Below are 57,671 nucleotides of genomic sequence, written 5' to 3'. Positions count from 1 at the left end.
GGGAGTGCTCCCATGTCACATGCTCCTTGCACGTTGTTTTGACCTCGCAGTGGGTTTACTCCAGTACCAGGTCGGCCAATGTTACCTGTGAGCATGGCCAGGTTGGAAGTGGACATAACGTTTTCAGTTCCAACGGTGTGTTGTGTGATACCCATGGAGAACAGTAGGGAAGCGTTATCTGCTTTGGCGTACATCAATGCTGCTTCTCGGATGAGATCAGCAGGAACTCCTGTTATTTTTTCTGCTTCTTCTGGAGGATACTTTTTGACCATTTCTTTTAGTTCTTCGTAGCCAGTGGTACGGTTTTCAACGAACTCTTTATCTTCCAGTCCTTCGGCAATGATCACGTTCATCATGGAGTTAAGTAATGCCACGTCGGTACCGGATTTGAATGGTATGTACAAGTCAGCTTGTTTGGCAGATGGTGTGAACCTTGGATCTGCCACCATTATTTTTGCGCCTTTTGCTTTGGCTTGTAATGCTCTTCTCCACATCAATGGGTGTTGTTCGAGGGTGTTGGTTCCAATCAGGAACACCACATCAGAATGTGCACAGCTTTCCAGGGAGTTGGTCATGGCTCCGGATCCAAAGGTCTGGGCCAGCCCTGCTACTGATGGCCCGTGACAGAGTCTTGCGCAGTGGTCTACATTGTTGGTTCCAATAACAGTTCTAACAAACTTTTGGAATGTGTAATTGTCTTCGTTGGTACATCTGGCTGAGGATAGGAATGCCAGTTGTTCAGGGTTTTTTTCTTTCATTTCTGTTAATTTGGATGCAACTAGATCAAGAGCTTCATCCCAAGTTGCTTCTACAAATTCACCACCTTTCTTAATTAAAGGTGTAGTTAGTCTATCTTCTCGATGTACAAACTCATATGAAAAGTTACCCTTTGGGCACAGTTTTCCTTCATTTACTGGGTTTCTTTTCCATGGTTCCACACCTACGAGTTTACCGTCCACATTTACCAAGTTGAATCCACATCCGCATCCACAGTAGGGACATGTGGTCGGAACGTATTGAATTTCCATTTTTTTTACCTCCTTATATGCTAGAAAATAATCTTCTAAAAAACGTGAATGATCTTGATTATAATTGATTATCCCTGCTTTTCGCTTGGACAACGGGTTAAAATATTCTTAAGTAATATTTTTTATCCTTCAATGCATATTTATCTTCAATGATCTTATGAGAGTGTTATCAATCATATTTACGAAAAAAATTGGGGAAGTGGTTTAGTTTAAACCACTTATTGGGGTTAATCTGTCGATTCGGTTCCTCTAAGATATGTCCACCAGTAGATACATGCTACGAAGATTGCTCCACCAACGATGTTACCTAAGGTTGCTGGTATCATGTTGTTCATGAAGAACTGTGTCCAGCTTACTCCACCAATGAATATTCCAACAGGTATGAAGAACATATTTGCAACAACGTGCTCAAAGCCCATGGTTACGAAAGCCATTATTGGGAACCATATTCCTAATATTTTACCAATGATATCATCTGAAGCGATGGCTAGGTACACTGCAAGACAAACAAGCCAGTTACATCCAATAGCCCTCCAGAACACCTGGCTCCATGTTAATGAATGAACAGTTTTTCCTGCTGCTACGAAAGTTGCACCACCAAGTGCTTTGGTTTTAGCAATTGTAAGTGCTGTTGCTTCCCATGGCGGGGCTGTCAGTATACCTGTGGCTACAGCCAGGAAATATGCCACAAATAGAGCACCCACAAGGTTAAAAATCCAGCTTCCTACCCAGTTTCGGATGAGTCCCATCCAACTGGCCCTTTTTTGAAGAATTCCAAAGGGCATGTACATACAGTTACCAGTAAACAGTTCAGAACCGGCTATAACTACCAGCATCAGACCGACTGGGAACACTGCACCAAAGAGCAGTTTTACCATTCCCACAGGATAACCCGCAGCTGCCATACCACCTGTAGCAACTTCAGCCAGGAGTCCTCCAAAAGCAATATACGCCCAGCTAAAAAGCTTAAAAGAATCAAGTTACTCAAAGGGGCTTTATCTTTTAATTCTGCTATTCCGACACAGGCCTTTGCTGTATCTGCAGGCGATTTAAACGACGATGCCATATATTTGACCTCCTTTTAATAGAATTCAATTTTAATTTTCTATGTAGTACTCTGCGTACTATCCAAATATAACATGGATGTTGATAATAGGGTTTTTTCATATGATCAATCTATCATGATCTTTCAGTGACTAACTTCCATTGTAATGGATTAGCTTCTGTGTTTTGGGGACAATCAACCAAATTCTCCATGAACATTCATGATATATTGGATATAATTGATTCTCCCATTATATGCTATATAAATTTATGTTAAAAGAACCGTTTCGAAAGGTTTATATCCGTTATGCAGTGATTAGCACATCTATCAAAAGGGTTATTTGATTTTTAATTGGTTTATTGTGAATAATTAAGCCTTTGAAAGTTTTTTTCATGTAAATAGGGGTTTTAATGGTTTTTTCACAGTGGGGTCCTTCCTTTGTAAATTAATAAGAAACTGCAAATATAGTGCTACGGTTATGATTTGAATTGTATTGATTATTAATGTGGTAATTGTTGAAAAAAGATTGTTATCACTCAAATTAAGACTTAAATGCTATAACCTTTGTATTTTAACCAATAAATTCCTGAGATTTACAGACAAAATTAAACATATTTCCCACATGTAATGCCGAAAATTAATGAAGTGCACTATTTTACAATACGAAGGCTGTTAAATTAGCAAATTTTAGGAAATATAAATCAAATTGAGAGATATAAAAATGGATTGGAAATAAAATACTAATTTTAACCGTATTAAACACGAAAATAATTTTAAATAGATTTGTACATTAAAAAAAACCTTTGTAAAAAGTTAATGGATTCCTAATCGAAAAACCTCGCAAAACTAGACTTAACTTGGGTTGAATTTATTTAAATCCGCAATTTTATGCAGGATCCCCAGTTGAAATTTCAAAAAAATAAGGGGAATTTATCATGGGATTATTTTTTTCCTTTTATTTGTTCTTGTATTTCTTTTTGAATTTCGGTTTGGATTTTTCCTTTTATTTGTTCTTGTATTTCTTTTTGAATTTCGGTTTGGATTTTTCCTTTTATTTGTTCTTGTATTTCTTTTTCAACTTCAGCGGGGATTTTTCCTTTTATTTGTTCTTGTATTTCTTTTTGAATTTCGGTTTGGATTTTTCCTTTTATTTGTTCTTGTATTTCTTTTTCAATTTCTTCTGGCATTCTAACCACCCACTTAATTTCAAATTTTTTTTTATTGGATAATATTATTATATTACAATATAATAAATCTTCTCTTATACTTTTGAGGGGGTGAAAACTTTTATTGAGACTATGGAAATCAATGAAATTTATTCCCCTTATTTTTTGGGCTATAAACCCTTTGCTGAATGAGGAAGGGGCATAAGTGGGAGAGATACTCTAATTAAATCATTATTTATTCCTAATCCTGAATCATTTTAGGAGTTAAAAAACCTGAGAAGTTGATAAATTGACTCTGAGAGAAAATGTAAAACAACATCGCATGTGTTTTTGATTGAGAAAATTAAAAAATAAGGTTAATCATAAAAGGTTAATCTTAATATTAGAAAAAAAATGGCATGATTTAAGTTTCGGCTGCTTCTAGCATCCCATAACTATAAGCATGGAATTTGAATTAAGGTTCTCCATTCAATAATTGGAAAAGATTTTGTTTCGTATTCTAGTTACTCTAAACGTATCATAAAGATATTGCCATATTCTTACTCAACTGTTCTTTAATCAATGTAAATACAGACCTGCCATCCTGTTTATGATGTCAGTTTTTGTTACAATTCCAATGGGGGTTCCCTTTTCATCAACAACGATGAGTCTCCCAATTTTGTTTTTATTCAGGGTTTCAATGACCTTTGGAAGCTTAACATCGTGTTTCACAGTTTTTATGTATTTAGACATCAACTTCGTTATTCTGAGATCTTCTTCTTTATTGGCAATTGCCCGTGTAATGTCAGTCAGTGTTAAGATTCCAAGGATGTCCGAGCCTTTCATTACAGGTGCTCCATCTATTCCATTGTTGGATAGTATCCATGCTGCTTCCTTTATATCCATACTGGGGTCCAGTGTTATGAGATTTTGACTGGCAATTTCTAGAACGGATCTATTGGGAATACTTTGCAGGTCTCCAACATCCAGCAGTAAAATGTTATCAGTGTCATCCCTTCCAACAATTTTGCCATTGATCACAAGCTTATTGACGGGAGTTGGACCTACTCTAAGTTCTTCTCCAAGATTGAACTGCTTTATATTGCCCATAATATTTATTGCAGCTTCACATCCTGCTGGGTGGGGTATGCTGCCGAATTCTATTTTAGTAACTGTTACATCCTCTACCTTTTTTCCTTTTTTAAATATGGGGACGGTTGCTTCTTCGTCTGCTACGTTGATGTTTAAAGTTTGATAAGCTTCTAAAGTTGGTTTGTATCCTCCTTTAGGGCCTGAAATGCCCTCTACTATGTGTAAACTCCTCAAATATTGCATTTGATTTCTTATGGTTCCAGGGTTACGGTTCATAACCGAGGCAATTTCTTCCCCTTTAACAGGACGGTAATTTGATTTTTTGTAAAGGTCGATCAAGATTTGTAGGATCTCTTTTTGGACGGGTGTAAACATATTAGCCACCTTACAATAATATTTTGTAAGTCTTGCGAATATTTAGTGATTTGAATAAAATAAATATTGTTATTTGTATGTTGTTCATCCCAATTAATATGGTTTTGTTGAATTAAACTTTTTTTAATTTATAATGGCCTTTAAAATGCTTTTTCCATGTATTTTGCAGTGATCCAGTTTATCCATAGCATGGATTCATTTTTGGTGGGAAATTCTCATTTATCACACAATATGGAGTTTAAATTACTATTATTTATTCTTCTTCAGGTAACGAATGATGTGTGACTTTTATTGAATTTCAATCTTAATCATTAGATCAACTTATTTTTAATAAAATTCAATTATTTTTAATAAAATTGTTGAAAATAATTGGAAACGTATTATTTATTATTAAATACATTATTTTGATTATTAAATATATTGCCCGAGTTTATTTTCTGATGATTCTTATTTTAATTATATTTTAACTTTGTTTAAACTTTAAATGATATTTAATGCTAAATATTAGGTTTTTTTATCCAAAAAACTCTTTTAAAGGTTTCATTCATTTCTCTGAACAACTTATTTATTATCCTCAGGTGTAAATAAATCTATGAAGGGTAAAGTAATCGGTGACATTCTGGTTGTGAAGCAGGATGTTGAAAACCCCCAAGAACTTCTGGAAATACCTGGAGTGAAACGCGTGGTTAAATTAGGTCATATAAAAGGTTTGAAAAGAGAACCTGAAGTTAAGGTTTTGTTTGGTGATGGCACAGAGACCATTCACAAGGAAAATCACTGTCTCTTTAAGATGGATGTTTCAAAAGTTATGTGGTCCAAGGGAAACACTGGGGAACGCAAAAGAATGTCCACTATGCCTGAAGATGGTGAGACGATTGTGGACATGTTTGCAGGAATTGGATACTTCTCAATACCCATGGCAGTGCACTCAAAACCATCTAAAATTTATTCAGTTGAGATAAATCCTGTTTCTTACAACTACCTATGCCAGAACACAGTTCTGAACAGGGTTGAAGACGTTGTTAAGCCTATCCTTGGAGACTGCAGGGAAGCCGCACCCCGTAGAATTGCAGACAGGGTTTTAATGGGGTACATTGGAAATACCAATGAGTATCTGCCGGTTGCAATGGACATACTCAAGGATGGGGGAGTCATCCATTACCATGAGTCTGTACCTGACTGTATAAAGTTCAAAAGGCCTGTTGATCGTATAAAAGAGGCAGCAGGTGAACGTGAAGTGCAGGTGCTCAATGAAAGGATCATAAAACCCTACTCCCCTGGTGTTTATCACGTTGTCATTGATGCAAGGATTGGATAGAACGATTGGATAAAAATTTAAGATCCCAAGGTTAAATGATTAAATTGTGATTTAAATTGGAATGGTAATTAAAAACTTTCAACGTGAAATCTCGTATCGAGTTTCATGGTTTAAATTCATGCATCTGTATTGGCCTAAAAAACAGGGGGTTTCGTGAAGATGGATGTTTTTGAAGCAATTTCTGGAAGAAGAAGCATAAGGAAGTTTAAAAAAAAGGATGTTGAAAGGGATTTAATCCTTAAAATTGTTGAAGCTGGCATATGGGCACCATCTGCAGGAAACATTCAGAGCTGGGAGGTTGTGGTGGTAAGGGATGAAAAGACCAAGGAAAAACTTGCAGTTGCAGCTTACATGAGGGATTTTATAGCAAAAGCACCAGTAGTACTGGTTTTATGTGCAGATAAACAGAGATCGGCTAATATATATGAAGAAAGGGGTAGTGACCTTTACTGCATTCAGGATGCAGCATGTGCAGCTCAAAACATGCTTCTTGCAGCTCATGCACTGGGACTTGGCACATGCTGGGTTGGAGCATTTGATGAAGAACTTGTTAGGAAAACATTGGATGTTCCAGAGCATATACAGCCAGTTGCACTTATTCCATTGGGTTATCCTGATGAAAAACCATATCCTCCATTGAGACGTGAAATTGATGACCTTATGAATTGTGAAACATTCAATGATATGTAAAAAGGGTCATGAACCCTCTATTTTTATTTTTAACTAAATTTTTAACATTTCACAGTAAACCTTTTCTATTTCCTGTTTGAGGTCGCACGGTATAATCGAATACCTTTTATATGGTTAATAATAAAAATATTATAGCTTCTATTACATGTTTTGAGGTGTTAAGATCGTTGGGGTGTTGATATGGCCGGTGAAAGGATATTGGTGGTTGAGGATGAAGGATTAACTGCAATGGAACTCCAAAGAAAACTAAAATTTTGGGGCTACGATGTACCTACTTTTGCTTTTTCCCGGAGGGAAGCTGTAAAAAAGGCTGAAGAGATAAAACCAGATCTCATTTTAATGGACATAGTTTTAAAGGGTGAAGGTGACGGTATAGATGCCGTTAAAGAAATAAGGGATAACATTGATGTTCCAGTTATATACCTGACAGCTTACAGCGATAAAAGTACATTGGAGCGTGCTGAAGTCACAGAACCATACGGATTCTTAATAAAACCCTTTGAAGAGAAAGAACTTCATGAAAGCATTGGCAACGCCCTTCACAAACACGGAATAGTACTAAAATTAAAGGAAAATGGTGAATGGCTGGATAAAAAACTTGAAAACTCAATGGGAGCAGTTGTAGTAACTGATGCTGAAGGAAACATAACCTTCATGAACAAGTGTGCAGAGTTTTTTACAGGATTTAAACTGGGTAAAGTTTCTTTAAAGGATTTTATGAAAATTTTAAACCTTGACATGGCTGAGGGTCAGGAGACACCCCTTCAGGAACTTATAAAAAAATCAGGCATGTCCAGTAATTCCACTTTAAATGGGCAGGATGGATCAGAAATACCCATAGAATACAGTATATCTCCCATTAAAGATGATGCGGGTGAATTTGTAGGTGCAACCCTTGTTTTTCAGGACATAACAGAAAAGGTTGAGGCTGAAAAATCCATTCAAGAAAGTGAAAAATGGTTCAAAAGCATATACCACCATTCAACCATTGGAATGGGGATATGCAACTCTGATGGCGTTCCTGTGGATGCAAACCCCGCTGCATTGGATCTCTTTGGAACTTCTGATCTATCCAATTTAAGCGAATTCAATCTCTTCAAAGACTTTAAAATACCTCCTGGTAAAAAAGAAAAGCTTTTAAATGATGAATCGATTGTTTATGAAATTAAATTTGATTTTAAAGATTTTAAAGATTATAAATCTTTTAAAACAACGAAATCTAATTTTATATGTTTTGAAATATCTATAAAACCTCTTGAAATCGATGAAATTGAGGATATCTCTTCAAAGATGTACCTTGTACAGTTCAAGGATTTAACAGAATATAAAACAACTGAAGGCTCTTTAAAGAAAATTAATAACGATTATGAGCAACTATTACGTGGTATAGGTCCCATATTTTTTGCACTTGACAATGATTTGAACTGCACGCACTGGAATGATGCATCCCATGACTTCACAGGAATATCTTATAAAAATGCAGTTGGAAAACCCATATCCTCTCTTTTAAAAGATATCGATGGGGTTGATGTCCAAAATTTATATCAAAAAACCCTTGAAACGAATAAAAAAGGTTTTATGGTTAAAAAATTTATTATTGATGGGGAATATGTTCGATTTTTTGAAATAAATACATATCCATATTTAAATGGGATTTCAGTTCTTATCAGAGATGTTACAGATGCTAAAATCCATGAAGAAGAGCTTGAACACGATGAAGCGTTGTACAGATCCATATTAACCGATCAAACAGAACCCATATGCCGTTTGGATACAAATGGGAAGCTCACCTTTTCCAATGAGGTTTACAAGACATACTTCGGTGATGAAACCAAGGGAAGCTTTGTATTTTCACTGAAAGAAGAGGACAAGGAACGGATGAAGGATTACATGAACTCCTTCGATGCTGAAAATCCGGTTAAACTATTTGAAAGCCCTATTATAATGCCTGAAGGGGATGTTCAGTGGTGGCAGTGGGTTACAAAGGCAGTTTTCAATCTAAACGGGGAAATAGATGAATTTCAGTTTGTGGGTCATGATGTAACCCGTCAGAAGAAGATCGAGGAAGAAATGAACGGAGTACTCTGTAACCTTGAAGTTGAAATCAAGGATAAAACATATGAATTTGAAGCCATGAAGGAATCTTTAAACTCCAAAATAGAAGATCTGAATGATGAAATACTAAAGACGAAGGATCATGAAAGATCCTTAGAGAAAAAAAGGGATGAACTTGAGGATAGTGTTAAAAATATATCTAACGATCTCCTGAATATAAAAAATACCCTTGAAAAACAATTGGAAGAAAATAAAAAAGCTCAAAATTCATTTGAAAAGGAAAAATCAGTTTTTGAAAAAGAAATTCATACAAAAACCCTGGAATTTGAAAAAACGAAGGAATCACTTGAAAAAGAATTGGCTGAAAAAAATACAGAGCTTAACCAGTTAGATGAAGCCATAAAATCTGAAACAGATCATAACAAGGAGTTAAGGTTAAGCCTTGAAAGAACCCAGAAGGATTTCCAGGAACAAATTGAATCGGAACGTTCTGACTTTGAGAATAGGATTGAAAAACTTGGGACAGAACTTGAAAGGCAGATGAGTATTGAGAATGAAACAAGGGCGTCACTCCAGGAGAAGGAAGCACTTCTAAAGGATGTTCATAACCGTGTTAGAAAGAACATGCAAATGATATCAAGCCTCACGGGTCTACAATCAGAGTACATCCGTGATCAGATAATAGAAAAGTTCAGGGACAGCCAGAACCACATTAAATCCATAGCACTTGTCCATGAAAAACTGTACGAATCCCCAAACATGGAAGCAGTGAACTTCTCAGAGTATGTGAAGAGTCTTGTGGAGGATATTTCACGTTCCAATGGAGTTGATCAAGAACGGATAAAAATAATGGTGGTTGCTGATGATTTATTCTTGGATATTGACAGTGCAGTGTCCTCTGGGCTCATAGTTAATGAAATTGTTTCAAACAGTTTCAAACATGCTTTTCCTGGGGATATGCCTGGTGAAATCCTGATAAAAATAGATGCACTTGATAATTCAGAGGATCAAGGCTTTTTAATGAAAATTTCTGACAACGGTGTGGGTTTACCTGAAAATTTGGACGTGGAGACTGCAGACACCCTTGGATTACAGCTTGTAAGAACACTGGTTGGACAGATGGATGGTGAATTGAAGGTCGATAACTGCAATGGAGATAAGGGCACAGAATTCATTGTAAAGTTAAATTCATGATCTGATAGATTCAGATCGTCCCTAACTTTTTCTTTCAGTGCCTCTTTAAAACTATCTTTTATTTTTTCAAGGAATCCTTTTCTATCTTTTCAAGTATCCTTGGACTTAAAAATTCTTCTGAGATAAATTCTGGATAAACTGGAAGTCGCTCCTCCAATTGGAATCCTAGTTCCTCTGTAATGTTTTTAAGTTCATCGAGTTCTGGCCATGGTGCTTCTGGGTTCACGTAGTCCTTGCTTACAGGTGAAACTCCTCCCCAGTCATCTGCACCTGCCATTAGGAAGATCTGGGCAGTGTCCCAGTTGAGGTTAGGCGGTACCTGAACACTCACATCAGGGAAAAGGAGCTTTGTCACAGCCACCATCTTCACCATCTCTAACAATGAAGGTTCTTTAAAGTCCTGCATGGGTATTCCTGGTTTTGGTTTGAAGTTCTGCACGATTATTTCCTGTATATGTCCATATTTATCGTGAAGCCTCCTTATCTCAAGGAGGGATTCAGCACGTTCTTCTATGGTTTCTCCTATGCCTATCAGAAGTCCTGTTGTGAAGGGTATTTTGAGTTTACCTGCATTTTCAATGGTTTCAATACGCAGTTTAGGCTCCTTACCCGGACTCTTCTTGTGTGCAACTGTTTCCATAACACGCTGGCTTGTTGTCTCAAGCATGAGCCCCATGGATGCGTTGACTTCCCTCAAATACTTGAGTTCACTTTTTTTAAGAATTCCAGGGTTGCTGTGGGGTAAAAGATTCGTTTTTTTAAGGGTCTCATCACAAAGGAAGTAGAGATATTCCAACATACTCCCAAAACCCAGATCTTCAAGTGCCCTGGCAACCTGTACTGTTTCATCGGCATGTTCCCCAAATGCAAAAAGAGCTTCCCTACAGGCATATCCATCTGCAAGTATCAAGTCCTTCATCACCTCTGAAGGTTTCATGAGAATCATCGCCTCTGGATCTTCAGGTTTTCTTTTAAAGGTGCAGTATCCACATTCGTTCCTGCAAATATCTGTGAGGGGTAAGAAAACATTTTTAGAGTAGGTGATGGTTTCATGGATCCTTTTGGAATTTACATCCACCATCAAAGATAGCACATCATTACATTCGGCATTTAAAAGGGATATTATGTCTTTTTTTAGTAATTTGGGCATTAATATCATCCATTTAATTTATTCAGGAGATCTGTCATTGGTCCAATTGTTATTTCATGATCCATTACTTTATGAGTCACGTGAATAATCATGTTCTCTCTAAAAAAGATAAAAATTGAATTTAAATTTCTTCAATGAACGATTCATTGGAGTTGAAAATATTTTTTGCTTCAAAAATTAGGGGATGCACGGATTTAAGCTGCCCTGTTGGATACAACCAGTTCAACGAACATGGGGCCCATTCCACTTTTATCCTTCCAGAGTATTATGAAGAGAGCAATTTTACCAAGAACTCCCATCCCATATTCCACGTGGCAGTTCATGCCCTCGAAGGATTCCTTCATCCTCATGATCCCCTGGACATCAGTTTCTGCATTAACATCCACACAGGCCCGGATGCCCTCGTCCATTGCCCCTATAATGTCTCCACCTTCCTCTGAAATGATGTCAACCCTTCTGGCTCCCAGCTTTTTCATAAGATCTGAGAGTAAAGAGGGCATTTCCTGATGATCCACTCTCTTTTTTGACATACCTCTTACAATGAGTATTTGTGGACTGTCTATTGAGGGCCTTGATTTGTCGAAGGCCTCAAGTTCATACATTATCCTACCTGCAACCTCGTGTGTACGTGTCAAATCCGTTAGCCTCCATACGCTCTATTTCCTCTTTTAATTCCCCCATAGTGGCAACTTTTTCCGCAAAAGCATTGTGTCTGTGTATACTTTCCTCGTTAACCTGTCTAACTGTTACCATAGCATCATCAGGAAGATACGAAAACTCAGAAACGATCTTCTGGACCATGTTCCTAACGCAGTCCTCAACGAACTGAGGATTTTTATGGGCATGTTCCACAACTGCGTTTTCATCATCCCTTTTAAGGAGTTCACAGACAGGAGAACTCATTGAATCCTCAATGATCCGTATTATTTCCTCTGCACGCACGTTCTGATTCTCAGGAACCTCGATCATGATCATTCCTCGACCGCGCTGGTTGTGCGATGCAAATGAAACTGTTTCAAGAACTTTCTGGGTTGTTTCCTCATCCAAAAACTCAAGAAGCTTTGTTTTTGCAGATTCTTTGGTTGATTCCTGTGCACAGGGACACACAGTCATTCCAACAACTTCTGCACCAATCATCTTCCTTATTTTAACTCCCTTTTCATCCCTGTAACCAACGGAGTCTGCCATGATCTTGGTCATTTCCTGGGTCTTGATCTTGGTGACTGGAGATCTCTTCATGATCATGAACTCACTCTTCATGCTCACCTCAGCCCTCTTGGCATACTTATGCTTTTTAAGGAGGCAGCTCACCATTTCAGCACAGAGAGATTCAACTTCCACTGCACTTCCTTCCAGTGACTTTTCAAGAACTGCACTTATGGCTTCAGGGTTCCTTGACATGTGGATACCCCTCTGTGTGCTTGGAAGGTCAACGAATGCATCGAAGGTTGGTAAAAGAACTATTGGTCTTTTATCATCCCTTTCAATTTTTAAAAGTTTTTTTACCCCAGTAACTCCAACTCTTGTAAGGTACACAGGAATTGAGGGTATCTTATCCTGAGTATCTGGAAAACATGAATCCAATTTTTTCACCCCTAAATGATAGTTTTTTCATGATATTCAATTTTGGATAATATTCATAGTAGCATTAACGTATGGAATCTTTATTTGATTCATTTATTCTATCTAATTCATTTATAATTTATAAAAAATTTAAATAAATCCATCCCATCCACTTGGCTTGTGATATAATTAACTTAACTTGTATATAAATAAGGCTATAAAATAAGGTTATAAATTCTTTTAAAAAAATTACTTAAAAATTGGAATTTAAATAAACTTACTCTAAGCTGTATCCATTCTTTGAAATTATCCCAGATTCCCCTATTTTTACTTCAATTCAATTTTTACTCTATCAAAAATTCCTCTGTCATTGGGACAGCTTTGCCCGGAACTCCTCTGCAGTCACATCCTTTAGATTTTCAATGGTTATGGCCCTCGCACCGTAGATTTCATGGGCCCTCTTCCCAAGTACCTCTCCGGTTTTGTCCATTTCAACAACAACCAGAATCTCACTGGGATTGAACTGCTCGGTTTTTCGTTTTATATCATTTTTAACATGTTCAATCTTCTTTCCAACAGATTTAAGTGCTGCATCAGGTATCTTAGGATTTATGAGCTTCATATCCTCGGCCTGGAGAGGCACACCTGCAACGATTATGTGCTGGGCATCCACACCAAGCTTTGTAAGGGCTTTTTTGAAGTTGCTTTTGGTGGTGATGATCAAAAAGTTCTCTGAAAGCTTTTTGATCTCATCTTCCTGGTCTTCTCTTTCAATAACCCCAAAATCAGCAAGCATATCATCTAAATTCTTTCTAACATCAATTATCTTACTGCAGAATCTCTGAGCATCCTCTTCGTTGAGTACGTGAGAGGGTCTGCTGGTGTATATGAATTCTTCTGATTCAATCAGTTGATTCAGTGTTTTTCCAAACAATTCTGAATTGATCTTGCCTTCTTTTGGGCTTTTAAATTTCACTGCAGGGGTTCTGGATTTTCCAGCTTCCTCTAAAAGTGCCTGTGTCTGTTCAGTTCTGAATTTTTCCATAAAATCGCCTCAAAATTCAAAAAATGGTGAAAATGTATCTTGAATGTCTTTAAACAAGGTCTTTGTTTTGGGATCCACATCTTCCCTTTCCTTGTAAAGATAACTTTTCATATCCTTCATATCACTAAGTTCCTCAGTACTTACTTCAGTATTCAACACATTTATTAGTTTCACATTACACCTTCTGAGAACCTCAAGGTTGTAACCCCCCTCAAGTACCAGGACCATGGAGTCTGCAATATCCCTCATTTTAACTCCAATCCACGGAAAAAATGCATCGTCAATACCCATATTTGAGAGGGGATCCTCCAAGTGGCAGTCGAATCCAACATCCAGAAAATGGAGATCAGCACCAAATTCAGCTGCTGCAGGTTCCAGAATTCTATCGAGTATGTAGATGTAATCACATGTCCCTGATCTTGGAGGCATTGGAATGTTCAGGTTACAACCTTCCCCCTCACCTGCTCCAATTTCTTCCACAAAACCCCTTCCCGGAAAAATCGTTCTAGGGTCCTGATGAATGGAGATGTAAAGAACATCAGGGTCGTTGTAGAATATTTCAGCTGTCCCATTACCGTAGTGAACATCGAAGTCAAATATGAAAAACTTCTCTACACCATAAACCTCCCTGAGGTGCTCAATTGCCACAGCCATGTTGTTGAAGAAACAGAAACCCATGGCACTGTCTTTCGTTGCATGGTGTCCGGGGGGTCTTGCAATTGAATAAGAACAGTCATGTCCGTCTAAAACAAGCTTTGATGCAGTTATCGCACCTCCAGCCGCAAGCTTAGCTGTTCTGTAGGTTTCAGGGGATGCGAAGGTATCGAAGTCAAGGTAACCTCCACCTTCCCTGCAGAAGGAACGAATTATTTCAACGTGTTCTTCTGGGTGAACCCTAAATAAATCCTTTTTAGACGCAGGTTCAGGTTTTAAAACTGGAATTTCAGGTGTAGTCCTGGTTTTTATCTGTTCATAAAACGCATCCATAATGGAGGTTATCCGCGTGTTGTTTTCAGGATGATTTCCTGTTGAATGATTCTTGTAATCATCTGAGTATACAATGGAAATCAATTCAAGACCTCCAAACAAATATTCATGGTTGGATCCATAAAAGAACCCCCTATTGAGGATATGGAAAAAATTTCTTCAGTAGATTTCCTCAGTAGAATTATGTAAATCCCTGTTATTAATCCATTCGGTCTAAATTCCTTTGAAAAAATGTTTTTAATTGATTCAATAATATTAATTGATTCACTAATAAAATAAAAAATAATTAAATATAATTTGAATTATTTGAAGTTCAAATCCTCTTTCATCATTGAAACATAATCCAATTTCAGAGCAGGGATCGTTAGTGAAACTCACCCTAAAAGCACGGTTTGTTTTAAATAGATTGATATTGCGTATATTTTAATATTAATAAAATTTTAACCTTATTTTTTAATATTAACAATAATCTTGGGTTGAAATCCATACTGAAACCATTATTTACATTTGTGGTGGTAGCCTTTAAAAGTAGAAGTTCCAGCAATCTAGATCATTTTACTCGAACTGATGTCTTCTTTGACTATGTTCAGAACTGTTTGTGTGTATGTTCTCTGGACATCTGGTTCTTTAAGGAGAGCTTTTATAAATTCATCCAGTTCTGTTGTATCTTTAAAGCGTGTTACCAGGATGGCGTCAAACTCTCCAGTTACATCGTACATGCAGAGCACGTTCTTATGGAAGGCTGTTTTGTCTTCCCAGTTTTTTAGCATACCACCTTTAACACGAACTCCTATTATGGTTGTGAGGTTGTAGCCCAGTTTGCTGTGGTCGATGACAGGTGCGAATTTTTTGATAATACCCGTGTTTGTGAGTTTTTCTATCCTGTTGTGCACGGTACCTATGGAGATATCCAAACGTTTGGCTATTTTTCGGTAGGACATTCTGCCATCTTCATTGAACAAATCAAGGATTTTTTTATCGATTTCGTCTATGTCTGTTGTCTTCTCTTTTTCATCAATACTTTTCATACCTTTCACCATTTTACTGAACAATGTTTATTTTTTAAACATTTATTCTATAAATAGTTATACAATTTTTATAATTTTATGCAAACAATTTAAATATAAGTTTTGGCACTGTATTATATGGGGGTTAAAATGGAATTGTTAAACGAGGAAACCATAAGGATGAGATACATAGAACTTGTTAAAAAGGGAATGATAGATGATGAAGAGTGTAGCTCCTACACGAAAAACCTTAAAATAGATCCATGTGTCGTAAGGAAAGTTAAGAAGTTTGAGGACTACTTCGTTCCGGGAACAGTTCTTTTAAGTGAAAGGGCAAGTTATAAACTTCGTATTGAATACCCTGTTGAATAAACTCTTCAACCTAATTTTTATCTATTTTTAATCTATTTTTAAGGTTAATCTATTTTTAAGACAAACAACCGATCAACAAAAAAACTTCATCTAACACTATTTTTATGAGTATCTCATGATAAATGGAATATTCCAGTTCACATATATTTATTTTGCTTTTTTATAAGTGGGGTTCTCATCAACTCGCATTTTCGTAATCTACACAGAGAGTTTGAAGACTTCTATTTTATATGAGGTTAAATATTATTAAATATCTTATTAAATATCCATTTATCAAATATGAGATTATTTATCAAATATCTATGAAATTGAGAGTTTACCTGCATTGGTTATGGAATATTTTTCCAGGGAGTTGGATTTTTTAACCAAACCCAGATCCATAAGACTTTTCAAATGTTTATAAACCATCGCACGGGATATTTTTACTTCTTCACCAATTTCGCGGGCTGTCAAATCGTTAAGATAGAGAATCTTAAGTATTCTCATCCTTGTATCCGAGAGATCCAGCTTCAGAATTGGCAACCTTACGATTTTATTTTTATAACAGGTGAACACTCCATCAACACCAACCTTGTTGGCCACGAAATTTAAAAAAGGACCCAAACCTCTGCCGTTACATGCCACAAATACTTTTCCATGCTTTTTTGTGCCCCTGATAATGTCTTCAATTTTCATGCAGGCCTCGTATGGATCTTCTGTTTCTATTTTTATGTCTCCACCCTTGAGAAAATCTTCAAGATCGGTTTTCCTGTACTTTCCTTCATGTAAAATTATAATTCCTTCTGTCTGTGTTTTTCTTGAAGCATCGAAAAGGCAATGCCCATTTAAATTCGTTATCAATGTTTTCAAACCAAACACCCCCTGTCTCACTTCAATATAGAATTGTATAAGTTCAAAGTTATATAAATAGCAAGCTTCTTATAAAACGAATTTAAACCTCAATTCAACCAGCGTTAAATCAGATTTGGAATGATTTCATATGGGATTTCAGATTAAGATGTAAAAAAATAGGTGGTGTTAAAACTTGCAATCTAAAGGTACCGTAAGTGCAGAGGGTTTGTCAACTCATGAGTTGAATCTTGAGATAAAAAAGGCTTTAAAACCTGAAGAAAAACTTTTTTTGGAAAATCATGGAAAATTAGATTCTATAGCAGTGGGTTTAGGTGAAGATGCAGACATAATCGTGAATGGTGATGCAGGGGACTTTTTAGGGGCTCTTAACGATGGAGCTCGCATTGAAGTTCAGGGAAACGTTGGCAGGTACGTTGGAGACAACATGACCTCTGGTGAAATTATAATCAATGGATCCGCAGAGGAAGGTGTTGGCTTTGGAGTCTGCAAAGGAACTATAATGGTTTATGGAAATGCAGGGAACGCTGTTGGCCAGCTCAACAAGGGAGGAACCATAATCGTGGAGGGTAACATCGGTGATCTTGCAGGCCTCTACATGCTGAGTGGTGATATCATAGTTACAGGTGATGCTGGACTTGATACCGGTGACTGGATGATAGGCGGCACGATATACGTTGCAGGAAACTTTGAAACCGGTACAAATGCAGAAGTGAAGCCCCTTGAATCTGATGACAAGGAGAAGCTGCTGGAACTGTTCAAAAACTACGATATAAATACGGATATCATGGATTTTAAGAAAATAGAACCCAAAGATCTCAGACCATTTTACGGTAAACAGGACGATGAGTAGGTGTTGATACAATGAAACAGATACTATTAACAAAACCAACAGATTGTGATGGATGTAACGATTGTATTGATGCATGCACCAAGGCAACCGGTGAAAACACTTTATTCCTACATGAAATGACAAATGGGTACCATGCAGTAGTTTGCCAGCAGTGTTTGAATCCTTCATGTATCAAGGGATGCTTTAGGGATGCTATATACCGAGAAAATGGAATCGTAAAGATAGATCAGGACAGATGCATTGGCTGCAGACTCTGCATGCTTATGTGTCCAATAGGCAGTATAAACTGCACAGAGAACGAAATGATTAAATGTGAACAGCAGTGCACAGTGAACGGTGGACAACCAGCATGTGTTGAATCATGTAAAGCAGGATGTCTTGAAGTTGTGGATATAAAGGACTTTGCAACAGGCCTTCAGAGAGGCTTTGAGATGGAAGGCAGAATCTCTGGAAATTCAACCAAGGAACTGTCCCCTTCAGGGGATCTTGCATCCAACACAGAGGGACTCTGTGTGTTCTGTGGAAACTGTGAGATAGTCTGCCCAACCGACGCCATAAAGATCATCGACGACCATGCAGAGATCGACAAAACCCGTTGTATAATGTGCGGATCATGTACAGCAGCCTGCCCAGTACTTTTACCAACAAAAGGAGGAAGTATATGGGATCCAAGGACGATAGCAGATATAAGGTACACTTCCAAGGCAGGGAAGTACGTACTCCGTGGATTCGGTACCGAAAAACGGCTTCCAAGTTTCGATGACATAGTCATACTGCCTGCACAGGCCTCAATAGCTCCGGTTGACAAGTACCGGGAATCATGCAATACAAAGGTGGTTTTGGGCACTCGGAACGCTGAAAATCCCCTTGTAATGGAAACACCTGTCCTCATAGCAGGTATGTCATTTGGAGCCCTCAGTAAGGAGTGTAAACTGGCACTTGCAAAGGGATCAACCCTTGTAGGTTCATGCAGTAACACTGGAGAGGGAGGAATGCTTCCAGAGGAGCGAGATTTTGCTGATAATCTGGTTGTACAGTACTCATCCGGTAGATTTGGGGTTTCAGCAGATTACCTCCGCAGTGCAGATGCCATTGAAGTGAAGATAGGTCAGGGTGCAAAACCAGGTATGGGCGGCCATCTCCTGGCTGAAAAGGTCAGCCCCGAGGTTGCAAAGATCCGTGGAATACCCCTTGGAACAGATGCACTGAGCCCTGCAAGATTCCTTGACTCCACCAGGGATGGAGACCTTGCCAAACACATAGAGCTTCTCCGTGAGGTAACGGACTGGAAGGTTCCAATCATAGTCAAACTTGGACCTGGAAGGGTTGATGAAGATGTTAAGATCGTTGCAGAGGCAGGTGCTGATATAATCTCAGTTGATGGAATGGAGGGAGGAACAGGTGCAGCTCCAGAGGTTGTTATTGAGCATACTGGCGTTCCAACACTTCCTGCCCTTGTACAAGCTGTCAGAGGACTTGAAGAGATTGGTATGAAGGATGACGTGGATCTCATAATAACCGGGGGAATAAGAAGTGGTGCTGACGTTGCCAAGGCAATGGCACTGGGGGCCAACGCAGTGTACATAGGAACCGGTGCAATGATAGCGATGGGCTGCCGTGCCTGCAGGATGTGCTACACAGGTAAATGTCCGGTTGGTGTTGCAACACAGGACCCTAACCTCAGAAAACGGCTGGACGTTGATATTGCTGCCATGAGGGTTGCAAATTACATAAAATCAATTACAGAAGAGACCAAGATGCTTGCCCAGCTTGCAGGACATTCCGACATAAGGGAGTTTTCAACCGAAGATCTCAGAGCCTTGAATTCAAGCTCTGTGGACATAACAGGTTTGAGGCTTGTTGGAACATGAAACGTAGATTTACCAGTTTAAAAGTCTGAAAACTTCCTGTTTTCTATTTTTTCTATTTTCCAAACTTTTTTCAGTCAGAACAAGTATCAATCAGCTTATTCAATGTTTAAATTAATTCCTCCTCCGATATTTATTACCAACCTCTATTAAAATCACTGGATTTTAGATTCCTTTTTTTAAGATTCTTAAAAAATTTCTTTAGAAATGGAAATAAAAAAATAAAAAATAAAATCAGTTGTTACTCCTCAGGGAATGCTGACGCGTAGAGCCATGCTACGGCTCTGTAGAGGAAAATGTTGTAGTAGGGGTACACGACTAAAAGTGATATGATGGATCCAATAATTGGAATTATACCTAGTATAGTTGTTATAAATGCTACAACAAATCCAATCACTATCACAACAACGTACCACACTATGGTGTCAACCCACCCAATCTGGGATATTAAACCAAGTATTTCACTGAATTTAAATGCAGCGCCCAGTTCCTCGTAGTAGGCCATGTTGGCAATTGCAACGTAGAGTACTGGTGTTATAATAAGTAAGTAAAGCATTGCAACTAAAAAACCAACGAATCCGATTCCAGTGAACATTCCAAGTGCTGTTGATGGATACATTCCCGTACTTTGCATTGCCGTCATGGAGCTTATGGATGCCCACATGGTTATTATTGAACCTATCATGATCACTATTGCAGGCAAGCTGTAAACAATCCCCACCACGAGAACTTTAATTCCATCCACTATCATGTCCACCCATTCATCAAACTCTGGAAGCTCTTCCAGACCTGCTAAGGATGCTTTTAAGACTCTTAATAAATATCCCATTGCTATGAATAATGGAATGATTAAAAAACTGAAAAGGGTCATAAAACCAAGTATAAGAATTTTCTTCCAATTTGAAGAGGGATACTTAAGCGAGTCTGTCATAACGTTTCCAATGTCCATTCTATTTTACCTCCTTGTTTTATTATAAATTTTTTATGAAGGTATTACCATAAATAGATTTTGAATTTTAAGCCTTGAAAAATTTGTTATGGAATCTAAAAAATAGTATAATCCTTTTTTTAAACTCTTTTTGAGTTATAATAATTAAATATTCAAAATAAATTATGTATGTTTTCTAAAAGTTTCTAAAATTTTTCCAGAATTCATGAAAGATTTTATACTTAAAAAATAGAAAAAAATAGAAAAATTGGTTTAGTTATTCCACGGGTTCTATGGAGGTGAATAACAGTGCTAACGACCTTGCAAAGATCATGTACAAGTATGGATAGACCACAAGAAGTGCTAACACAAATCCTATTAATGGAATTATGTTCAAAATGGAAGCAATAATTCCACCAATGAATCCAATGACCATCATAACGATGTACCAAATTATGTAATTTACCCATCCAATTTTGGATATTATGCTTAATATCTCACTGAATCTGAATGCTGCTCCAAGTTCTCCATTGTAATAAGCCATATTTGCTATTGCAATTACTGCTACTAAACCGAATATGATTGCAAGTATGATTCCAACTACTAAGGCTCCTCCGGATAGGCCTAGTAATGCTGTAGGTGCGGCCATTGATCCAACGCCTTGTGTTGCTACCATTGAGGTTACTGCACCCCATGTACCTAAAAGTATCACGATTGCAGGAATTATGAAGTATACAAATTCGACCACAAAGATTTTAATACCGTCTATGAACATTTCTCCCCATTCATCGAATTCAGGAAGTTCGTCTAATCCGGCTAAAGATGCTTTTAGAACTCTAAATACATATCCCATTACTAAAAACACTGGAATAATTAAAAAACTTATTATGAATAAAATTCCTAATATAACAACTTTTTTCCAGTTAGATGATGGGTATCTAACTGAATCAGATACTATATCACTAATATTCATTTTTTTCACCTCTTTTTTAATTAATATGTGTATTATGAGATTATTTTCATATAAAATAGGATGTTTTAATCATAAGTAGCAAACTTTAATATATATGAATTAAAAAGAAAAATCTTCATTTTAGAGAATATTTTATTCTCTTTTTATAACCCCATCTCATTTCAATGATGAGTTATGTTGCACATTAGGATGCTTGTTTTTTGATCACTCCAACCATGAACATAACTACAAATAGAAAATCAAACAAAAATAAAAAAAATTTCACCATATTTGTGAATTTTTTTTTAAAAGGAAACAAAAAGGATAATGGGAATCATACAAAGAGAAAACAGAATAAAAAAGACGTAAAAACTTCCATCAAAGGATAGAAATAAAAAATAAACCCAAAAAACAACTATAAAAAGAAGAATAATAAAAAGAAGGATAATTTATAACCCTAAAGAGGTTTATAAAACTTTACAAGGTGAAGTAATGAAATGGTACGTAATTCTATTGGTAATTCTTATATTCTTTGGGGGTTACCTTTATATTTCAAGTGAAACTGGAGATGTTGCTCCTCTGGGAAGGTTGGCATTTGTAAAACTTGCAAATCCAGATATGTACCCTGGGCATCAACATTCAGAACTTTTAGCTCAATATGCTACTGAGAGAGGTTCTAAGTGTGCTCTTGTTGTGCATTACAAGGGAACTTCAAGGTACTTGAGTTACAACGAAAATGGAACATACATAATTGAAATGGCATTCGAATCATCACCCTCAACGACTATAGACTGGGGGCAGGTTGTGCAGTACTTCCTCTTTGGAGTTCCAGACGATGAATGGAAGATCATGGTGAATGGTAAGGAGTTCGACAACTACGAAGATGCATGGGCAGAGGTCATGAGGGAAGCCAAAGCGCACGGTCAGGAGGGGCCCATACCTATGGTATGGCACGGAACTGTAAGATCTGGAAGTGCGATAATCAATCCGGGATGCGGTTTCCCACTTTACTACTACGTATGCTGGAAGCAGTACGGAAGATTTGCAGCTTATTACTACGTACTTTCAGGTGAAATATTCCCGTACCTCAACAATCCCTACAGAAACTTCGAACTGCAGCATGCATCGGAACTTCAGTACTACTACACCCACGACATGCTGAACTACGAATGATGAAAAGATGAATGGTGAATCATGGATATATTAAGGATCCATGCCCTCCCCATTTCATCCCCATTCATTTGAATCATTCAAAACCCATTTTTTTCTAAAGTTTCAGTTCTTTTTAATTTTAATATTTTAAAATTTTGTTTTTTTTAATTGTTAGACTTCTATTTTTATTTTAGATTTTATTCCAGTAATCCAAATTCCAGTACTCCAGAACTCAATAATCAAAAAAAGGAAAAATAAGATGATGATATGTGTATTAAGTAAATTCCAGGTCACAATTTAATCTGAACCTTCAACAGAATCCTTAACATCCAGAACAATTCTTTTAAGCTCGGAAATATCTGCATCAGTTTTTATCCCCACTGGACTGAAATGGGTTCGTGAAACGAAGTAACCCTCATCTTCAATCCTTTCAAGAACATCCAAGAGTGGTGGCGAACTTATCTTCAGATTCTTACAGACCTTGTGGATGTCATAGTAACCTATAGGCGCTTGAGCTTCACTGTAACATGTTTCAAAGAGTTTGAGAACTTCAGCTTCTTTATTTAAATCCAGTTCATCAAGGGACTCAATCATGCTTCCTGTGAAATCCCTGTTGATAATGGTACCGCACCATAGTGGACCTCCAACCCTCAACTTACTTCCACATTCAGGACATTTCTCTGGAATTTGAGGGGTCAAACCATTGAAAACAATTCTTTTAAGACATTTATCACAGTGTGCTATGTAACCAAGGTTTTTAAGTGATTCATCAGTGTTCTTAGCACCTTTACCAACTGTTGCGTAGATCCTCATGTAGTGTTCTGTGCTGTGGGAGAACTTGACCTCAATGAACTTCTTGTACTTGGCGAAGGTCCTTGCCATGAAACCTGCAAGTATCCTTATGCCGTTCTCGTGACAGTAATCAGTTTTCAGGGGCATGGAACCATATTTACGGATACAGGGTTCGGTGTAGGTACCGCAAAGTGCTGAAGTATCGGTTGCAGTTGCACATATCATGCCTCCTGCCCTTAAAACTGCTGCAGCAGATTCTATGTAAGGTGAGGGTGTTCCAAATGGGTCTATGTCCACAACATCAAATTTGCCTTTGCATCTACGCAGCATTAGATTTGCATCTTCCCTGTAAACATTTACATTTTCTGTTCCATTGTTTTTAATATTTTTTTCTGCAAATTGAACTGCAAGGGGGTTTAAATCAGTTATAACAACATTTCGAACCTTTTCTATTTCCTTGGAGTATCGTATGCCCCGTATTCCAGTACCTCCAAAGGAGTCGCAGATACTGATACCATCAGCATCCTGACTGAAAACAGTTATGGCTGCAATTGAAATATCCCTGTTGAGTTCCATAACTGGATTATAAAATACAGGGGCTTTAGCTGATACTTTATCAAAATGAGGCACTTTTATTGTGACTTTTCCTTCATGAATGGTTTCTTCATTTATACGCGTTTCATCCATCTTCCTGAACCACCGGTGATAAGATTTAATTATTTAACCTTGAATATTAGTACTCTAAGTGAATCTTAATAATCATTGTACATGTTGAACATGGTATCTAACTATGTGTCAAATTTTAGCTTATGTCAAAATTATGTCGGTATTCAATTATAAATTGGAGGAATTATTAAATGCACAACCTGTTTCTGGACAATGGATCCAATGGTAAAAACAACTGGTGGAGATACCTTTTAACTATAATCATATCTTGGGGTGGGGGGATACTGGCCACCGGGGTATTGGTAGCAGTTTTAATGGTAGCGTTCATTTACATGGTCCCAAATACTTTTTATCAATTTGATCTGAATTCCCTTGTATCAAATGGGTTGTTCCTCCTTATCATAGTGTTCATTGCCTATGCGATCTCATTTTTACTCTTCTACCTGTGTGTAAGGTTCATGCACAAGAAAAAATTCACATCCCTCATAAACACCACAGGAAAATTTGATTGGATGAAACTTTTGAAGGGTGCAGGTATCTGGACGGCTTTAATGGCAGCACTGACTTTTATCCCACTTTTAACAACTGCTCAGGACTACCAGATAACCTTCAACCCAAAAACCTTTGGATTACTCCTCATTCTGAGTGTCATTGCATTTCCGTTACAGGCTTCCTTTGAGGAAATATTCTTCAGAGGGTACCTAATGCAGGCTGTTGGGCTTCTCTCCAAAAAACCGGTTATTCCGTTGCTTGCAACATCTATTTTATTTGCTTTGGTGCATTTTTTTAATGGAACAGACCTTCAAATGAGTGTTATGATGGTTGCAGGTACCTTGGTAATTGGTTTAATGTTGGGAATTATAGTCCTGGGTGAAAACAGACTAGAAACAGCTATGGGGATTCACATAGCAAACAACATGTTTGTGGCTCTTATTTACAACTCGACTGATTCAGGGCTGGGAAACCTGCCCTCAATAATTACAGTGCAACAATCAGATGCTGTTACAGGAACCATAGGCATTTTCATAGCTGCAGTGGCAGTGTTAATCATCCTATTTTGGAATAAAAAATCTGAACTTCGTAGGGTGTTCCAGTGGAATGACTGATCCATGCATGAGTTCACTGAGAATTACCAATATTTATATAAAATCTCATCATAACCTTTGACTGGTGAAACCATGCCAGAACTTGGGAGTTCCAGATAGATATGAAAACAGGTTCAAATGACAGATTCAAACCCACATTTTTTTATCAATAGTTATTTGCACATCATAAGTATATCTGATGTTATTAAGGTTAATGACTGTTGTAAAATGATTTTTAAGGTTTATATAAAAAAAAATTTGGTTTTAAATTAACTTAAAAGATACACAATAAGGTGAAAATAGTGATACCAATTGCCAAACCTCTCATCGGTGATGAAGAAATAGAAGAAGTTGTTAAGGTTTTAAAGTCAGGGTTCATTGCCCAGGGCCCTAAGGTTGCAGAATTTGAAGAAAAATTTGCAGAGTACATTGGAGTGAAACATGCAGTTGCAACAAGCTCAGGAACAACAGCCCTCCACACAGCACTCCTTGCTCTAGGTATAAAAGCTGGAGATGAGGTAATAACCACTCCATTCACATTCGCAGCCACCTCAAACTCAGTACTCTACGTTGGTGCAAAACCAGTTTTCGTGGATGTTAACCCTGAAACCTACAACATTGACCCTGAAAAGATAGCAGAAGCCATAACGGATAAAACAAAAGCCATAATGCCTGTACATCTCTACGGTCAGCCTGCAGACATGGATCCAATACATGAAATAGCAGATGAGAATGATCTAAAAGTCATAGAAGACGCTGCACAGGCCCATGGAGCAGTTTACAAGGGTAAAATGGTTGGATCAATGGGAAATGCAGCTTGCTTCAGCTTCTACCCAACCAAGAACATGACAACAAGCGAGGGCGGAATGGTAACAACTGATGATGACGCTACTGCAGATGCTGCACGTGCAATCAGGGCCCATGGTGAAAGCCAGCGTTACACCCACGTTATGCTTGGTTACAACTTCAGAATGACGGATGTTGCCGCTGCAATAGGTCTTGCTCAGCTTAAAAAGCTTGATACATTCAATGAAAAGAGAATTGAAAATGCAAAGTACCTGACATCAAAAATAAATGAAATAAATGGAATAAAAGCACCCACAGTACCTGAAAATGTGAAGCACGTCTTCCACCAGTACACTATACGCGTTGACAAGTCCAAGAGGGATGATCTCATTGAATTCTTGAATGCAGAGGGAATTGGAACAGGTATACACTACCCAAAACCAATATACCAGCAGAAGATCTACCAGGACATGGGATTCAAAGCATCATGTCCAGAAGCAGAAGAAGCAGCTTCAAGTGTAATATCCATACCAGTACATCCTTCAGTTGAAAAATCAGACCTTGAAAAGATAGTTTCAACCCTTGAAAAGGCTTCAAAAACTATTTTATAGAATTAGATCAACATCTAATTCTTTTATTCTTTTATTTTAAACCTATTCTTTTATTTTAAATCTTCAGAGCTTTTCGAGTTTTAAATCAGTTATTTGTTCAAAGCAGTGTTATGAAACATTTTCAGAGCATGTTATTCAAAAACCTTTTTCAAACTCCTTAATTGTTAAAAAAAATTTATAGAAGTGTCTATCTTAATTCAACCTAATTCTAAAGAATTCTTCTACAGTACTGAGTTATCAAAGCAGATTAAAGAACTTATCATTAACTTCCCTTTGATATTGGCCTTATTTAAGTCTCCTCTCAACTGAAGACACTTTATCCTTGAGGCTGCGTTCAACGTCCCTTCTGTCATCTATTTTGACACTGGTTGTAACCCTCTGGGCACCTTCACGGAACACAGCTTCATGTGCAGCTTCAATTGCTTTAAAAAGTTCTTCTGGTGTTTCAGTTTCAAGTAAAGTTCCCATTCCACTTAACTCATAGTTAATTCCCGTTTCCTCCAGGGCTGAAACTGCAGCAGCCACATAACGGCTTAAACTGGTCCCGGAGGTTCCTATGGGAATTATTGTAATTTCAGCAGATATCATACTTCTATTTATGTTTGCTTTTTCATATAATTTTTATGAAAACACTGGATCCGGAACGATTCACTGCGTACATAGAAAACACTGCAAGAAGTGTTATCTGGGACTACGAACTGATCGAACCGGGAGAACTGGTTGTTGTGGGACTTTCAGGTGGGAAGGACAGTATATTAACCCTTCATTTACTTTCTAAATTCATGAAAGATTTTGATTTTAAATTAAAAGCAGTTTCAATTGATGAAGGAATATCAGGGTACCGTGCTTATGGTATTGAAGCAGCTAGAAAAGCTGCACATGACATGGATGTTGAGCTCGTTGAATCCTCGTTCAAGGAAGAATTTGGCTTTGCACTTGACGATGTTGTAGATCGTTACAAGAGTGGCTGCATCCCATGTGGAGTTTTCAGGAGGTACCTCCTAAATAAAACAGCCTTCAAAATGGGGGCTGATAAACTTGCAACTGGTCACAACCTTGACGATGAGATACAATCATTTCTCATGAGCTTTGCAAGGGCAGATTTCAGAAGGTTCACCAAGTTCGGGCCAAAACTCGACAGGATACACCCTAAACTGGTTCCAAGAATAAAACCCCTGTGGAAAATTCCTGAAAGGGATGTTGGAATATGGGCGGTTATGAACGAGGTGGACGTGCACTTTGCAGAATGTCCCTACTCCCAAACTTCCCTCAGGGCCAAGATGAAGAATTATCTGAACAACCTTGAATCCAGAAGGCCTGGAACTAAACTTTCAATACTGCAGTCCTTTGAAAAAACATTCAAATTCCATAAAAAGCAGATAGAAATGGGTGAATGCACACGTTGTGGAGAACCCTCGTCTTTAAACATATGCAAGGCCTGTGAAATGGTTGAAGAGATAAAAAAAGAGGAAAGCCCCTAAGTGCAAATAAACTTAACTGCAAATAAAAATCAAATTAATAAAAAAAGTGTGGGAAAAGAAAACTATAACATGATTTTAAGTATTCATTTTAAGTATTCATTTTATTTGATTATTTTCGTCACTGTTCCAAATCCCTTGCTTCTACCCTCACGGAATATGAGTTTCTGACCTTCATGTATACAGCAAGGCCTGTACTTAAATTTCATCCTTATCCTGCTGTTGTCCCCTGCTGAAAGGTACTCCTTATCAAGTGGTTTAAAAATAACAGTTTCTGCAATGGTTTCTATGTGGGTTATGCATTCGTAGCCATCTTTTATGGTTGTTGGATGGACGAGTATTGCAACTTCAGCTTCAAATTCTCTAACAGCCCTTGCAGGATAGTTATCATTACAGACAACCATTCCCCTCCTCAGATCCTCCATTTTTGCCCGGGTTATTGAAATACCCACCACTTCACCTGCTTTGCCACTGTCCTTCCTGTAGTGGTGCATTTCAATGGATTTCACACCAACCTCCATGAACTCACCAGTTGCATCTGGTCCAACAAGAACTTTATCTCCCTTTCGAACTTTTCCCTGCCGAACCGTACCACTTACAACGGTTCCCACACCTGTAACTGAATATATTCTGTCCACGTACATCATGAAGGGTTTTTTCAGGTCTTCCTCCTTTGAAGGTATCTTCAATCTTAAAAAGAGTTCGTCCAAAAGTTTTAGACCCTCACCTGTAACTGCTGAAACCTTTAAAACAGGTACGATGTGTTGATTCATATTTTCTGCAACGAAATCTGCATCTTTGAGTGATTTCACCATGTAAGGAATTCTTCCAACCAGCTTCAGAAGCTTGAAAACTTCATCCTTCACTTCAAGAACTCTATCATTGGTTGCAGTGTCTATCTTGGTCACTGCAACGATCACAGGCATTTCCATTGCCAGTATGATTCCAAGGTGTTCCTTGGTGATGTGTGTGGGTCCCTGGGATGCATCCACAACGAGAAGGCCGTAGTTTAGCTTTTGTCCAACGATTCCTCTTATGGTGGTTCGAAGCCAGGGTTCGTGTCCAACTGTGTCCACAAAGGAAACAACCTTTTCACATTTTTCAACGATTCTGGACTTTTCCCTGTTGTTCAGGGGATTTTTAAGGTGTACCACTTTTTCATTGCAGAATCCGTAAACTGCAAATGATAGATCTGCAGAAAGCCCCCTTTCTATCTCATGCTTCTGAACATCGAGGAAGATTCTGGTTCCTCCAGAGCCAGTGTCAAGTGTTCCTGTGGTTAAAGTACCCACAAGGGTGCTTTTCCCATGATCCACGTGTCCTGCAACTCCCACCAGCAGATGTTCATTTTTTGGATCGTGTGATCTGCCGATTAAGACCTTTCCAACGGTTCCATGTTCTGCAGGATGTTTTTCAACGTCCAAAACTTCAGCGTTAACTTCCTCTGCCAGTGATTTCAGTACAAAAAGAGTTTCTTCAAAATCTTCACTGGAGAGTCCGATTAAATGACCATCATCATGGACCCCTATAAAATAAACTGCTTCACCATCTCCAAGCTCCATCCGATACTTCATCTGGCTTGCAAGCTGCTGTCTTCTTTCTTTTTTGAGATGATATCCTCTGTTAAGGATTTCTTTAAATTCTATATTCCGTCTCTCACCCTTTTTTGTAATATCGTAGATATTATCGGTCATGGGAAACTCAGATTTGATTTTTTTTTGATTTATTGAATTTAGGAACGATTCCACCTTGATGATCGAGGTGTATATTAATTTTTTTAATTTAATAATTATTTAATAATATTTTTTAAGTTCTTTATATTTTAAGGTTTTTTTTCAGATTTTGTCTGCTGTTGTGAAGACTGCGCCTCCGTACTTCTCTTCCTGAAATTTTCTCACCATTTCAGAGGCCTCTTCAGCAGTTTCTGTTTTAACAAGTATTCTGCGTTCTTTAACCTTGAGGTTTTTACCGCAGACACATTTTTTACGTGCTGTGCCTTCCTTGGCATACATTGCACGCCCACAATCGCATCTGAATACAAGATACATTAGGATCACTTTTTTTCTAAGTAGCTTAAGTAATTTTTTTATCTATTATAATATTGCCATCATACTAAAATATTTGCCATAACAAATGCCAGAATCCCCCAATCACGTAGAGAAATGGGTGGATGATCTTCATGAAGAGTGGATATATAATTTCAGGTATGGATATGAACGTTCCTATGGAGCATCCGATGTTGGCTCCAACCACAACCAGGAGCACTCTGAATAGGTTGTTATGAAGAAGCTCCCGGAAACTCTCACATTTGGTGATGTTGTGCATATCCTCCATTGAAACATGTCGAAACTTGGCTTCAACTATTCCTGCAAACCATCCTGCTGCAAGGAGAGGGTGTATGGCGGTTATGGGTGCAACAAGAAATGCTGTTACCGCAGAATATATTTTAGATCCTGCTAGAAGTGATCCGAGAAATGCAAGTCCTCCTGTAAGGAGTACGTACTGTAAAAGGCTAGTTTTAAGGTTTATACCACTTAAGAATGCCCCTACGAATATTAGAATAAATAATGCAGGTATTGAGTATAAGAAAATTTTTCCCAATGAAATTTTTGACTCACTGAGGGTCATCAACTCCTGGAGAGGCGGAATCTTTTCGGGGTGATTCATGCATTCCGTTATACCCTCCTTGTGTCCGGCTCCAACCACTGCAACAACGTTTTCTGCATCAATATCCAGAAGCCTTCTGGCCATGTAACCATTCCGCTCTGTGACCAGAACATGGTAGGCTTTAGGTGACACTTCCCTGAAGTATTCCATAACTTCTTCGAGCATGTCTCCTTCTTTTATGCTCTCAACATCTTCTATTTCATCGTCTTTAGCGAAGAATGATGCTATAAAGCCATAGAAGAATTTCATCTTTTCCCAGATGCTCATCTGGTTCATGGCCCTTTTTAGGGTTACCTGAATGTCCCTGTCTATGAGGGCTATCTTTGCACCAGTTTCTTCTGCAGCTTCTATAGCTGCCAACATCTCTGAGCCAGGTTTAACCCCAAGATCATCCCCAATTTTTCTCTGGAAGTAAGATAAAAAACTGCTTACAAAAAATAAAGTTAAATTATTTCCTTTTATAAGTTCCTTTATGGAAGGATCCTTTTTTTCTTCACCATTTTTCTCGGCCAGCATGCTGTAGTAGCGATTTGCACAGAGTTCTATGGCTACCACATCTGGTTTTTCGTTTATTATGGTTTCTCTGACTTCTTCAACGCTTTTTTCGGATACATGTGCTGTACCTATTATTTTAAGGTTTTCTGGTGCCATTTGTTTCTCACTTTAACTTTTAAGTTCCTTGATGGTTAATATTAATTCTACTTGAAGATTTAAGATTTATTCTTAATTTTCATTGGATTTTAATCTTCATTAGAATGAGATATTAATGAACGTTTCATTCATTAACATCAATAAATCGATCCACTATATATTATTTTCATTGATGTTTTAATTAGTTTGAGTGATATTGGAGTGATCTGTAAGGAAATGGTGTATGATTTACAAATTTCTCCTTATTTTCCTGTTTTTGTAGACTGGAACTGTGTCATACAGGTTGCGCTTCAGACAGAAATCAACATCTTCACCCAATCCAAGTTCATAAAGTCCCTGGGCAGATTTTGAGTTTTTAACGGCTTCATTCACGGCAATTTTGTCCTGTGATGCCATTACAGATGCAAGTGCCAGTTCATCCAGTTCCTGATCCTGCAAGTGGGATATGATCTCTCCAGCACCCAGAAAATCTTCAATTGCAAATCTTCCATTCACACCAGCCATGATAACTTCAATATGATTTTCTGCAATATCAAGGGCCTTTTCTGCAACTGCCTTTGCATTTACAAAGGAACCTACCAATACCTTTGACTTCAATCCTTCCAGTATTCGTGTTCCATTGGTTGTTGTAAGAACGAGAACTTCACCACTGAAATTTTGTATCTCAACTGGAGAATTTCCAGTATCAAAACCCTTCACTGGTGCACCTCTCCTTTCACCTGCAAGAACTGCAAAGTTCTCTGATGCAAGTTTTGTTGCATCTTCTATGTTTTTAACAGGTATTATGGTCTGAAAATTTTCAAGGGCAGTGATGATTGTTGTGCTGGCGCGCAGGGCATCAACAACTATGGTAACATCGTTAGAATGTGAATTCTCTAAATTTAAAGAAACCTTCATTTGAACACCAAAAATAGAAAATATTTAAAAAAAGTTTAATAATCTACGACCTACTGGACTTCTCTATTAGACTTTCTCAGCAAAAGCAAAACGTCTTCTTACAGAAGTTATTCTGACTTTGACTTCATCCCCGACCTTTGTGTCTGGTACAAAAACAACGAAACCTTCAACACGGGTTATTCCGTCGCCTTCCTTACCCACATCTTCAATTTTTACTTCGTATTCTTCCCCTTCCTTAATTGGGGCTGTACTTGGACTTTCATCTGCTCTAAACAATTCATTCACATCCTCAAACCAACTTCAAATGGTCTTGATTAACTATTTTTTTGTTCCATTAATTATATAAATATTTTGTAAAAGGAGATAATATATTATCCTCCTTTTTTTCACAGAAACTACCTTTAATTTATTCCAAACTCTGATAAAACCAACATAAACAGATTCTATATAAAATGAATTCCCTAAAATCATTCCATGAACCATCCATTAATTAAATATATATTTCAGTTTCATAGTAAGCTATGTAGGAAAACTTCATAATCCAATCAAAATCATGAATTTTGATTGGCATGGAATAAAATTTGGATGTCTTTAAGGATTAGCTGAAATAATGATTTAAATAAAACAGATAAAACACATCCTTTAATTGGATTAATTAAAAAAATGGACGGATCATTTACTTTAAAATAGGTTATTCAGTTGAATGGGGTTTTGTTTAATGAAGGTTGTTACAACACCTATGTGCCAGGAGATACTGAGACTTGCAGGAGTTCAGGACTTCGAAGTTACGAAGCATCCAGATTCTGCAGATGCAGATATTGCAGTTGTTCTTTCAGAAACAGATACTAAGATGGAATCTGTGAAGATCAAACTCAACACATTCTCACAGATAATGGACAGTATAAAAAGAGTTTCAAACATATTCGGGACGGAGCCATTGATTGGCGATATTTCTGAACTTGAATTTAAGGAAGATGCTTCAGCTGATCATGCAGTGAAGAATGAAGAACTAAATAGAAAAATAAAAGTTAAGGTACACTCAAACTTCTTAAGGGAAGTTGTTGAAGATATGGGATTTTCAATAGTATCCGATCATGAGGATTACCTTGTTTATCCAGATTATATGGTGGATGAACTGGTTGATGAGGTAAGTACCATGGGAGATAGGGCTGTTGAAATACCCTCCCATAAATCTGCACCAATAAACCCTGTGGAAAGGGCTCAATTACGATACAACATCTTGGAGAAAAGATTATGTATGAAACTTTAACTTACACTGGTGGAATTCACAAGCACGAAGAAATGAACGAGCTTATAGAAGATTTAGGTGGTTTTATTCTTCAAGAAACCACGAGCCAGATGGATCTTGTTCTAACACTGGCAGTTCCAATTGAAGATGTGAAGATGGTCGAAGCTAAGGCAAAGGAACTTCTTGGAAAGGTTAAAATAGCTCCAATGGCCGGAACAGAAATAGCCATAGTTTCACCAACCCTTGCAAGGCAGCACCTTCCCCACTCTGCATGTGACATCTCTGAGTACTTGCGCCGTTACGGTGCTAAGGACAACATGATAGGCCTGGCCAGGGGAGCTGGAAAGGAAATATCAAGGATATCTGAGGATGAGAAGAACCTCATAGCAGAACATGACCTTGCAGTCTTTGCCCTTGGAAGCTTCAGAGAGTGCATAACCAACAAAACCCATCTATTTGAGGACATAGACGTACCCATAGTTGTAACTGGAGCTCCAGACCTGGACGTGTCTGAACTGCCAGGTGCAGATGCCTACGTGGGTGGGCTTGGAAGGATTCCTCGAAGACTTAAAAGGGGAGAAAATATAAGGGCCCTTAGAAAACTCGTTGAAGTTGTTGAAGGACTTCTGGACAATAAACGAATGGAAATGGCAGACGACCCACCAATAGTACCCTCCATACTGGTCAAAACCGAGATAGAAAACCAGGTACCTGCAATAAAAGAGGTATACTCTCCAGTACCCGTTGTGAGTCAGCTTGATGGTGTAAGGGTCAAATTGGATTATGCTAAGTATCATGAGGAGATTGCAGATGTTGTTGTGAGTGACTACAGACTTGGAGATATCTCAGAGATAAAGAAATCATTCATGTACGATTACACAATGGTGAAACTCCTTCCAGAAACATCCATAATTTAATGGATCACTTAAAACATATTAAAACCTCTACAAACTGGAAATGAAGCCACTAAATCAAACTTTTTTATTTTAAGTATCACCAGCATCCTAATATCACCATATTTATAAATAGTATTAATTCATCAGCATTAGAGGTTTGAAAAAGTGAGAACCATCCTCCAGTACATGGCATTCATATCATTATTCTTTTTAGGTTTTTTAGCTTTGAATTACGGTATTTTCTATTCAATGGCCTTTTTACTGGGATTATCCCATAACACAGCCTTCTACGTTTTGATGGTTGTTGCAGCAGTTTCGTATCCTGCAGCTGCACTCATTGAAAGAACTATTTCAAACGATTTAACACGTGTTTTCTACACCGCAGCATCTGCATGGATGGGAATCTCATTTTATCTCCTATCATTTCTTGTAATCTATGGATTAACCTCGCTCTTCATTAAAATACCTCATGAAACAGCTGGAATTTTGATAGGAGTTCTAACAGTTGCTGTAAGTTTTTACTCCATATTAAAAAGTTCTGATTTAAAGATAAAAGAGGTTGAAGTGCATTTAAATAATCTTAAAAAGGATTTGAATGTTGTTCAGCTCAGTGACATCCACATCGGTTCAATAAGAAATTCAGGTTACATGGAACGTATAGTCAATGAAACCAATAAATTGGATCCTGAAATGGTTTTCATAACTGGAGATATGGTTGATGGAAGTGCAAGACTTCATAAACATACTTTTAAATCAATAAACGCTTTAAAAGCACCAGTATTTTTTGTCACTGGAAACCATGATTTTTATGAGGGAATGGATGAAGTTTTAAGGGTACTGGATGACATCAATATCAGAATTCTTAGAAACGAACTGGTTGAACATGGTGGACTTCAGATCATCGGCGTGGAGTACTCCTACGGGAGAAAGAATCTTGAAAATGCCCTCTCGAAGATGAACATAAACCCTGAAAAACCTTCAGTGCTCCTCTATCACCTTCCACAGGAGGTTGAAGCAGCAAATGCTGCAGGAATAAACCTTCAACTTTCAGGTCACACCCACGCAGGGCAGATGATTCCCCTCAATCTTATTGTTAAATTGATGTTCCCGTATCTGAGAGGTTTTTACAAGTACAAAGACACAAAAATCTATGTTTCTCAGGGAACAGGAACATGGGGACCTCCAATGAGGCTTGGATCCCGCTGTGAAATCACTTCCATTCATTTAAAACCAGTCAAGTGAGTTTGTATCGGTTTTATGTGGATAAGATGATAGTCATTTTCATTCTTCAAATGTTGATTTAACTTTTTTATTATTTTTATATCTTAAATTCTTTAAATTGCTATTTTTTCATTATAAAATTATTTGAGCTTAGTATAAATCTATTAAAGCCATTAAGTCCATTAAAAATTATTAAAATTAATTAAAATCATTTAATCACTTAAAATTACTCAAAATTTGGATTTTTTAGGTGGAACTTCATTTTTTATGATCCATTGGAAAACCTTTAAATAGAATTATGAATATATATTCATAACATGCCTAGGCCAAGACGATCGAGAAGAGTGTTTGGTGAACCCCAGTTTCGATGCTTCAAACCAGAAAAAGGTACTGATAAGGAGCCAGTTTTGATCACACTGGATGAATTTGAGTCTGTAAGATTGAAGGATTACCAGAAAATCCAGCAGAAGAAAGCAGCTGAACTCATGGGGATATCACAGCCAACCTTCCACAGAACCCTTACTTCCGCGCGGGAAAAAATAGCAAAGGCCCTGGTGGAGGGTAAAATAATAAACATCAAAGGAGGAATCTGTATGAATGATGAAAAAAGGTACAGATGCAGTAAATGCGGTTTTGAATGGCACAGTCCAACCAAAGAGTATGATTCATGTCCTGACTGTGGTTCTGAGGAAATAGTGTCCCTGAGAAGTGAAGTTCAGAATCTGGGACAGCCTGGAATGGGAATGAGAAGATCCTTCGGAGGTCCAGGAAGAAGGGCAGGACCACCAAGTGTTTGTAAATGCACCAAATGTGGATATGAAACTGAAAAAACTCCGGGAATACCATGCAGGGAAGATAAATGCCCTAAATGTGGAGGCTCCATGTGTGGGGCTGATTGAAACATAAAAAACATGAAAAAAATTCGTAACAACTCAAGAATCTATGGGAGATGATCAAATTAAAAATATACTTTTTCCAACAGAGGATGAAATGGGTTTAAATTCTCCAATTTGCCCTCATTTTGGTAAAACACCTTATTTAACACTTCTAAAAGTTGAAGATGATATTATAATGGATTTAAAAGTTTTTGAAACTCAAGGAAGACATGCTGGAGGTCATGCAACTGCTGCGGAGGTTGTACTCATCAACGATGGAGATGTTGTGATCTGTGGAAATTTAGGGGGTAAGGCTGTTGAAATCCTCGGTAACGGTGGCGTTCAGGTATTTTCTGGAGCCAATGGAACGGTTAGTCAGGCTTTTCATCAGTGGAAGAATGAAGATCTGAAGCCAGGATCACTTGAACCATGCACAGAAGGTCACCATTAGATAATTTAGATTATTAGAATTCATATTTATGGTTTAATAATAAGAAAGCAACTATTAAAAAGCAAGTATTAAATAAAGGAACCATGGATTTTAATTAATAAATGAATGAGAACGTGAATGAGAAGGATGTAACATGGTAAAAAATCTCAGTGAAGAAGAAAAACAGAAATTACAGGTTATGGAACAGGAAATCAAGATCACCAAGAACATGAGCCGCATCAAACATAAGGTTGCAGTTATGAGTGGTAAAGGGGGTGTGGGGAAATCTACAGTATCTGCAAACCTAGCATCTGCCTTTGCAGGGAGCGGTTTTAAAACAGGGGTACTGGATTCTGACCTTCACGGCCCAAACATACCTCAAATGTTTGGAATGGAAATATCCCAACTTCAATGCACTCAAGAAGGTATAAAACCCCTTGAAACTGATGACGGTATCAAGGTCATGTCAACTGAGATACTTCTACCCTCCAACGAACCCCTCATATGGAGAGGTCCCAAAAAGACCGGTGCAATCAGACAGTTCCTGTCTGATGTTCTCTGGGGTGATCTGGACGTTTTAGTGATAGACTGTCCTCCAGGAACAGGTGATGAACCTTTAACTGTTCTGCAGTCCATCCCAGCCCTGGATGGTGTTGTCGTGGTCACAACGCCCCATCCTGTGGCACTGGATGATGTTGAACGTTCCATCAAGATGGTTCAGGCACTCAATATCCCTGTTTTGGGTGTTGTGGAGAACATGTCAACCTTCAAATGCCCCCACTGCGGTGAAGAAATCCCAATATTTGGAAAGAATGGAGGAAAACAACTGGCAGAAGATCTGAATATACCCCTTCTTGGAGCCTTACCTCTCTATCAGAATGAAGATGAAGGAGGACTCAAAAATCCTGAATTCCTTGAAAATTTCTCAAAAATAGTTGAAAAAATAGTTGAAGTCCTTGATAAGTAAAGATTTCAAAAAAAAATCAAATTTTTGAATCTTTCAGTGGTTTCTTCTTTTTTTAAACTTCTTTTTTTTTTAAATATTGATTATTTAAATTTGAAACGAAGTAAAATCCCTTAAAAAAACATCCAAAGTTCTTTTTATGTCTTATATCTAAATTTTTACAATATTTTAAAAAAAATAAATAAAAATATAACAATGAATTCAGATTACTTTAATTAAAACTTATAAAATTGAGATCTAATTAGTTATTCACTTATTTTAATTTTTATAATCTTTATAATCCTTTAATTAAATGTGTAACTGTTTTTATATGTCTGCCCTGTGATTTAACTTCATCTAAAAGGGTTTTAAATAAATTCTCGGTCATGGGCACAGGCATGCTCCTGAAAACGAAGGAATCCATCATGAGTTTAAGGGCCCTTTCCTCTGCAAGACTCAAACCCTGCCTTTTGTACTCCTCAGCCTCCTGAAAAAGAGCATTCTTTTCATCTGGAAGTTTCTTTACCTCCTCTGCAAGTACGGTTCCAGGTATAGGTTCAGCTATGCTCACGAAGTAATCATCCAGCATCAATTCATCTGCGAGATCAACTGTTGCCTGGAAATCTTCCTCTTCCTCACCGGGGTATCCCACTATGAAGGAACCTGCAATTTTAAGTCCATAGTTACGGGCCATTTCAACAGCTTCGTTTACATCATCAACTTTTATTCCCTTCTTCATGCTCCTGAGGATCCTGGGACTTCCAGATTCTATTCCAAAGTAAACCCATCCATTGGTGTAGCTACGCAACGCCTGCAAGATATCTGGACTTATGAGATCCACCCTTATATCTGGAATTGTGAGGTTTTGGGGACCTGTCAAAGTGCTTATATCCCTTAAAAGGTTTGTGAATGCATTTTCATCAAGGTTTCGGAATTTGTTGCTGCCGTAGAGTGTTCCTGTACCACCACTCACTGCGATTCTCCTTGCACCTGCCTTTAAGAAGGCCTTAACCTCTCTTATAACATCCTCATGGGCTCTGCTTCTCACTTCCCTTCCAAAGAAGCAGGGCACCTGACAGAAGGTGCAGCTTCCAGGACAGCCTCTGTGGGTTTCAATGTAAATGTTGGCCCCTCGTATATTTTCTGAAGAAATATCATGAGGTATGAGTGGTAATGGTCTTACCATTGAAACTCTTTCGGCAGCTGGGTTTTTTTGAAGGGTTCCACCATCTTTAAATGCCAGACCATTCACATCATGCAGATCCTCAACTCTAAAACCATTTTCCAGTGCAGCCATAAGTTTGAGAACACTTACTTCAGCTTCTCCAACCATAACCACATCAACATCCAGATTCTGAAAAACAAGCTCTGGAACTCTGCTCACAGGACCTCCAACGATCTTCAGAGCATCTATACATGATATGGCTTCTTTATATTTCAGAAGGTGTATCGTGGAGTGAAGGCTTAAAAAAGTGATGTCTGTATGTATGGGCTGGTTGAAACCTTTTTGAAGGTTTACATTATACCCCGCTTCCTTTAAAATTCCTGCAATTAACAGTGCACCGTAATTGTAGAATTCAGGTGTCAGTACAGTTATGTTCAGTTCTTTTTTATTCATATTGGACTACCTTCAACTGGTAAACTTATCATACCTTGATTTTTCTTTCTTTTTAATTTTTTTAGATTATTTAATTATTTAATAGAATTGCGAATACGAAATATGATTATAAAATAATATAATTAGAAAATATAAAATACTATATAAAATAAAAAAAGTTGGATCTTAAATGATCTGGTATTATATATATTATAATATTTAATTTAATTAATTTCTTTTAATTAATTTTTACCTTTTAATAGGTTTTTTTCTAACTCCAAAGAAGTTTATAGCTTCAATCAAATCTTCAAATGCTATAAGCTCTTTTTTAAGGACTTCTTCACGTGTAAGGGTTCCACTCATCTCTCCGTCAACTGATAATTTTTCAGGACCCCTTGTAACGATTCTGTCCACACCATCACGGCTCAATATCTCCTGGGCCCTTTTATTATGAACGTATGCCCTTCCGGGGAGCAGTACAGTTTCAGTAAGATCACCCAGGTCGATCTTCTCAAGATCTTCGTGGGTTATGAGACAGCCTATGTCCTGGTCTGCTGCAACAACGTTCACAAGGTCTTCAGCTCCGATGTTCTTAATTATCTTTTCAATGAAAGGTGCTGAAACCTTACTTGTGAGAATGGTGGCTTCAGATGTGACTTCAGATAATATATCAAGATATTCCCTGTTTTTATCCTTTGAAATTGCAAATGGTGTGTCATTTTCAGGGTCACATACTGGAGTGCCTGTAACTCTGAGGTTGAACTCCTTGTTAACGGTTTTAACGAGCTCATCAAACTCATCTAAACTGTGGGATTCCACACCTTCAATTATGGGTTCATTTCCAAGTATGAGTCCCTGATTACGGTAATTTGCAAACCTCATAAGTATGAATGCCTTTGCACCCCATTCTTCCAGTTTGCTGCAGGTTTCAAAGAGTTTTTCACCGTCGTTAACACCTGGAACTATGACAGATGCTGCATGAACCTCACTGTTCTGGCAGAATATCTCCAGGGCTTTCATGGACTCTTCAGGTTTCTGGTCCAGCACCCACTCCTTCCGAAGTTTAGGATCCGTTGAGAAAACAGTAAAGGTAACCTCATTAACACCGAGGGAAATTAAATCCTCTGCAACTTTTGAATCATCTATACCTTTCCCACTGGTGTAACCCAAGTGTATTGGGAGTTTCCATTGATTCAATCCTGCTGCAAGTTCTAACAACTGAGGGTAACAGCTTACATCTCCTCCTCCACTTATATTTACCTTCAGGTCATTATCATGGTAGTTTCCCATCATAATGGAATTTTGAACTGAGCCTAAAACCATAAATGGGGGTATAAATTCGTTTTTTGTTTCTCTGACTCCAGTTGTGCAGCTTTCACACCCAACCCTTCCTGGTGAGCAGTACCTACATCCAAAAGGGTCATTTCCTTTTACTTTTCTGAAGTAACAGTATTTACAGAACCCTCTGCAGTCTTTACCAGGTATTCCGCCTACATCTGCTATAATCTGCATGTCCTTCACCTTTTCAATATGTAAAATAAGTAATTTTGGATTTTAGAGTAACAAAAATGAATATTAAAAACACTAATAAAATTTTGGGCCACACTTACTTATAAATCTTTCTATATTAATCAAGAAGAAAGTTTAATAATAGATAAAGCAATAAATGGAGTCTCGTATATCAAAGTTGTACCATGGGAATCTGCAATGGATTGAAATCACTGTTGTGAACTCACACTCTGATTTCTCCAGTGTGAATTTCCATATTTAAAAGGCCGCTTCTGGTCTTAGAATTGGTACACGTCAATGGTGTACAAGAATTCTCAGGAGGGAAAAAATGGCAAAGTTTGAAGATAAGATCGACTTGTACGACGACAGAGGCAATCTTGTTGAAGAACAAGTACCACTCGAAGCCCTCAGTCCATTAAGGAACCCTGCAATTAAAGCAATTGTTCAGGGAGTTAAAAGGACTGTAGCTGTAAACTTAGAAGGTACAGAAAACGCTTTAAGAAATGCAACTGTTGGTGGAAAGGCATGTAAAATCCTAGGTAGGGAACTAGATCTCGATATAGTAGGAAATGCAGAAGCCATAGCAGAAAAAGCAAAAGAAATGATACAAGTTGAAGCAGGCGACAACACAAATGTTGAGTTACTCGCAGGCGGAAAAAGAGCACTTGTACAGATACCAACCGCAAGGTTTGAAGCAGCAGCTGAATACTCAGCAGCTCCATTAGTAACAGCATCTGCATTCATGCAGGCCATAATCGATGTTTGTGATGTGAACATGTACGACGCAAACATGGTTAAAGCAGCAATACTAGGTAGATACCCACAGACAGTTGATTTCATGGGTGGAAACTTAGCAACCATGCTCGACGTGCCTCAGAAACTTGAAGGTGCAGGTTACGCACTAAGGAACATCATGGTTAACCACGTTGTTGCAACAACCCTCAAAAACACCATGCAGTCCTCTGCTCTATCCAGTATATTAGAACAGGCCGCAATGTTTGAGATGGGTGATGCAGTAGGAGCATTTGAAAGAATGCACCTCTTAGGAATTGCATACCAGGGATTCAACGCTGACAACTTGGTCTTCGATCTCGTAAAAGCAAACGGTAAAGAAGGTACAGTTGGTTCAGTCGTAGCAGACGTTGTTGAAAGGGCAGAAGCTGACGGTGTAATCAAAGTAGACAAAGACCTCAACGGATTCAAATTATACGGCACAGACGACGTAGCAAAATGGAACGCATATGCTGCTGCTGGTATGATGGCTGCTACAATGGTCAGTACCGGTGCTGCAAGGGCTTGTCAGAGTGTTGCTTCAGCACTTCTATACTACAACGATATAATCGAATTTGAGACTGGATTACCAGGCGTAGACTTCGGTAGAGTAGAAGGTACAGCTGTAGGATTCTCCTTCTTCAGCCACTCCATATACGGTGGTGGAGGTCCAGGTATCTTCAACGGTAACCACGTTGTTACAAGGCACAGTAAAGGATTTGCTATACCATGCGTTGCAGCTGCAATGTCATTAGACGCAGGTACACAGATGTTCTCCCCAGAAGCAACCTCCGGATTAATAAAAGATGTATTCAGCCAAGTTGATGCATTCCGTGAACCACTTAAATATGTCGTGGAGGCAGCAGTCGACATAAAGGACAAAGTCTAAATTGAAATCCAAACTTGGGGGTAAGACAGTACATGGACATTGAAATATTTCCACACAGGTTGTTAAGCGCAGACACAACAGAAAGATTGTTAAATGATCTTGAAAAAATTGAAGGCGTTGAAAGGATGGTTCTTCATGGACAGAGACTTCCTCAGGGCTCCGATAACCCAGATCGCCGAACCATAAAGATCAATGGTGAGGAAGTTGAGTTACAGATTAAAACTGGACGAGTTCTAATGGAAATCGACAGTGAAGAAACGATCGATGAAGTAAGAGAAATTTGCGAAGAACATCTGCCCTTTGGATACAACATACACATGGGTTTGTTCATACGAAAACAGAAAACAGTTACAGATCAGATAAAATACGGAGAAAAGCTGGAAGAAGTCTCAGAGGACATGATCGGTTTAACCGATCAGAACGCGAAACTCAGTGAACGAGCTAGAGTACTTAAAAGGAAAGAATAACCATGATAGGAAAATCCACACATGTTGTAGACTGCAGAGAGACCATGGGAATGGGTGAAGGAGGAGGAATTGCCCAGAGAGGAACCTTTGCACAGTGTGGAAGTGAAGTTTTGGCAGTAGCAATGTCTCCTGGAAGGAGGCACATAACTAAACCTGTTTGTGAAATTACCTTTGCTTTAAGGGAAGCTAACATACAAACAAGTACACTTGTTTTAAATGCAGGCGGCGGTGTTCCGCAGGACGCCCCATCATCTGGCCATGGAAGCCTTTTCGGACTCAGTCTCAAGGAGATCGAGCAGATAAAACGGCACAGGCTGGTTGTTGTACACCTTGGAGGTGTGAAGCATCACATCATATACAAGGCTAGGTTGATTCTGAGGAATGTTGACAGGCCATGTGTTATTATATGTGAATATCCCGTTGACTTTGAGGATTTTGCAAAGATAGGTGTCAAAACAAGAGCCGTTATGCCTGATGAGCCTAAAACCAAAGGTGAAATCAAGGATATCATAAGCGGCGTTATCAGAGGAGAAACCTGTCCCCAAGAGAAGTTGGATGAAATTATTAGAAAAGTAAGATTAGCATTAGGAGGTGCATGAATATGGCACAATTTTATCCCGGAACTAGTCAGGTTGCTCAGAACAGAAGGAATTTATGCAACCCTGATTACGAACTTGAAAAATTTAGAGAAATCTCAGACGAAGATGTTGTGAAAATCTTAGGTCACAGAGCTCCTGGTGAGGAATACCCAAGCGTACACCCACCACTAGAGGAAATGGACGAACCTGATGATGTTATAAGAGAAATGGTCGAGCCAGTTGACGGTGCAAAAGCCGGTGACAGGGTAAGATACATTCAGTTTGTGGACTCAATGTACTTCGCACCAGCTCAGCCATACGTAAGATCAAGGGCTTACCTCTGCAGATACAGAGGAGCTGACGCAGGTACACTCTCCGGAAGGCAGATCATCGAAGCAAGGGAAAGAGACCTTGAGAAGATATCCAAGGAACTCCTGGAAACAGAATTCTTCGACCCAGCACGTACCGGTATAAGGGGAGCAAGTGTACACGGTCACTCCCTAAGGCTCGACGAAGACGGTGTTATGTTCGACATGCTAAGAAGGCAGGTCTTTAACAAAGAAACCGGAAAAGTTGAAGCTGTAAAGGATCAGATCGGTGAAGAGCTGGACGAACCTGTTGTTTTAGGTGAACCACTCGACGAAGCAACCCTTAGAGCAAAAACAACCATCTACAGAATGGATGGTGAAGCTTACAGAGATGACAAAGACGCAGTAGAAGTACTCCACAGGATACACGTAACCCGATCAAACGGTGGATACAGTCCTGAATAATCAGGAGGTGGAATTATGGCTGATAAAAAATTTATGGAAGCTTTAAATAAGAAATTCAAAGAAGCCCCAGAAGAAAAGAAAACAACCTTCTACTCATTCGGTGGATGGAAACAGTCCGAGAGGAAAAGGGAATTCGTGGAAGCTGGTAAAGAAGTAGCAGCTAAACGTGGAATCCCTCAGTACAACCCAGACATTGGTTGCCCACTCGGTCAGAGGGTTCTCATGCCTTACCAGGTTTCAACAACCGACACATTCGTTGAAGGTGACGACCTCCACTTCGTAAACAACACTGCAATGCAGCAGTTCTGGGACGATATAAGGAGAACTGTTATCGTCGGATTAGGAACAGCTCACGGTGTTATAGAAAAAAGGTTAGGTAAAGAAGTTAGCCCTGAAACAATCACAAACTACCTGGAAACTGTCAACCACTCAATGCCTGGTGCAGCAGTTGTTCAGGAACACATGGTGGAAACCCACCCTGCACTTGTTGCAGACAGTTACGTGAAAATATTCACAGGTAACGACGAAATAGCAGACGAAATAGACTCTGCATTCGTTATAGACATCAACAAAATGTTCCCAGATGAACAGGCAGAAGTTCTTAAAGCTGAAGTTGGCGACGGTATCTGGCAGGCTGTCAGGATCCCAACAATAGTTTCAAGGACCTGTGATGGAGGTACAACCTCCAGGTGGTCTGCTATGCAGATCGGTATGTCCATGATCTCTGCTTACAAACAGTGTGCAGGAGAAGCCGCAACCGGTGACTTCGCATTTGCTGCAAAACACGCAGAAGTTATACACATGGGTACAGCTCTACCACAGAGGAGGGCAAGAGGAGAAAACGAACCTGGTGGAATTCCATTCGGTTACCTGGCTGACATCTGTCAGTCCTCAAGGAAATACATGGATGACCCAGTAAGGGTAAGTCTGGACGTTGTTGCATCTGGTGCAATGTTATACGACCAGATCTGGTTAGGTTCATACATGTCCGGTGGTGTCGGATTCACACAGTACGGAACAGCTGCTTACACTGATAACATCCTTGACGACTTCTGTTACTACGGTAAGGAGTACGTCGAAGACAAGTTCGGTGGACTATGTGAAGCTCCAAACAACATGGACACAGTACGGGACGTAGGTTCTGAAGTAACCTTCTACGGACTTGAACAGTACGAAGAATACCCAGCACTTCTCGAAACCCAGTTCGGTGGATCACAGAGGGCAGCAGTTGCAGCTGCTGCTGCTGGATGTTCCACAGGTTTTGCAACTGGTAACGCTCAGACTGGTTTAAGCGCATGGTACTTATCCATGTACTTACACAAAGAACAGCACGCACGTCTTGGTTTCTACGGATACGACCTTCAGGATCAGTGTGGTGCATCCAACGTATTCTCCATCAGAGGAGACGAAGGATTACCACTTGAACTTAGGGGACCAAACTATCCAAACTACGCAATGAACGTGGGTCACCAGGGAGAGTACGCAGGTATAGCTCAGTCTGCACACGCAGCACGTAAAGACGCATTTGTATTTAACCCACTGGTTAAAATCGCATTTGCTGATGACAGCTTAGCATTTGACTTCTCAGAAGTACGTGCCCAGTTTGCTAAAGGTGCACTCAGAGAATTCGAACCAGCAGGAGAAAGAGCTCTTATCTCTCCAGCTAAATGAATAGGTGTTAATTAACACCTATTTTTTTTATTAACGATAATAAAATTAGGAGGAAATAAAATGGACCCTATGATAACAGGATTAGGTGTTGTTGCTCTCATGGGAGCTGCTGCAACCATTGCAGGGGCTGCAGAGGACTTAGAATCCGATGTAGGTTCAATGAGTAACCCAAACTCACAGGTTCAGTTAGCACCACAGATGGGACACCTACACAGGTTCTTCAACAAAGCTATTTCTGGTGAACCAGTACAGATGGGTGTACTTGCAGGTATTGCAGGTTCTGTAGCATTTGTCCTAATGGGCACAATAGGCTTACCAGTTATAATGTCAATAGCTGCAGGAGGATTTATAGCAGCTTTAGTACATGCCGCATATGCTACTACATCTTACTTAGGAAGGATTGTAAGTGAATCACAGTTCAACCAGCCAGTTTACCTTGATGTCATCACAAGTCATTTAGGACCAATAGCTGCCCACGGATTCATAACAACATTTTGTATAGTGGGAATGTCTTACATGATGACCTTGAACGTAGTAGGATTTAACCACCCGTTCCCATTACCACTCTTAGCAGTGCTGTGGGGTATAACAATAGGTGCTATAGGCTCATCCACAGGAGATGTTCACTACGGTGCAGAAAGGGAATACCAGACCTACCCATTCGGTGGAGGTATACCAGTGGCTATCCACGGTGACATAACAACCAAGGCAGAACTCGGTGCAAGGAACTCAATGGATGTTGTAAACTTCTGTGCTAAGTACGGAGGACCTCTAACAGGTTTCTGTTTCGGAGCAATTGTGTTCTTCAGTTTCTGGACAACCATTGTCTTCGGTGCAGCAGGTGGAGTAGTCGCAAGCATTGTAATAATCTTATTACTGATCATACTAAACAACAGAATAGAAGTCTTTGCAAGAACCAAATACGGACCCTACAAAGAATAGGAAATAAGGAGGTTTAAAGATGGACCCATTATTATTAATAGGCGCTATGACAGTTGGAGGCGTTCTCATCGGTGGAGGTGTACACTTCATACCAGTGGGTGGTGCTCCAGCAGCTATAGCAACGGCTACAGGTGTCGGAACCGGTACCGCAATGCTAGCAGCAGGTTCAGGTATGACTGGTCTCATAGCTGCAGCAGCAATGACAGGACAGCCACTATGGCTCATTCTTGCATCCGGTGCTGTAGGTTCAATGCTTATGATAGGTATAACCATGCTAATTGGTAACCTCATTTACGTATGGGGTGTTGGTTGTGTCCCTACATCAGCAAAAGTTGAAATCGACCCAATAACAAAATACGAACAGGAAAAATACATAACCCCAGGTACTGAAGGGCATGGAGTCCCAACAGTATGTTTTGTAAGTGGTATAATCGGAGGAGCTCTTGGTGGAATCGGTGGTGGACTGGTTTACTGGGCTTTAAACAGTGCATTAACCGCAGCAGGATTATCATACTCATCATTAGGTGCTGCCACAGTAGCAGGAATATTCGCTGTGGGTACGTTCTTTGTTAACGCAGTTGTAGCTTCCTACAACATAGGCGGTACAATTGAAGGATTCCACGACCCTAAATTCAAGAGACTCCCACGCGGAGTATTAGCATGCCTTCTAGCATCATTGGTTATAGGAATCTTTTCAGTTCTACTAATTAAAGGAGGTGTCTTCTAATGTCAGTAGGAGGAAGCGGTGCAGCTGAATCAGGTATCTCACCAACCAAGACATTAGCACTTGGAGTTGTAGGCGGACTTTTAGGAATTTACGCAACACCAATCAACCCAGTACTTGGACCCCTTTTTGCAGCACTTGGTGCAGTTTGTGCTATAGTATGGGGAGCTGACGCTATAAGGAGAGTTGCAAGCTACGGTTTAGGTACTGGTGTACCTTCGATAGGTTACATGTCCCTTTCCATAGGTATCATAGGTGCAGTAGCAGGTCTGGCAGGTGCTCTAATATCTGGAATACCAACAATACTCGGACCATTATTTGGATTCGTAATTGCAATGGTACTTGGAGCAATAGTTGCACTGATTGCTAAGAAAGTTATCAAGATGAAAATACCAATACTCGTAAGGTGCACAATAGAACTTTCAGGTGCAGCTGCACTGTCCATATTCGGATTTTCAGCAGCAATAGCTGGAAGTTACTCAATGTCCGCAATACTTGCATCAGTTATATCAACAGGATTCATAGGACTTCTGTTCATATTCAACACAATGGCAATACAGCACCCATTCAACGCATGTCTCGGACCAAACGAAAACCAGATAAGGACCCTAAAACTTGCATCAGCCACAGGATTCATGGCAATGGCAATAGTAGGATTACTTGGAATAGGAACATCCAGCGCATGGTGGGTAATATCCGTTATTGGTGCTATAGCATGGTTCATATCAATCAGAGCCTTTTTACAGGCATCAATGAATGAAGCTGCATCAGTTAAATGGACTGGTCTGTGGCCAAAAGAGGAAGAGCAGTAAGGAGGAAAAAGAATGGCAGAAATGTTACCTTTAATAAAAATAGCTCCTGAATCAAACTTAACTCTTGACCCTTCCACAGGTGTAGTTGGAACAGCATTAGGCAGAGACGTCGTAGTAGTATCAATGGACACTATAAATGAACAAATAGCTGAATTAGAGATTGCAGCAGATGATATTGAACACGCTCTCGATCCAACAACTGTGTCCCCAGGTGCTTACCCTGGAAGGGAAGGAGTTTACATGACAGCAGGTAAACTAACCAACATGGTTTATGGATTTGTATTAGGGCTTGTACTGCTGGTCGCCCTATTATTATAGGAGGTATATAGAATGGCTGATAAAAAATCACCCGCAGAAGGATGGCCTGTTGTAAACGGTGACTACGTGGTCGGAGACCCAGAAAGCCCTGTTGCAGCAGTTACACTGGCTTCTCACATTGAAGATGTACCAGCGGAAGCAGGAGCAGCAATAGCAGGACCATGCAAAACCGAAAACCTCGGAGTCGAGAAGGTTATAGCTAACATAATTTCCAACCCGAACATAAGGTTCCTAATACTCTGTGGAGCAGAGGTGCAGGGACACATCACCGGTCAGAGTATACAGGCGTTACACGAAAATGGTGTTGACCCAGAAAAAAGAAGCATCTTAGGTGCAACTGGAGCTATACCATACGTTGAAAACGTACCAGACGAAGGAATAGAAAGGTTCCAGCAGCAGCTGGAATTAGTGGACCTCATAGATGTTGAGGATCCTGCATCTATCCAGTCTAAAGTAAAAGAGTGCATAGAAAAAGATCCTGGTGCCTTTGAAGAAGAAGCAATGGTCATAGAGATCTCAGAGGAAGACGGTGAAGAGGAAGAAGGTGAAGAAGTTAAACCAGTAGCACCTGAAACAGCATTAATCGATGCAAGGATACGCAACATACAGACACAGGTCAAAATGATCGGTGCAAATCAGAGGATCTTTGCAGGTATGTACGCTGGAAAAGTTCAGGGACTTGTAATAGGTTTAGCATTCATCTTAACTCTTGGAACCATACTACTCTTGAAATAACGGGGGTTAAACATGTTAATATCAAACAAACCTAACGTTAAAGGAATTAAAAAAACTGTAGAAGATATAAGATACCGTACCCAGTTGATTGGTAGGGATCAGAGGCTGTTTGCAGGTTTAATAAACACAAGGGTCTATGGTATGGCCATAGGATTTGTATTTGCAATGCTTCTTGTAGGCTTACCAGTATTATGGGTCATGTTAAGGGGGGCATAAGTAATGGCAGATGATAAAAACGTTATACCTCGTGTCATCGTCCCTTCAGACGAGTTCAACAAAGCAAACGAGAGATTAGACGATGTTGAAGAAAAAGTTGAGTTCAACTACGGTGAAATCTCCCAGAGAATGGGTCAACAAATAGGCAGGGATATAGGAATCCTATACGGTATTATGATAGGTCTCATAATCCTGTTTATCGCATTCAAAGTTGTAAAAGTAGGAGCAATCCTATCCGCATTTGGTGGAGTCTAATTTAATAGGAGGATTACGTATGTTTAGATTTGACAAAGAACAAGTTGTTTTAGATATAGCTGGTGTTAAAGTCGGTGGACAGCCAGGTGAATATCCAACTGTTTTAGCAGGAACCATCTTTTACGGTGGACACAAAATCATTGAAGATGAAAAAGCAGGAATTTTCGATCAAGCAAAAGCAGAAGCTTTAATAAACAAAATGGAAGAAATGTCTGACGTTACAGGAAACCCTTGTTTAGTACAGGTTTTCGGAGCTACTCCTGAAGCTCTTGTTAAATACCTGGAATTTGTAGGTGACCTTACAGAAGCACCATTCCTTATAGACTCTACCTCCGGTGAGGCAAGGGTTGCAGGTGCAAACTACGCTACAGAAGCTGGTTTAGGTGACAGGGCTATATACAACTCCATAAACATGGCTGCAGATGCTGCTGAACTTGAAGCAGTTAAAGAGTCAGACCTCACAGCATCCATTGTTCTTGGATTCAACCCTATGGAACCAACAGTAGAGGGTAAAGTAAGTATATGGGAAGACGGTGGAAGCACACTCGACAAAGGTCTTATGCAAATGGCTGAAGAGTGTGGAATCGACAAACCTCTCATGGACACAGCAGTTACCCCACTCGGACAGGGTGCAGGTGTAGCAGTCAGAACCTCCTTTGTTGAGAAAAGCAAATGGGGATTCCCTGTTGGAAGTGGTATCCACAACGTGCCATCCGCATGGGACTGGCTCAGGGGCTACAAAAAAGAACACAAAGAAGCATGGCCTGTGTGTGACATAGGTTCCAACCTCGTCCAGCAGATGGCAGGTGGAGACTTCGTTCTCTTTGGACCTATAGAAAACGCAAAACTTGCTTTCCCAGCATGTGCAATGGCTGATATCTTCATAGCAGAAGCTGCCAAAGACATAGGCACAGAAGCAGTTGAAGAACACCCAATGTTCAAACTCTTATAACACTGCAAGTGTAGGAGTAAAGGTGATTGACGACGCAAGTCGTCATAACCTCTTTTCTATTTTTACTATTTTTCATGGCATTTGAACCATATTCTAAAACAATTTCAATTTTAAAGTAATTTCAACCTTATAATGGATGTCACGTTTGAAGAAGTTACTCCTTAGAAATGTTAATGTACTACAGAATACAATATTAACTGGATAAAGGGGGTGTCTTTGATTTTGCTCGTCTTCCTAATTCCCAATTTGGATATCCACGTAAGCATAATGCCCATAATGAGATATCAAATCAAAGATCCTTGTACCTATTCAAAGCTCCAGAAGCTGCTGCTTTTTTTATAGAATTTTGCAGTGCAGTTGTATCTGATATCAACCAGTTTTTATATTCATTAAAAGCATTTAAGTGATAATTTTCTGAAGGTTCGTCTGTTACACCTAAAGATTCATTCCTCGGAGATTCAGTGGAATTTCCTATTGCTGATGAAAGATATATGTCTGTAGTATACTTTTGAATTAATTCATCAACATCAAAATTGTAAGGACTTTTTCCTTCCTGCATTGATCTCAAAGTGTCTATTAAAACAGAATCAATACATTCAAGAACAGGTTTTAATATCTCTTCAACTGTAATTGCCATGTTTTCAGGTTCTTCCATTCTCTCCACCCTTTTGAATTGGGTTACGAGTGCTGTTAGATCTGCAGTAAGCGCATCCATGGAATCTGTGATTGATCGATAGGAAGAAATATCTGAATCTGCATCGTCAAAGGAATTCTTAACCTTTTTGATCCCGGCTTCAAGATTGTTACGTGAAATTTCCATGGATTTAAATACTGAAACTGCTTCCCCTTCCTTAGTAACGTTCTTTAGGCAGGGTAGTATAACCTTCTGGATGTAATCGCTTGTGGCACCCAGTCTGTTCTTGACTTCTCCAGGAACATCCACCTTCAAACGTGTTGGAAGAATAAGGTAACCCATACAAACTGCAATCAGAGAACCAATGAGAATATCCAGAGAACGTGCAAAACCTATCATTAGAACGTGGTTTGGGGCCTGGATAAAGATTATGCTCATGGTGCTTGCAATCAGGGTAATGGGGTAGCTCACATTCCAGTAAGCGATCATGGTAAGAAACATCATTCCACTCAGAATCCAGAGAACCCACGTCATTCCAGCATACGTTAAAAATCCACTGAGTGTTATGGCAACTGCAACGCCCAGAATTGTTGCAATTATTCTTAAAAACATTTTATTTTGGGTACTACCAATATCAGGTTGAAGAACAACAAGAATAGAAATTACAATCCACAGAGAACTCTGCAAACTAAAAAAATTAGCCACAACAAAACCAATTGCTACTGCAATGGCCAGCCTTAATCCATGACGAATCCACATGTTCTCAAGACTTAAATTAGATTTTAAACTTTTTAAAAAGGATTGCTGTGGCTTCAAATTTATTTCAGGAATTTTAAATGATTTTTTTCCATTTATAACATCAAAAGCATCTTCAAATATGTTCCAAATATTCAAGGCAGATTCATAGGCAGCTAGAACCTGCCCATACACTTTGTAATCGTCTTTTTCCTTCAAAATTCTCTTTAATTTAACTAAATCTCGGTTCAAAGATTCCATGCTCATTTCTGATCTTGAATCTTCATGGGATATGTAAGAAGCCATGTGACAGCTTAACTCATCGCTAGATTCCATGAAATCTTGGAATATATTTTGAGGTTCACCTGACATGTTTACCATTATCCTACGTCCGGATATGCGGGCAACGATCAAACGACGACCTATTTCGACCATACTTTCAAGTTTTGGATCACTACCTCCAACTAAAAAGCTTCTGGCGTATAAAATTGTTTTAAAGCTGGAATCTGGTAATATGCAGTTTGCCACAATTTTTCGGATTTTTTTCTTATTCTGAAGCAGCTTTGGAACTATCATCACAACAGAACTTATGATAGTCCCAGAAAAACCCCACAATGCCCAAGAGAGGGGCCCTGCTTGAGGTGTAACAACCACCATCACTCCCAAAACGTAACTCATTAATCCAAGGAATCCAAGGGCTCCAGGGATGCGTCCGAATATGTTGGAGTAAGCAGCAGTAAAAGCCCACAGAACGATTAATACTGTGGCAATGTAAAGGTTTATAAGACTTAAATAAGCTGTTAAAAAAGCTAAACCTATTATAAGTCCTGTTATAATGCTTAACTTGGCCAGAATTCTGATTGAAAGGTTTATACCAACTAACATGGATGCCATGAACGTAGATACTATGAAAGCCATTGTTGCAGTTTTCAAACCCAAAATCTGGGTTATGATAATCGCTAAAAACAGAGCTAAAAGAGTTTGCAATGCCATGTTCCACTGTGGTTTCAGATCGTTAGGTTGAAACAACCTCTCTAGACGAACTCTTAAATTGGTTCTTATCATTCAAGTCCCCTTCTTCAAACAAATTCCATTTAATTGGAGATATTGAAATAGAATAGTTGATGAAATATTTGATTGTAGGATACACTCTTAACTGCAACTATAATTTTATTTCCATTTTTATTAAAAAACAGTTTCTATTATTTTTTTAGATCTTTGCAGGATAAAACTATGATATTAAGTAGGGAATGTATCTAAAAGATGATCTTTGAGGGAAATAACTTTCCAGTTTTACTCCTTGAACTTTCAACCTCAAAAAAATTTTTTCACAAGATTTATATTACCCTTAAAATGAATTTATACCTTAGAAAGAGTTTGTATATTAATTTTTTTAGGGGGTATCTCGTTGTCTCGTCTTGCTAAACTACTTGGAATGGGTCCAAAACCCATAATGGCTAAAAGCACTTACACAAGAATTGAAGATATTAAATCAACATCTTACATGAAAAAAACAGCAGGTTCAGGTCTTCTCATGAAACCAGACACCTACTACGTGGTTGCATCGGTGGAACTTGGAAACACAACCACGAAATGCATACTAACGGCCACGAACCTCAGAACCAGCAGAACATATCTTCTTGATAAGACGGTTAAGATGACACGTGACATCCGCCCACCAAAGAAGGGAGAGAAGGTATTCGGTGAAACAGTCTGGAAGGTTGAGCTCACCAAGGAATCAGTATCTGAAATGGTCAAAAACACCATACTTGAATCCCTTGAAAAGGCCCATGTTGATATAGACAAGGATCTGGACTTCGTTGTTAGATCAACAGGTGTTACAGCAGGATTTGCCGCACCAGAAGAAGTTGGAGAACTCATAATAGCCCTAGCAAACGGATGTCTTGAAGCAGGGATACCTCCAAGGAAGATGTCTCCTGCAATGAGTAAGGAAAACTTCCCTGAACGCCTCCAGGACTACACATATATAGACCATGTGATGTTCGATGGTGCAGTTGTGAGTGTCCTGCCACCAACTGGAAGAGCTGTTGTGGCAAACGAGATGGAAGGTGAACTGGTTACAGCAGGAATAAAGCTTGCTGCAAAATGGACTGAGATTGACTTCAGGGATCCATGTGTATCCATGGACTTCGGAACAACACTTGCAGGTCGTATCACAAACAGCCATGAACCATACTCAAGGACAGTGGGCAACTTCTGCGGACTTGCAGGAGCAATATCAGATTCAATAATCCGAGGAACAGAAAAGGTGGATAAAAGGGGAGGTGCAGCACTTGACCTCTACAAGAAGGGCATAGTTAAGGGTGCAGATTGGAAGGCCGCCAAAAAATATGCTGAAGAGGCCCATGAACACGTTGACATAAGGAAGGTGCCTGAAGGTCGTGAAAGATTTGGAACGGTACCTGTGGATCCCAAAGCTGCCTACTCTGCAGGAACAACCCTTATAGGATGTGACGTTGGGAAAAACGGTGATGAAATACCAGATCTTACCAGGATGGGCCACGAGATATACGAAACCTCAGGAATACACACCATGTTTGCAACCCTTGACCATGTAAGTGCAATGGTGGTTAAAAGACTCATAGAAGAAGCCTTTGAGGAGGGAGTTGTTGAAGAAGGCTCCGTACTTGGAATCACTGGAAGGGCAGGAATCACAGGTAAAAAACCCGAACTCATCCTTGAGTACTCTAAAAAATATTTCGAAGATGTTATATTCGTTTCTGATGCCCTTGCAATGGGATCTGCCATGATGGCACGATGTATGAACTCAATAGGAACTCCAAAGGTCCCTGTAGGTGGAAGACATGGAGGGCCATGCATACTGGGTCAGAGAAGGAAGCTTCAGAAGAAATAGTTTCAGGTGGGTTTAGAAAGGATATTTTAGGAGTTATTTCACTTTAATTTTTGTTTTATCCCCTAATTTCCATTTCAATTCCCTTATTTTTTCAATTTTTAATTTAAAAAACTTAATTTAAAAAACAGTTCAATACTTTTTTTATTCATTTAATTTTTATCTGACTTTTAAAGGAGTTAATCCCCTAAAAATTATGTTTTAGGCTTAATATCTTAAAATTTTATTTTCAATTGTTTTAATTCAATTAAGCTGTTCCATTGAATAATGGCCTTGAATATAGTTTTAAATAACTTTTAAAGAAAAAAATAGATTTTAAAAATTCCAAAAGATCTCAATCAAATTAAAAATTAAAAAGGTGGAAAGGAATGTTTAAGAGAATTACATCTCCATTAACCTGTGTATCCTATCTTCCATTGGTGGATGGGTTGAGAAAAGCTTGACGAAGCTGCTGCCCCTTCCTCCGAATGGGTTTGCTATGAACATGTGGGCTGTTGATGGATTGGCATCCATGGGGTGTGCATTTATTCCCATCTCCAGTTTTCTGAGTGCATTTGCAAGTGCCCATGGTTTGCCTGAAATTCTGGCTCCACCTTCATCTGCCTTGAACTCCCTTGACCTGCTTATTGCAAGTTGGATCAGCATTGCAGCGATTGGTGCGAATATGATCATGAGGATCAGTCCAACGATTCCACCAGCGTCATCTCCATCCCCGAAGAATGCAAAGAACTGGGCGAAGTTAGCTATCCAGGCAATTGCACCAGCCACAGTTGCTACAACCGCACTTATGAGAATATCCCTGTGTTTGACGTGGCTGAGTTCGTGGGATATCACACCTTCAAGCTCATCCCTATCTAGAAGGTTCAAAATGCCTGTTGTAACAGCAACAACAGCATTACTGGGGCTTCTACCTGTTGCAAATGCGTTAGGTGTTGCAGTTTCAATGATTGCAATCCTTGGTTTTGGTATTCCAGCGTTCATTGAAAGTTCAGAAACTATCTGGTGAAGAACAGGGGCCTCTGCCTCTGAAACTTCCTTTGCCCTGTACATCCTCAACACGATCCTGTCTGAGAAGAAGTAGGATGTGAAGTTCATCACTGCAGATACCAAAACGGCTATAAGTGCCCCGAATTGTGCCATTCCAAATAGTGATCCTATGAAGTATCCTATACCCACGAGGATCAGGGTAAGCACCGTGAGCAGAAAAACTGTCTTTAGATTTTCAAACATTAAATATCACCACGTGATTTTTTCAGTTTTAAAATGTTGTTTAGGTTCAATTCAATAAAAAATTTCAAAAAAAATTTCTTTTTAAACATAATCCTTTGAATACCCTCTTTAGTATTTACTTTAAGGAATCTTATATTATGGAAGGAGTTATATAAACCTTGGCATTAGAGTAACTTCAACACAGAAAAATTGATGATGCAAGGATCCTGCAGATCCTTTAAGACTTTGCATAAATCATGGGGGAACTAAATTGATAACAGCTTTGATAATGGCCGGTGGAAAAGGCAGTAGAATGGAACTTGAAGGTGAAAAACCACTCATAAAAGTTTCAGGAAAACCAATGATTCAATACGTGATCGAAGCTGCACGAAACTCCAAAAAACTGGACAGGATCATTGTTGCAACCAGTCCAAACACACCAGAAACCTCTAAATTTGTTCATAAAATGGGTGTTGAGGTTTTCAAAACACCTGGAGATGGTTACGTTGAGGACCTTGTATTTTTCATATCAAAAACTCATCCTGAAGATGAATCTGAGGTTATAGTTACACTATCATCGGATTTACCCTTTATTAATGGTGAAACCATTGATGAAGTACTCGTGGAGTATGAACGATCTGGTAAACCTGCAATGTGTGTTGCAGTCCCACTTAAGATTTTCAGGGACAATGGTCTAAAACCCAGTATAATAATGGGAGATGTGGTTCCATCGGGATTAAATATATTAAGAAGTACCGACAAGCAACAAGATGAGGAAGTTCTTATATTGGGGAAGGTTGAGTTGGCCTTAAATATTAATAGCTGTAGTGACATAACAGTTTCAGAGAAACTTTTAAAGCAAACTCATAGATGAAAACTTGCAGGTGATAGTATGGTTGTTGAAGAGAGGAAACTCATAAAAGGGGAAGAGAAGGTATGGAGTGAAATCAGGGGTTACCAGGTTGCAACGAACAATGCAAGGATACTTGGAGATCTTGAAGAACTCTTAATAAACGGTAAAACCGGTAAAATAACTGATGTTGTCATAAAAGTGGAAAAAGGTCGTAATGTCAACGTTAAAGGTGCAAAGAAAAAAG

General features: G+C 38.9%; 55 protein-coding genes and 1 pseudogene (2 of these 56 only partly in view). 32 read left to right on the top strand and 24 right to left on the bottom strand.

Annotated elements, in window-relative coordinates:
- The 4 genes and pseudogenes from fdhF to MCBB_RS09970 form a co-directional block, all read right to left on the bottom strand.
- Positions 1-1,028, bottom strand: the 5' portion of a protein-coding gene (gene fdhF, locus MCBB_RS09985) for a formate dehydrogenase subunit alpha (RefSeq protein WP_071907626.1). Its footprint begins 1,024 nt before the window's first position; only the first 1,028 of its 2,052 coding nucleotides appear in the window; it begins with the start codon at positions 1,026-1,028; its stop codon lies beyond the left edge, outside the window.
- 227 nt (positions 1,029-1,255) lie between these two features.
- Positions 1,256-2,094, bottom strand: a pseudogene (locus MCBB_RS09980) (formate/nitrite transporter family protein).
- Between the two features lie 920 nt (positions 2,095-3,014).
- Positions 3,015-3,260, bottom strand: a complete 246-nt coding sequence (locus MCBB_RS09975) for a hypothetical protein (RefSeq protein WP_071907625.1) — start codon at positions 3,258-3,260, stop codon at positions 3,015-3,017.
- A gap of 537 nt (positions 3,261-3,797) precedes the next feature.
- Complete coding sequence (locus tag MCBB_RS09970) at positions 3,798-4,685, bottom strand: CBS domain-containing protein (protein WP_071907624.1); 888 nt, start codon at positions 4,683-4,685, stop codon at positions 3,798-3,800.
- A gap of 592 nt (positions 4,686-5,277) precedes the next feature.
- Between MCBB_RS09970 and MCBB_RS09965 the strand changes: the two genes are divergently transcribed.
- The 3 genes from MCBB_RS09965 (at position 5,278) to MCBB_RS09955 (ending at position 9,942) form a co-directional block, all read left to right on the top strand.
- Positions 5,278-6,003 (top strand): class I SAM-dependent methyltransferase, encoded by a 726-nt coding sequence (locus MCBB_RS09965; RefSeq protein ID WP_071907623.1) that lies wholly within the window; start codon positions 5,278-5,280, stop codon positions 6,001-6,003.
- Between the two features lie 159 nt (positions 6,004-6,162).
- Entirely contained in the window at positions 6,163-6,693 is a 531-nt protein-coding gene (locus MCBB_RS09960; protein WP_071907622.1) for a nitroreductase family protein, read from the top strand.
- A gap of 180 nt (positions 6,694-6,873) precedes the next feature.
- Positions 6,874-9,942, top strand: coding sequence for a PAS domain S-box protein (locus MCBB_RS09955; protein ID WP_071907621.1), 3,069 nt, complete (start codon positions 6,874-6,876; stop codon positions 9,940-9,942).
- A gap of 58 nt (positions 9,943-10,000) precedes the next feature.
- On the opposite strand, the gene cofG is transcribed toward MCBB_RS09955, so the two are convergent.
- The 6 genes from cofG to MCBB_RS09925 form a co-directional block, all read right to left on the bottom strand.
- Positions 10,001-11,092 (bottom strand): 7,8-didemethyl-8-hydroxy-5-deazariboflavin synthase subunit CofG, encoded by a 1,092-nt coding sequence (gene cofG / locus MCBB_RS09950; protein ID WP_071907620.1) that lies wholly within the window; start codon positions 11,090-11,092, stop codon positions 10,001-10,003.
- A 194-nt stretch (positions 11,093-11,286) separates the two neighbouring features.
- On the bottom strand, positions 11,287-11,727 hold the full coding sequence (locus MCBB_RS09945) for a DUF2120 domain-containing protein (RefSeq protein ID WP_071907619.1): 441 nt from the start codon (positions 11,725-11,727) through the stop codon (positions 11,287-11,289).
- Complete coding sequence (mptA, locus tag MCBB_RS09940; protein ID WP_071907618.1) at positions 11,699-12,676, bottom strand: GTP cyclohydrolase MptA; 978 nt, start codon at positions 12,674-12,676, stop codon at positions 11,699-11,701. Before mptA ends, MCBB_RS09945 begins: the two co-directional genes overlap by 29 nt.
- 346 nt (positions 12,677-13,022) lie before the next feature.
- Positions 13,023-13,700, bottom strand: coding sequence for a DUF2100 domain-containing protein (locus MCBB_RS09935; protein WP_071907617.1), 678 nt, complete (start codon positions 13,698-13,700; stop codon positions 13,023-13,025).
- Between the two features lie 9 nt (positions 13,701-13,709).
- Positions 13,710-14,771: a histone deacetylase family protein gene (locus tag MCBB_RS09930; RefSeq protein ID WP_071907616.1), complete on the bottom strand. Its 1,062-nt coding sequence runs from the start codon at positions 14,769-14,771 to the stop codon at positions 13,710-13,712.
- Positions 14,772-15,232: 461 nt separating this feature from the next.
- A complete protein-coding gene (locus MCBB_RS09925; protein WP_071907615.1) occupies positions 15,233-15,715 on the bottom strand; it encodes an Lrp/AsnC family transcriptional regulator in 483 nt (160 codons plus the stop codon).
- A 129-nt stretch (positions 15,716-15,844) separates the two neighbouring features.
- Here MCBB_RS09925 and MCBB_RS09920 point away from each other — a divergent pair, with 129 nt between their 5' ends.
- Complete coding sequence (locus MCBB_RS09920; RefSeq protein ID WP_231916354.1) at positions 15,845-16,066, top strand: hypothetical protein; 222 nt, start codon at positions 15,845-15,847, stop codon at positions 16,064-16,066.
- Positions 16,067-16,366: 300 nt separating this feature from the next.
- Here MCBB_RS09920 and MCBB_RS09915 read toward each other — a convergent pair whose 3' ends face one another.
- The gene (locus MCBB_RS09915) at positions 16,367-16,924 is read right to left on the bottom strand and encodes an ArsR family transcriptional regulator (protein WP_231916353.1); all 558 of its coding nucleotides are present in this window, start codon (positions 16,922-16,924) and stop codon (positions 16,367-16,369) included.
- A 166-nt stretch (positions 16,925-17,090) separates the two neighbouring features.
- Here MCBB_RS09915 and MCBB_RS09910 point away from each other — a divergent pair, with 166 nt between their 5' ends.
- Together MCBB_RS09910 and MCBB_RS09905 are read left to right on the top strand one after the other, a co-directional pair.
- Positions 17,091-17,768 (top strand): GltB/FmdC/FwdC-like GXGXG domain-containing protein, encoded by a 678-nt coding sequence (locus tag MCBB_RS09910; protein WP_071907612.1) that lies wholly within the window; start codon positions 17,091-17,093, stop codon positions 17,766-17,768.
- Between the two features lie 11 nt (positions 17,769-17,779).
- Positions 17,780-19,639 (top strand): glutamate synthase-related protein, encoded by a 1,860-nt coding sequence (locus tag MCBB_RS09905; protein WP_071907611.1) that lies wholly within the window; start codon positions 17,780-17,782, stop codon positions 19,637-19,639.
- 238 nt (positions 19,640-19,877) lie between these two features.
- Here MCBB_RS09905 and MCBB_RS09900 read toward each other — a convergent pair whose 3' ends face one another.
- Positions 19,878-20,585 (bottom strand): DUF4013 domain-containing protein, encoded by a 708-nt coding sequence (locus MCBB_RS09900; protein WP_071907610.1) that lies wholly within the window; start codon positions 20,583-20,585, stop codon positions 19,878-19,880.
- A gap of 256 nt (positions 20,586-20,841) precedes the next feature.
- Positions 20,842-21,537, bottom strand: a complete 696-nt coding sequence (locus tag MCBB_RS09895; protein ID WP_071907609.1) for a DUF4013 domain-containing protein — start codon at positions 21,535-21,537, stop codon at positions 20,842-20,844.
- A 471-nt stretch (positions 21,538-22,008) separates the two neighbouring features.
- Here MCBB_RS09895 and MCBB_RS09890 point away from each other — a divergent pair, with 471 nt between their 5' ends.
- On the top strand, positions 22,009-22,689 hold the full coding sequence (locus MCBB_RS09890; RefSeq protein ID WP_071907608.1) for a hypothetical protein: 681 nt from the start codon (positions 22,009-22,011) through the stop codon (positions 22,687-22,689).
- 276 nt (positions 22,690-22,965) lie between these two features.
- Here the strand turns inward: MCBB_RS09890 and MCBB_RS09885 are convergent, their stop codons facing one another.
- Positions 22,966-24,147, bottom strand: a complete 1,182-nt coding sequence (locus MCBB_RS09885; protein ID WP_071907607.1) for a tRNA (guanine(10)-N(2))-dimethyltransferase — start codon at positions 24,145-24,147, stop codon at positions 22,966-22,968.
- 170 nt (positions 24,148-24,317) lie between these two features.
- On the opposite strand from MCBB_RS09885, the gene MCBB_RS09880 reads away from it, so the two are divergent.
- Together MCBB_RS09880 and MCBB_RS09875 are read left to right on the top strand one after the other, a co-directional pair.
- Positions 24,318-25,232, top strand: coding sequence for a CPBP family intramembrane glutamic endopeptidase (locus MCBB_RS09880; protein ID WP_071907606.1), 915 nt, complete (start codon positions 24,318-24,320; stop codon positions 25,230-25,232).
- 281 nt (positions 25,233-25,513) lie between these two features.
- A complete protein-coding gene (locus MCBB_RS09875; protein ID WP_071907605.1) occupies positions 25,514-26,608 on the top strand; it encodes a DegT/DnrJ/EryC1/StrS family aminotransferase in 1,095 nt (364 codons plus the stop codon).
- 285 nt (positions 26,609-26,893) lie between these two features.
- On the opposite strand, the gene MCBB_RS09870 is transcribed toward MCBB_RS09875, so the two are convergent.
- Entirely contained in the window at positions 26,894-27,196 is a 303-nt protein-coding gene (locus tag MCBB_RS09870; RefSeq protein WP_071907604.1) for an MTH1187 family thiamine-binding protein, read from the bottom strand.
- A 35-nt stretch (positions 27,197-27,231) separates the two neighbouring features.
- On the opposite strand from MCBB_RS09870, the gene MCBB_RS09865 reads away from it, so the two are divergent.
- Positions 27,232-28,089: a TIGR00269 family protein gene (locus MCBB_RS09865; protein ID WP_071907603.1), complete on the top strand. Its 858-nt coding sequence runs from the start codon at positions 27,232-27,234 to the stop codon at positions 28,087-28,089.
- A 101-nt stretch (positions 28,090-28,190) separates the two neighbouring features.
- Here MCBB_RS09865 and MCBB_RS09860 read toward each other — a convergent pair whose 3' ends face one another.
- The 5 genes from MCBB_RS09860 to MCBB_RS09840 all read right to left on the bottom strand — a co-directional run bounded on the left by MCBB_RS09860 (position 28,191) and on the right by MCBB_RS09840 (position 32,577).
- Positions 28,191-29,780 (bottom strand): GTPBP1 family GTP-binding protein, encoded by a 1,590-nt coding sequence (locus MCBB_RS09860; RefSeq protein ID WP_071907602.1) that lies wholly within the window; start codon positions 29,778-29,780, stop codon positions 28,191-28,193.
- 141 nt (positions 29,781-29,921) lie between these two features.
- Positions 29,922-30,134 (bottom strand): DUF1922 domain-containing protein, encoded by a 213-nt coding sequence (locus MCBB_RS09855; RefSeq protein ID WP_071907601.1) that lies wholly within the window; start codon positions 30,132-30,134, stop codon positions 29,922-29,924.
- Between the two features lie 64 nt (positions 30,135-30,198).
- On the bottom strand, positions 30,199-31,404 hold the full coding sequence (locus MCBB_RS09850; protein WP_071907600.1) for a TraB/GumN family protein: 1,206 nt from the start codon (positions 31,402-31,404) through the stop codon (positions 30,199-30,201).
- Between the two features lie 228 nt (positions 31,405-31,632).
- Positions 31,633-32,301, bottom strand: coding sequence for a 2-phosphosulfolactate phosphatase (gene comB / locus MCBB_RS09845; protein ID WP_071907599.1), 669 nt, complete (start codon positions 32,299-32,301; stop codon positions 31,633-31,635).
- A gap of 66 nt (positions 32,302-32,367) precedes the next feature.
- Positions 32,368-32,577 (bottom strand): TRAM domain-containing protein, encoded by a 210-nt coding sequence (locus MCBB_RS09840; RefSeq protein WP_071907598.1) that lies wholly within the window; start codon positions 32,575-32,577, stop codon positions 32,368-32,370.
- 442 nt (positions 32,578-33,019) lie between these two features.
- On the opposite strand from MCBB_RS09840, the gene MCBB_RS09835 reads away from it, so the two are divergent.
- The 6 genes from MCBB_RS09835 (at position 33,020) to MCBB_RS09810 (ending at position 37,939) form a co-directional block, all read left to right on the top strand.
- Positions 33,020-33,571, top strand: coding sequence for a hypothetical protein (locus tag MCBB_RS09835; protein WP_071907597.1), 552 nt, complete (start codon positions 33,020-33,022; stop codon positions 33,569-33,571).
- A complete protein-coding gene (locus MCBB_RS09830; RefSeq protein WP_071907596.1) occupies positions 33,556-34,467 on the top strand; it encodes a methanogenesis marker 7 protein in 912 nt (303 codons plus the stop codon). The genes MCBB_RS09835 and MCBB_RS09830 overlap by 16 nt, the downstream gene beginning before the upstream one ends.
- Before the next feature lie 144 nt (positions 34,468-34,611).
- Positions 34,612-35,688, top strand: a complete 1,077-nt coding sequence (locus tag MCBB_RS09825; protein WP_071907595.1) for a metallophosphoesterase — start codon at positions 34,612-34,614, stop codon at positions 35,686-35,688.
- A 296-nt stretch (positions 35,689-35,984) separates the two neighbouring features.
- On the top strand, positions 35,985-36,566 hold the full coding sequence (locus MCBB_RS09820) for a DUF134 domain-containing protein (RefSeq protein ID WP_071907594.1): 582 nt from the start codon (positions 35,985-35,987) through the stop codon (positions 36,564-36,566).
- A 43-nt stretch (positions 36,567-36,609) separates the two neighbouring features.
- The gene (locus tag MCBB_RS09815) at positions 36,610-36,993 is read left to right on the top strand and encodes a NifB/NifX family molybdenum-iron cluster-binding protein (protein ID WP_071907593.1); all 384 of its coding nucleotides are present in this window, start codon (positions 36,610-36,612) and stop codon (positions 36,991-36,993) included.
- A 133-nt stretch (positions 36,994-37,126) separates the two neighbouring features.
- On the top strand, positions 37,127-37,939 hold the full coding sequence (locus tag MCBB_RS09810; RefSeq protein ID WP_071907592.1) for an Mrp/NBP35 family ATP-binding protein: 813 nt from the start codon (positions 37,127-37,129) through the stop codon (positions 37,937-37,939).
- A gap of 271 nt (positions 37,940-38,210) precedes the next feature.
- Here the strand turns inward: MCBB_RS09810 and MCBB_RS09805 are convergent, their stop codons facing one another.
- Entirely contained in the window at positions 38,211-39,533 is a 1,323-nt protein-coding gene (locus MCBB_RS09805) for a methyl-coenzyme M reductase glutamine C-methyltransferase (RefSeq protein WP_071907591.1), read from the bottom strand.
- A gap of 228 nt (positions 39,534-39,761) precedes the next feature.
- Positions 39,762-41,024: a methyl coenzyme M reductase-arginine methyltransferase Mmp10 gene (gene mmp10, locus MCBB_RS09800; protein ID WP_071907590.1), complete on the bottom strand. Its 1,263-nt coding sequence runs from the start codon at positions 41,022-41,024 to the stop codon at positions 39,762-39,764.
- 325 nt (positions 41,025-41,349) lie between these two features.
- Here mmp10 and mcrB point away from each other — a divergent pair, with 325 nt between their 5' ends.
- Genes mcrB through mtrH form a run of 13 tightly spaced genes read left to right on the top strand, consistent with a single transcriptional unit; the run spans position 41,350 to position 51,124 of the window.
- Complete coding sequence (gene mcrB / locus MCBB_RS09795) at positions 41,350-42,681, top strand: coenzyme-B sulfoethylthiotransferase subunit beta (protein ID WP_071907589.1); 1,332 nt, start codon at positions 41,350-41,352, stop codon at positions 42,679-42,681.
- 32 nt (positions 42,682-42,713) lie between these two features.
- The gene (mcrD, locus tag MCBB_RS09790; protein ID WP_071907588.1) at positions 42,714-43,148 is read left to right on the top strand and encodes a methyl-coenzyme M reductase operon protein D; all 435 of its coding nucleotides are present in this window, start codon (positions 42,714-42,716) and stop codon (positions 43,146-43,148) included.
- A 2-nt stretch (positions 43,149-43,150) separates the two neighbouring features.
- Positions 43,151-43,747: a methyl-coenzyme M reductase I operon protein C gene (mcrC, locus tag MCBB_RS09785; RefSeq protein ID WP_071907587.1), complete on the top strand. Its 597-nt coding sequence runs from the start codon at positions 43,151-43,153 to the stop codon at positions 43,745-43,747.
- Between the two features lie 2 nt (positions 43,748-43,749).
- Entirely contained in the window at positions 43,750-44,499 is a 750-nt protein-coding gene (gene mcrG / locus MCBB_RS09780) for a coenzyme-B sulfoethylthiotransferase subunit gamma (RefSeq protein ID WP_071907586.1), read from the top strand.
- Positions 44,500-44,514: 15 nt separating this feature from the next.
- A complete protein-coding gene (gene mcrA / locus MCBB_RS09775; RefSeq protein ID WP_071907585.1) occupies positions 44,515-46,170 on the top strand; it encodes a coenzyme-B sulfoethylthiotransferase subunit alpha in 1,656 nt (551 codons plus the stop codon).
- 60 nt (positions 46,171-46,230) lie between these two features.
- A complete protein-coding gene (gene mtrE / locus MCBB_RS09770) occupies positions 46,231-47,112 on the top strand; it encodes a tetrahydromethanopterin S-methyltransferase subunit E (protein ID WP_071907584.1) in 882 nt (293 codons plus the stop codon).
- 19 nt (positions 47,113-47,131) lie between these two features.
- Positions 47,132-47,839 carry a tetrahydromethanopterin S-methyltransferase subunit D gene (gene mtrD, locus MCBB_RS09765; protein WP_071907583.1) on the top strand — a complete coding sequence of 236 codons (708 nt, stop codon included), beginning with the start codon at positions 47,132-47,134 and terminating at the stop codon, positions 47,837-47,839.
- A complete protein-coding gene (gene mtrC / locus MCBB_RS09760; protein WP_071907582.1) occupies positions 47,839-48,648 on the top strand; it encodes a tetrahydromethanopterin S-methyltransferase subunit MtrC in 810 nt (269 codons plus the stop codon). Before mtrD ends, mtrC begins: the two co-directional genes overlap by 1 nt.
- Positions 48,649-48,660: 12 nt before the next feature.
- On the top strand, positions 48,661-48,966 hold the full coding sequence (gene mtrB / locus MCBB_RS09755; RefSeq protein WP_071907581.1) for a tetrahydromethanopterin S-methyltransferase subunit MtrB: 306 nt from the start codon (positions 48,661-48,663) through the stop codon (positions 48,964-48,966).
- A gap of 12 nt (positions 48,967-48,978) precedes the next feature.
- The gene (mtrA, locus tag MCBB_RS09750; RefSeq protein ID WP_071907580.1) at positions 48,979-49,701 is read left to right on the top strand and encodes a tetrahydromethanopterin S-methyltransferase subunit A; all 723 of its coding nucleotides are present in this window, start codon (positions 48,979-48,981) and stop codon (positions 49,699-49,701) included.
- A 12-nt stretch (positions 49,702-49,713) separates the two neighbouring features.
- Complete coding sequence (gene mtrF / locus MCBB_RS09745; protein ID WP_071907579.1) at positions 49,714-49,917, top strand: tetrahydromethanopterin S-methyltransferase subunit F; 204 nt, start codon at positions 49,714-49,716, stop codon at positions 49,915-49,917.
- Positions 49,918-49,920: 3 nt separating this feature from the next.
- A complete protein-coding gene (mtrG, locus tag MCBB_RS09740) occupies positions 49,921-50,172 on the top strand; it encodes a tetrahydromethanopterin S-methyltransferase subunit MtrG (protein ID WP_071907578.1) in 252 nt (83 codons plus the stop codon).
- Positions 50,173-50,191: 19 nt separating this feature from the next.
- Positions 50,192-51,124, top strand: a complete 933-nt coding sequence (gene mtrH, locus MCBB_RS09735) for a tetrahydromethanopterin S-methyltransferase subunit H (protein ID WP_071907577.1) — start codon at positions 50,192-50,194, stop codon at positions 51,122-51,124.
- Positions 51,125-51,413: 289 nt separating this feature from the next.
- Here mtrH and MCBB_RS09730 read toward each other — a convergent pair whose 3' ends face one another.
- Positions 51,414-53,558, bottom strand: a complete 2,145-nt coding sequence (locus tag MCBB_RS09730) for an FUSC family protein (protein WP_084789946.1) — start codon at positions 53,556-53,558, stop codon at positions 51,414-51,416.
- A gap of 343 nt (positions 53,559-53,901) precedes the next feature.
- Between MCBB_RS09730 and MCBB_RS09725 the strand changes: the two genes are divergently transcribed.
- Entirely contained in the window at positions 53,902-55,368 is a 1,467-nt protein-coding gene (locus tag MCBB_RS09725) for a methanogenesis marker 14 protein (RefSeq protein ID WP_071907575.1), read from the top strand.
- A gap of 378 nt (positions 55,369-55,746) precedes the next feature.
- Here the strand turns inward: MCBB_RS09725 and MCBB_RS09720 are convergent, their stop codons facing one another.
- The gene (locus MCBB_RS09720) at positions 55,747-56,595 is read right to left on the bottom strand and encodes a zinc metalloprotease HtpX (protein WP_071907574.1); all 849 of its coding nucleotides are present in this window, start codon (positions 56,593-56,595) and stop codon (positions 55,747-55,749) included.
- A 250-nt stretch (positions 56,596-56,845) separates the two neighbouring features.
- Here MCBB_RS09720 and MCBB_RS09715 point away from each other — a divergent pair, with 250 nt between their 5' ends.
- Positions 56,846-57,448 carry an NTP transferase domain-containing protein gene (locus tag MCBB_RS09715; protein WP_071907573.1) on the top strand — a complete coding sequence of 201 codons (603 nt, stop codon included), beginning with the start codon at positions 56,846-56,848 and terminating at the stop codon, positions 57,446-57,448.
- Positions 57,449-57,466: 18 nt separating this feature from the next.
- Positions 57,467-57,671 carry the 5' portion of a PRC-barrel domain-containing protein gene (locus tag MCBB_RS09710; RefSeq protein ID WP_071907572.1) on the top strand. Its footprint extends 68 nt past the window's final position, so the window shows 205 of its 273 coding nt (coding positions 1-205); the start codon lies at positions 57,467-57,469; its stop codon lies beyond the right edge, outside the window.

Source organism: Methanobacterium congolense (genome assembly GCF_900095295.1).
Classification (GTDB): Archaea; Methanobacteriota; Methanobacteria; order Methanobacteriales; family Methanobacteriaceae; genus Methanobacterium_C; species Methanobacterium_C congolense.
This window is presented reverse-complemented; position numbering and strand designations above follow the sequence as displayed.

Coding starts and splice junctions, on each gene's coding strand:
- MCBB_RS09975 (WP_071907625.1), bottom strand. CDS start 3,260: ATGCCAGAAGAAATTGAAAAAGAAATACAAGAACAAATAAAAGGAAAA.
- MCBB_RS09970 (WP_071907624.1), bottom strand. CDS start 4,685: ATGTTTACACCCGTCCAAAAAGAGATCCTACAAATCTTGATCGACCTT.
- MCBB_RS09965 (WP_071907623.1), top strand. CDS start 5,278: ATGAAGGGTAAAGTAATCGGTGACATTCTGGTTGTGAAGCAGGATGTT.
- MCBB_RS09960 (WP_071907622.1), top strand. CDS start 6,163: ATGGATGTTTTTGAAGCAATTTCTGGAAGAAGAAGCATAAGGAAGTTT.
- MCBB_RS09955 (WP_071907621.1), top strand. CDS start 6,874: ATGGCCGGTGAAAGGATATTGGTGGTTGAGGATGAAGGATTAACTGCA.
- cofG (WP_071907620.1), bottom strand. CDS start 11,092: ATGCCCAAATTACTAAAAAAAGACATAATATCCCTTTTAAATGCCGAA.
- MCBB_RS09935 (WP_071907617.1), bottom strand. CDS start 13,700: ATGGAAAAATTCAGAACTGAACAGACACAGGCACTTTTAGAGGAAGCT.
- MCBB_RS09925 (WP_071907615.1), bottom strand. CDS start 15,715: ATGAAAAGTATTGATGAAAAAGAGAAGACAACAGACATAGACGAAATC.
- MCBB_RS09920 (WP_231916354.1), top strand. CDS start 15,845: ATGGAATTGTTAAACGAGGAAACCATAAGGATGAGATACATAGAACTT.
- MCBB_RS09905 (WP_071907611.1), top strand. CDS start 17,780: ATGAAACAGATACTATTAACAAAACCAACAGATTGTGATGGATGTAAC.
- MCBB_RS09900 (WP_071907610.1), bottom strand. CDS start 20,585: ATGGACATTGGAAACGTTATGACAGACTCGCTTAAGTATCCCTCTTCA.
- MCBB_RS09895 (WP_071907609.1), bottom strand. CDS start 21,537: ATGAATATTAGTGATATAGTATCTGATTCAGTTAGATACCCATCATCT.
- MCBB_RS09890 (WP_071907608.1), top strand. CDS start 22,009: ATGAAATGGTACGTAATTCTATTGGTAATTCTTATATTCTTTGGGGGT.
- MCBB_RS09885 (WP_071907607.1), bottom strand. CDS start 24,147: ATGGATGAAACGCGTATAAATGAAGAAACCATTCATGAAGGAAAAGTC.
- MCBB_RS09880 (WP_071907606.1), top strand. CDS start 24,318: ATGCACAACCTGTTTCTGGACAATGGATCCAATGGTAAAAACAACTGG.
- MCBB_RS09870 (WP_071907604.1), bottom strand. CDS start 27,196: ATGATATCTGCTGAAATTACAATAATTCCCATAGGAACCTCCGGGACC.
- MCBB_RS09865 (WP_071907603.1), top strand. CDS start 27,232: ATGAAAACACTGGATCCGGAACGATTCACTGCGTACATAGAAAACACT.
- MCBB_RS09860 (WP_071907602.1), bottom strand. CDS start 29,780: ATGACCGATAATATCTACGATATTACAAAAAAGGGTGAGAGACGGAAT.
- MCBB_RS09855 (WP_071907601.1), bottom strand. CDS start 30,134: ATGTATCTTGTATTCAGATGCGATTGTGGGCGTGCAATGTATGCCAAG.
- MCBB_RS09850 (WP_071907600.1), bottom strand. CDS start 31,404: ATGGCACCAGAAAACCTTAAAATAATAGGTACAGCACATGTATCCGAA.
- comB (WP_071907599.1), bottom strand. CDS start 32,301: ATGAAGGTTTCTTTAAATTTAGAGAATTCACATTCTAACGATGTTACC.
- MCBB_RS09835 (WP_071907597.1), top strand. CDS start 33,020: ATGAAGGTTGTTACAACACCTATGTGCCAGGAGATACTGAGACTTGCA.
- MCBB_RS09830 (WP_071907596.1), top strand. CDS start 33,556: ATGTATGAAACTTTAACTTACACTGGTGGAATTCACAAGCACGAAGAA.
- MCBB_RS09820 (WP_071907594.1), top strand. CDS start 35,985: ATGCCTAGGCCAAGACGATCGAGAAGAGTGTTTGGTGAACCCCAGTTT.
- MCBB_RS09815 (WP_071907593.1), top strand. CDS start 36,610: ATGGGAGATGATCAAATTAAAAATATACTTTTTCCAACAGAGGATGAA.
- MCBB_RS09810 (WP_071907592.1), top strand. CDS start 37,127: ATGGTAAAAAATCTCAGTGAAGAAGAAAAACAGAAATTACAGGTTATG.
- MCBB_RS09805 (WP_071907591.1), bottom strand. CDS start 39,533: ATGAATAAAAAAGAACTGAACATAACTGTACTGACACCTGAATTCTAC.
- mmp10 (WP_071907590.1), bottom strand. CDS start 41,024: ATGCAGATTATAGCAGATGTAGGCGGAATACCTGGTAAAGACTGCAGA.
- mcrB (WP_071907589.1), top strand. CDS start 41,350: ATGGCAAAGTTTGAAGATAAGATCGACTTGTACGACGACAGAGGCAAT.
- mcrD (WP_071907588.1), top strand. CDS start 42,714: ATGGACATTGAAATATTTCCACACAGGTTGTTAAGCGCAGACACAACA.
- mcrC (WP_071907587.1), top strand. CDS start 43,151: ATGATAGGAAAATCCACACATGTTGTAGACTGCAGAGAGACCATGGGA.
- mcrG (WP_071907586.1), top strand. CDS start 43,750: ATGGCACAATTTTATCCCGGAACTAGTCAGGTTGCTCAGAACAGAAGG.
- mcrA (WP_071907585.1), top strand. CDS start 44,515: ATGGCTGATAAAAAATTTATGGAAGCTTTAAATAAGAAATTCAAAGAA.
- mtrE (WP_071907584.1), top strand. CDS start 46,231: ATGGACCCTATGATAACAGGATTAGGTGTTGTTGCTCTCATGGGAGCT.
- mtrD (WP_071907583.1), top strand. CDS start 47,132: ATGGACCCATTATTATTAATAGGCGCTATGACAGTTGGAGGCGTTCTC.
- mtrC (WP_071907582.1), top strand. CDS start 47,839: ATGTCAGTAGGAGGAAGCGGTGCAGCTGAATCAGGTATCTCACCAACC.
- mtrB (WP_071907581.1), top strand. CDS start 48,661: ATGGCAGAAATGTTACCTTTAATAAAAATAGCTCCTGAATCAAACTTA.
- mtrA (WP_071907580.1), top strand. CDS start 48,979: ATGGCTGATAAAAAATCACCCGCAGAAGGATGGCCTGTTGTAAACGGT.
- mtrF (WP_071907579.1), top strand. CDS start 49,714: ATGTTAATATCAAACAAACCTAACGTTAAAGGAATTAAAAAAACTGTA.
- mtrG (WP_071907578.1), top strand. CDS start 49,921: ATGGCAGATGATAAAAACGTTATACCTCGTGTCATCGTCCCTTCAGAC.
- mtrH (WP_071907577.1), top strand. CDS start 50,192: ATGTTTAGATTTGACAAAGAACAAGTTGTTTTAGATATAGCTGGTGTT.
- MCBB_RS09730 (WP_084789946.1), bottom strand. CDS start 53,558: ATGATAAGAACCAATTTAAGAGTTCGTCTAGAGAGGTTGTTTCAACCT.
- MCBB_RS09720 (WP_071907574.1), bottom strand. CDS start 56,595: ATGTTTGAAAATCTAAAGACAGTTTTTCTGCTCACGGTGCTTACCCTG.